57 protein-coding genes and 1 pseudogene (2 of these 58 cut by a window edge) are annotated in these 54798 nt (G+C 68.1%); 25 read left to right on the top strand and 33 right to left on the bottom strand.

The window, feature by feature from the left end; genetic code table 11:
• On the top strand, positions 1-1158 hold the 3' portion of the coding sequence (gene recQ / locus P0Y50_03200; GenBank protein WEK40629.1) for a DNA helicase RecQ. Its footprint begins 720 nt before the window's first position; the window shows 1158 of its 1878 coding nt (coding positions 721-1878); its start codon lies off the left edge, out of view; its stop codon occupies positions 1156-1158.
• Positions 1159-1164: 6 nt separating this feature from the next.
• Here the strand turns inward: recQ and P0Y50_03195 are convergent, their stop codons facing one another.
• A complete protein-coding gene (locus P0Y50_03195) occupies positions 1165-1641 on the bottom strand; it encodes a hypothetical protein (protein WEK40628.1) in 477 nt (158 codons plus the stop codon).
• Between the two features lie 101 nt (positions 1642-1742).
• Between P0Y50_03195 and pgi the strand changes: the two genes are divergently transcribed.
• Entirely contained in the window at positions 1743-3350 is a 1608-nt protein-coding gene (pgi, locus tag P0Y50_03190; GenBank protein WEK40627.1) for a glucose-6-phosphate isomerase, read from the top strand.
• Between the two features lie 4 nt (positions 3351-3354).
• On the opposite strand, the gene P0Y50_03185 is transcribed toward pgi, so the two are convergent.
• Entirely contained in the window at positions 3355-3921 is a 567-nt protein-coding gene (locus P0Y50_03185; protein ID WEK40626.1) for a DUF1826 domain-containing protein, read from the bottom strand.
• Positions 3922-4002: 81 nt separating this feature from the next.
• Between P0Y50_03185 and zigA the strand changes: the two genes are divergently transcribed.
• Entirely contained in the window at positions 4003-5217 is a 1215-nt protein-coding gene (zigA, locus tag P0Y50_03180; protein ID WEK40625.1) for a zinc metallochaperone GTPase ZigA, read from the top strand.
• A 54-nt stretch (positions 5218-5271) separates the two neighbouring features.
• Here the strand turns inward: zigA and P0Y50_03175 are convergent, their stop codons facing one another.
• Positions 5272-5700: a hypothetical protein gene (locus P0Y50_03175; protein WEK40624.1), complete on the bottom strand. Its 429-nt coding sequence runs from the start codon at positions 5698-5700 to the stop codon at positions 5272-5274.
• Between the two features lie 327 nt (positions 5701-6027).
• On the opposite strand from P0Y50_03175, the gene groES reads away from it, so the two are divergent.
• Together groES and groL are read left to right on the top strand one after the other, a co-directional pair.
• Positions 6028-6315: a co-chaperone GroES gene (gene groES, locus P0Y50_03170; GenBank protein WEK40623.1), complete on the top strand. Its 288-nt coding sequence runs from the start codon at positions 6028-6030 to the stop codon at positions 6313-6315.
• Positions 6316-6453: 138 nt separating this feature from the next.
• Positions 6454-8100: a chaperonin GroEL gene (gene groL / locus P0Y50_03165; GenBank protein WEK40622.1), complete on the top strand. Its 1647-nt coding sequence runs from the start codon at positions 6454-6456 to the stop codon at positions 8098-8100.
• Between the two features lie 257 nt (positions 8101-8357).
• Here the strand turns inward: groL and P0Y50_03160 are convergent, their stop codons facing one another.
• Positions 8358-9086, bottom strand: coding sequence for a glycosyltransferase family 2 protein (locus tag P0Y50_03160; protein ID WEK40621.1), 729 nt, complete (start codon positions 9084-9086; stop codon positions 8358-8360).
• Between the two features lie 76 nt (positions 9087-9162).
• Here P0Y50_03160 and P0Y50_03155 point away from each other — a divergent pair, with 76 nt between their 5' ends.
• The 3 genes from P0Y50_03155 to P0Y50_03145 all read left to right on the top strand — a co-directional run bounded on the left by P0Y50_03155 (position 9163) and on the right by P0Y50_03145 (position 12298).
• Positions 9163-10854, top strand: coding sequence for a glycosyltransferase family 39 protein (locus P0Y50_03155; GenBank protein ID WEK40620.1), 1692 nt, complete (start codon positions 9163-9165; stop codon positions 10852-10854).
• On the top strand, positions 10854-11768 hold the full coding sequence (locus P0Y50_03150; GenBank protein ID WEK40619.1) for a hydroxymethylglutaryl-CoA lyase: 915 nt from the start codon (positions 10854-10856) through the stop codon (positions 11766-11768). The genes P0Y50_03155 and P0Y50_03150 overlap by 1 nt, the downstream gene beginning before the upstream one ends.
• 104 nt (positions 11769-11872) lie before the next feature.
• Positions 11873-12298: a hypothetical protein gene (locus P0Y50_03145; protein WEK40618.1), complete on the top strand. Its 426-nt coding sequence runs from the start codon at positions 11873-11875 to the stop codon at positions 12296-12298.
• Between the two features lie 623 nt (positions 12299-12921).
• On the opposite strand, the gene P0Y50_03140 is transcribed toward P0Y50_03145, so the two are convergent.
• The 3 genes from P0Y50_03140 to P0Y50_03130 all read right to left on the bottom strand — a co-directional run bounded on the left by P0Y50_03140 (position 12922) and on the right by P0Y50_03130 (position 14711).
• On the bottom strand, positions 12922-13278 hold the full coding sequence (locus P0Y50_03140; GenBank protein WEK40617.1) for a hypothetical protein: 357 nt from the start codon (positions 13276-13278) through the stop codon (positions 12922-12924).
• On the bottom strand, positions 13275-13904 hold the full coding sequence (phaR, locus tag P0Y50_03135) for a polyhydroxyalkanoate synthesis repressor PhaR (protein ID WEK40616.1): 630 nt from the start codon (positions 13902-13904) through the stop codon (positions 13275-13277). The genes P0Y50_03140 and phaR overlap by 4 nt, the downstream gene beginning before the upstream one ends.
• A gap of 93 nt (positions 13905-13997) precedes the next feature.
• The gene (locus P0Y50_03130; protein WEK40615.1) at positions 13998-14711 is read right to left on the bottom strand and encodes a hemolysin III family protein; all 714 of its coding nucleotides are present in this window, start codon (positions 14709-14711) and stop codon (positions 13998-14000) included.
• 159 nt (positions 14712-14870) lie between these two features.
• On the opposite strand from P0Y50_03130, the gene P0Y50_03125 reads away from it, so the two are divergent.
• On the top strand, positions 14871-16046 hold the full coding sequence (locus P0Y50_03125) for an acetyl-CoA C-acetyltransferase (protein ID WEK40614.1): 1176 nt from the start codon (positions 14871-14873) through the stop codon (positions 16044-16046).
• 45 nt (positions 16047-16091) lie between these two features.
• Here P0Y50_03125 and P0Y50_03120 read toward each other — a convergent pair whose 3' ends face one another.
• Both P0Y50_03120 and htpX read right to left on the bottom strand, forming a co-directional pair.
• Positions 16092-17696: a M20/M25/M40 family metallo-hydrolase gene (locus P0Y50_03120; protein WEK40613.1), complete on the bottom strand. Its 1605-nt coding sequence runs from the start codon at positions 17694-17696 to the stop codon at positions 16092-16094.
• A 126-nt stretch (positions 17697-17822) separates the two neighbouring features.
• A pseudogene (gene htpX / locus P0Y50_03115) lies at positions 17823-18776 on the bottom strand (zinc metalloprotease HtpX).
• 95 nt (positions 18777-18871) lie between these two features.
• Here htpX and P0Y50_03110 point away from each other — a divergent pair.
• Positions 18872-19141 (top strand): DUF1674 domain-containing protein, encoded by a 270-nt coding sequence (locus tag P0Y50_03110; GenBank protein ID WEK40612.1) that lies wholly within the window; start codon positions 18872-18874, stop codon positions 19139-19141.
• A gap of 99 nt (positions 19142-19240) precedes the next feature.
• Positions 19241-20422, top strand: coding sequence for a hypothetical protein (locus P0Y50_03105; GenBank protein ID WEK40611.1), 1182 nt, complete (start codon positions 19241-19243; stop codon positions 20420-20422).
• Between the two features lie 42 nt (positions 20423-20464).
• Here the strand turns inward: P0Y50_03105 and pyrF are convergent, their stop codons facing one another.
• A complete protein-coding gene (gene pyrF, locus P0Y50_03100; GenBank protein ID WEK40610.1) occupies positions 20465-21196 on the bottom strand; it encodes an orotidine-5'-phosphate decarboxylase in 732 nt (243 codons plus the stop codon).
• Between the two features lie 86 nt (positions 21197-21282).
• On the opposite strand from pyrF, the gene P0Y50_03095 reads away from it, so the two are divergent.
• Entirely contained in the window at positions 21283-21978 is a 696-nt protein-coding gene (locus P0Y50_03095) for a MarC family protein (protein ID WEK40609.1), read from the top strand.
• Between the two features lie 3 nt (positions 21979-21981).
• Here P0Y50_03095 and P0Y50_03090 read toward each other — a convergent pair whose 3' ends face one another.
• On the bottom strand, positions 21982-22389 hold the full coding sequence (locus P0Y50_03090) for a metallopeptidase family protein (protein WEK40608.1): 408 nt from the start codon (positions 22387-22389) through the stop codon (positions 21982-21984).
• Between the two features lie 120 nt (positions 22390-22509).
• Here P0Y50_03090 and P0Y50_03085 point away from each other — a divergent pair, with 120 nt between their 5' ends.
• Positions 22510-24831, top strand: coding sequence for an ATP-binding protein (locus tag P0Y50_03085; protein WEK40607.1), 2322 nt, complete (start codon positions 22510-22512; stop codon positions 24829-24831).
• On the opposite strand, the gene P0Y50_03080 is transcribed toward P0Y50_03085, so the two are convergent.
• Both P0Y50_03080 and P0Y50_03075 read right to left on the bottom strand, forming a co-directional pair.
• On the bottom strand, positions 24828-26471 hold the full coding sequence (locus P0Y50_03080; GenBank protein WEK40606.1) for a M28 family metallopeptidase: 1644 nt from the start codon (positions 26469-26471) through the stop codon (positions 24828-24830). The genes P0Y50_03085 and P0Y50_03080 overlap by 4 nt on opposite strands.
• Positions 26472-26508: 37 nt before the next feature.
• Entirely contained in the window at positions 26509-27714 is a 1206-nt protein-coding gene (locus P0Y50_03075; GenBank protein WEK40605.1) for a TIGR03862 family flavoprotein, read from the bottom strand.
• Positions 27715-27778: 64 nt separating this feature from the next.
• On the opposite strand from P0Y50_03075, the gene greA reads away from it, so the two are divergent.
• Complete coding sequence (gene greA, locus P0Y50_03070; GenBank protein ID WEK40604.1) at positions 27779-28258, top strand: transcription elongation factor GreA; 480 nt, start codon at positions 27779-27781, stop codon at positions 28256-28258.
• A 3-nt stretch (positions 28259-28261) separates the two neighbouring features.
• Here greA and P0Y50_03065 read toward each other — a convergent pair whose 3' ends face one another.
• Genes P0Y50_03065 through P0Y50_03010 form a run of 12 tightly spaced genes read right to left on the bottom strand, consistent with a single transcriptional unit; the run spans position 28262 to position 38196 of the window.
• The gene (locus P0Y50_03065; GenBank protein ID WEK40603.1) at positions 28262-28663 is read right to left on the bottom strand and encodes a helix-turn-helix transcriptional regulator; all 402 of its coding nucleotides are present in this window, start codon (positions 28661-28663) and stop codon (positions 28262-28264) included.
• Between the two features lie 23 nt (positions 28664-28686).
• Positions 28687-30336 carry an apolipoprotein N-acyltransferase gene (gene lnt, locus P0Y50_03060; GenBank protein ID WEK40602.1) on the bottom strand — a complete coding sequence of 550 codons (1650 nt, stop codon included), beginning with the start codon at positions 30334-30336 and terminating at the stop codon, positions 28687-28689.
• A 1-nt stretch (position 30337) separates the two neighbouring features.
• Positions 30338-30805, bottom strand: coding sequence for an rRNA maturation RNase YbeY (ybeY, locus tag P0Y50_03055; protein ID WEK40601.1), 468 nt, complete (start codon positions 30803-30805; stop codon positions 30338-30340).
• Complete coding sequence (locus P0Y50_03050) at positions 30802-31788, bottom strand: PhoH family protein (protein ID WEK40600.1); 987 nt, start codon at positions 31786-31788, stop codon at positions 30802-30804. The genes ybeY and P0Y50_03050 overlap by 4 nt, the downstream gene beginning before the upstream one ends.
• Positions 31788-33203: a tRNA (N6-isopentenyl adenosine(37)-C2)-methylthiotransferase MiaB gene (gene miaB, locus P0Y50_03045; protein ID WEK40599.1), complete on the bottom strand. Its 1416-nt coding sequence runs from the start codon at positions 33201-33203 to the stop codon at positions 31788-31790. Before miaB ends, P0Y50_03050 begins: the two co-directional genes overlap by 1 nt.
• A 54-nt stretch (positions 33204-33257) precedes the next feature.
• On the bottom strand, positions 33258-33743 hold the full coding sequence (locus tag P0Y50_03040; protein WEK40598.1) for a Fur family transcriptional regulator: 486 nt from the start codon (positions 33741-33743) through the stop codon (positions 33258-33260).
• A gap of 60 nt (positions 33744-33803) precedes the next feature.
• Positions 33804-34232, bottom strand: a complete 429-nt coding sequence (gene rimI / locus P0Y50_03035) for a ribosomal protein S18-alanine N-acetyltransferase (protein WEK40597.1) — start codon at positions 34230-34232, stop codon at positions 33804-33806.
• The gene (gene tsaB / locus P0Y50_03030) at positions 34229-34921 is read right to left on the bottom strand and encodes a tRNA (adenosine(37)-N6)-threonylcarbamoyltransferase complex dimerization subunit type 1 TsaB (protein WEK40596.1); all 693 of its coding nucleotides are present in this window, start codon (positions 34919-34921) and stop codon (positions 34229-34231) included. Before tsaB ends, rimI begins: the two co-directional genes overlap by 4 nt.
• Before the next feature lie 9 nt (positions 34922-34930).
• A complete protein-coding gene (locus P0Y50_03025) occupies positions 34931-35332 on the bottom strand; it encodes a helix-turn-helix transcriptional regulator (GenBank protein WEK40595.1) in 402 nt (133 codons plus the stop codon).
• Between the two features lie 45 nt (positions 35333-35377).
• A complete protein-coding gene (locus P0Y50_03020) occupies positions 35378-35977 on the bottom strand; it encodes a helix-turn-helix transcriptional regulator (protein ID WEK40594.1) in 600 nt (199 codons plus the stop codon).
• A gap of 57 nt (positions 35978-36034) precedes the next feature.
• A complete protein-coding gene (locus P0Y50_03015; GenBank protein WEK40593.1) occupies positions 36035-36595 on the bottom strand; it encodes a NifU family protein in 561 nt (186 codons plus the stop codon).
• A gap of 38 nt (positions 36596-36633) precedes the next feature.
• Positions 36634-38196 (bottom strand): DUF853 family protein, encoded by a 1563-nt coding sequence (locus tag P0Y50_03010; GenBank protein WEK40592.1) that lies wholly within the window; start codon positions 38194-38196, stop codon positions 36634-36636.
• A gap of 98 nt (positions 38197-38294) precedes the next feature.
• Between P0Y50_03010 and P0Y50_03005 the strand changes: the two genes are divergently transcribed.
• Entirely contained in the window at positions 38295-39428 is a 1134-nt protein-coding gene (locus P0Y50_03005) for an AI-2E family transporter (protein ID WEK40591.1), read from the top strand.
• Here the strand turns inward: P0Y50_03005 and obgE are convergent, their stop codons facing one another.
• The 6 genes from obgE to P0Y50_02975 form a co-directional block, all read right to left on the bottom strand.
• Positions 39429-40475, bottom strand: coding sequence for a GTPase ObgE (gene obgE / locus P0Y50_03000; GenBank protein ID WEK40590.1), 1047 nt, complete (start codon positions 40473-40475; stop codon positions 39429-39431). It lies immediately after the preceding gene.
• A 55-nt stretch (positions 40476-40530) separates the two neighbouring features.
• Complete coding sequence (locus P0Y50_02995; protein WEK40589.1) at positions 40531-41985, bottom strand: NAD-dependent succinate-semialdehyde dehydrogenase; 1455 nt, start codon at positions 41983-41985, stop codon at positions 40531-40533.
• Positions 41986-42075: 90 nt separating this feature from the next.
• Positions 42076-42213 carry an entericidin EcnA/B family protein gene (locus P0Y50_02990; GenBank protein WEK40588.1) on the bottom strand — a complete coding sequence of 46 codons (138 nt, stop codon included), beginning with the start codon at positions 42211-42213 and terminating at the stop codon, positions 42076-42078.
• 47 nt (positions 42214-42260) lie between these two features.
• Positions 42261-43964 carry a sensor histidine kinase gene (locus P0Y50_02985; protein ID WEK40587.1) on the bottom strand — a complete coding sequence of 568 codons (1704 nt, stop codon included), beginning with the start codon at positions 43962-43964 and terminating at the stop codon, positions 42261-42263.
• 99 nt (positions 43965-44063) lie between these two features.
• Positions 44064-44675, bottom strand: a complete 612-nt coding sequence (locus P0Y50_02980) for a sigma-70 family RNA polymerase sigma factor (GenBank protein ID WEK40586.1) — start codon at positions 44673-44675, stop codon at positions 44064-44066.
• Positions 44672-44875 carry a NepR family anti-sigma factor gene (locus tag P0Y50_02975; protein WEK41516.1) on the bottom strand — a complete coding sequence of 68 codons (204 nt, stop codon included), beginning with the start codon at positions 44873-44875 and terminating at the stop codon, positions 44672-44674. The genes P0Y50_02980 and P0Y50_02975 overlap by 4 nt, the downstream gene beginning before the upstream one ends.
• 198 nt (positions 44876-45073) lie before the next feature.
• On the opposite strand from P0Y50_02975, the gene P0Y50_02970 reads away from it, so the two are divergent.
• The 3 genes from P0Y50_02970 to P0Y50_02960 all read left to right on the top strand — a co-directional run bounded on the left by P0Y50_02970 (position 45074) and on the right by P0Y50_02960 (position 47667).
• Complete coding sequence (locus tag P0Y50_02970; protein WEK40585.1) at positions 45074-45868, top strand: response regulator; 795 nt, start codon at positions 45074-45076, stop codon at positions 45866-45868.
• 337 nt (positions 45869-46205) lie between these two features.
• Entirely contained in the window at positions 46206-47237 is a 1032-nt protein-coding gene (locus tag P0Y50_02965; protein ID WEK40584.1) for an NADP-dependent oxidoreductase, read from the top strand.
• 22 nt (positions 47238-47259) lie between these two features.
• Positions 47260-47667, top strand: coding sequence for an acyl dehydratase (locus P0Y50_02960; GenBank protein ID WEK40583.1), 408 nt, complete (start codon positions 47260-47262; stop codon positions 47665-47667).
• 62 nt (positions 47668-47729) lie between these two features.
• On the opposite strand, the gene P0Y50_02955 is transcribed toward P0Y50_02960, so the two are convergent.
• Positions 47730-48509 carry a SapC family protein gene (locus tag P0Y50_02955; GenBank protein ID WEK40582.1) on the bottom strand — a complete coding sequence of 260 codons (780 nt, stop codon included), beginning with the start codon at positions 48507-48509 and terminating at the stop codon, positions 47730-47732.
• Between the two features lie 119 nt (positions 48510-48628).
• On the opposite strand from P0Y50_02955, the gene P0Y50_02950 reads away from it, so the two are divergent.
• The 7 genes from P0Y50_02950 (at position 48629) to P0Y50_02920 (ending at position 54405) form a co-directional block, all read left to right on the top strand.
• Positions 48629-49120: a Fur family transcriptional regulator gene (locus tag P0Y50_02950; protein ID WEK40581.1), complete on the top strand. Its 492-nt coding sequence runs from the start codon at positions 48629-48631 to the stop codon at positions 49118-49120.
• A 17-nt stretch (positions 49121-49137) separates the two neighbouring features.
• Positions 49138-50019: an alpha/beta hydrolase gene (locus tag P0Y50_02945; protein WEK40580.1), complete on the top strand. Its 882-nt coding sequence runs from the start codon at positions 49138-49140 to the stop codon at positions 50017-50019.
• A gap of 71 nt (positions 50020-50090) precedes the next feature.
• Complete coding sequence (locus P0Y50_02940; protein ID WEK40579.1) at positions 50091-50768, top strand: nicotinate-nucleotide adenylyltransferase; 678 nt, start codon at positions 50091-50093, stop codon at positions 50766-50768.
• A gap of 145 nt (positions 50769-50913) precedes the next feature.
• The gene (gene rsfS, locus P0Y50_02935; protein ID WEK40578.1) at positions 50914-51339 is read left to right on the top strand and encodes a ribosome silencing factor; all 426 of its coding nucleotides are present in this window, start codon (positions 50914-50916) and stop codon (positions 51337-51339) included.
• 4 nt (positions 51340-51343) lie between these two features.
• Entirely contained in the window at positions 51344-51808 is a 465-nt protein-coding gene (rlmH, locus tag P0Y50_02930; protein ID WEK40577.1) for a 23S rRNA (pseudouridine(1915)-N(3))-methyltransferase RlmH, read from the top strand.
• 1 nt (position 51809) lies between these two features.
• The gene (locus tag P0Y50_02925) at positions 51810-52889 is read left to right on the top strand and encodes a peptidoglycan DD-metalloendopeptidase family protein (protein WEK40576.1); all 1080 of its coding nucleotides are present in this window, start codon (positions 51810-51812) and stop codon (positions 52887-52889) included.
• Between the two features lie 139 nt (positions 52890-53028).
• Positions 53029-54405, top strand: coding sequence for a S41 family peptidase (locus tag P0Y50_02920; protein WEK40575.1), 1377 nt, complete (start codon positions 53029-53031; stop codon positions 54403-54405).
• A gap of 39 nt (positions 54406-54444) precedes the next feature.
• Here P0Y50_02920 and P0Y50_02915 read toward each other — a convergent pair whose 3' ends face one another.
• On the bottom strand, positions 54445-54798 hold the 3' end of the coding sequence (locus P0Y50_02915; protein WEK40574.1) for a carboxynorspermidine decarboxylase. The gene runs 819 nt beyond the window's last position; the window shows 354 of its 1173 coding nt (coding positions 820-1173); its start codon lies beyond the right edge, outside the window; its stop codon occupies positions 54445-54447.

The raw sequence follows: 54798 nt of genomic DNA, 5'->3' as shown, positions 1-54798 counted from the left end.
CTGGTCCGCGAGCGGCGGGGCAAGTCGGGCGTGGTCTATTGCGGCAGCCGCGACGGCTGCGACCGCGTGGCCCAGGCGCTGCGCGACGCCGGGACCAACGCCATCGCCTATCACGCCGGCATGGACACGCGCGAACGCGACCGTCGGCTGGAACGGTTTCTGGCCGAGGAAGGCGCCGTCATGGTCGCCACCATCGCCTTCGGCATGGGGGTCGACAAGGCCGACGTCCGCTTCGTCATCCATGCCGATCCGCCCGGCAGTCTTGAGGCCTATTGGCAGGAGATCGGCCGGGGCGGGCGCGACGGCGAACCGGCCGAGGGCATCACCCTGTACGGGCCCTCCGACATCGCCTGGTCCCTGCGTCGTCTGGACAGCCGCCCGATGGCCGAAGAGGTCAAACAGGTTCAGGTCAGGAAGACCCGCCAGCTGTTCGCCATGCTGGACGGCGCCGTCTGCCGCGCCCAGGCCGTGCGCCGATACTTCGGCGAACACGACGCCCAACCGTGCGGCGTCTGCGACATCTGCGGCGACCCGCCCCAGCTCTATGACGCCACCGTCCCGGCCCAGAAAGCCCTGGCGGCGGTGCAGCGGCTGGGCGGCCGCTTCGGGCGCAACCGCGTCGTCGATCACCTGACCGCCCGCACCAAGGACGTCCAGCCTTGGGAGCAGTCGCTCTCCACCTGGGGCATCGGGCGTGAAATCTCGCTGACGTCGTGGCGCGAGATCGTCGATCATCTGCTGTTCGAGGGCCTGCTGGTCGAAGACCCCAACGACGGCAAGCCGCTGGTGGGACTAGGCGATCCCGAGGCCGTGCGCGCGGTCTATAAATCGGAACGCCAGATCGAGGTCCGCCGCGCCCCGTTGCGGGCGGACGCCGCCCCACGCCGCCGCGACAGGTCGGGCGAGGGGCGCAATGCGGCGCTGGAGACGATGGACGCCGATGTCCGCGCCCGGTTCGAGGCTCTACGGGCCTGGCGCCGCGACCGCGCCTCGGAACAGCACGTCCCGCCCTATGTCATCTTCCAGGACAAGACCCTGCTGGAGATCGCCCACGCCGAGCCGGGCGACCTGAACAGTCTGGGCGCGATTTCAGGGGTCGGTCAGTCCAAGCGGGATCGCTACGGAAAGGGCGTGCTGGAGACGTTGAAAGCCCTCTAGATCGGATCAGACTTCCGGCTTGGGCGGGGCGGTGATGACCTCGACATTGTCGTTCAGCAGATAGGACAGTTCGGACAGGGCGACGGCGCGGTCGGCCGGATTGGCGGCGGCCTGAACGGCCTGGACCTTGCGGGGCATGTCTTCGGAAATGCCGCGCAGGATGCATTTCAGGTCGCCGTCGGTGCCGCGTTCCTTCAGGATCAGGTGGCCCTGCATGTCCAGCGCGGCCAGCTGTTCGGCCTGGGCCTTAAAGCCCGTGAAGGCCTGGCTGGTGAAGAAGGCGGCGTCGTCGGCGGCCTTGGCGGCGGCCCAGCCGTCGACCATGGCTTTCAGGCTGGTCGAGCGCGAGACGATGTTGGCGAACAACGGCTCGCCCGCCACCGAGATTGGCGCGCCGGGAACCGCCGTCGGCTGTTCGGCGGCCAGGGCGACGGCGGGATTGGACATCGCCAGGGCGATCGTGAGAGCAAGGCCGCAGGACATTGAGGTGACTTCCTGTTTCAGCGTCCGCTGGGACGTTGAACCTGAATACGCCCCAGCCGTAAACGAGTGTTTACCCTGTCATTTGCCTGATGGAGACGACGATGACGTCCGACGCCGCCTGGACCGCCTTCGACCAAGCCGCCGCCGAGGCCGCCTCCGCGCGGATCGTCGATCAGTTCGCCGCCGATCCCGATCGGCTGTCGCGGATGTCGGTCGAGGCGGCGGGCCTCTATCTGGACCTGTCGAAACAAAGCTGGACCCGCGCGGCGTTCGACACCTGTCTGGACCTGGCGCGGGCGTCCGATGTCGAGGGGCGTCGCGCGGCCCTGTTCGCCGGTGAGGCGGTCAATCTGACCGAGGGGCGGGCGGTGCTGCATCCCGCCCTGCGCGCTGCGCCGGGCGCCGACTTCAAGGCGCTGGGCCAGCCGGTCTCGGCCGAGGTGGACGCGGTGCGGGCGGACATGAAGACCTATGCCGACGCCGTGCGCTCGGGCGCCGAGGCCGGGGCGACGGGGCGCCGGTTCGAGGCCATCGTCCATGTCGGGATCGGCGGGTCGGACCTGGGGCCGCGCGTGGTCTGGGACGCGCTTCGTCCGCTGAACCCGGCCATCGATCTGAGATTCGTGGCCAACATCGACCCGCGCGACATGGCTGAGGCCCTGACCGGGTTGGACCCCGAAACGACCCTGGTCGTGGTGGTGTCCAAGACCTTCACCACCCAGGAGACCCTGGCCAACGCCGAGGCGGCCAAGGCCTGGCTGGCGGCGTCCCTGCCGGCCGAAGGCATGACCAGACATTTCATCGGGGTGACGGCGGCGCCGGACCGGGCGGCGGCCTTCGGCTGCGGCCGCACCTTCGCCTTCCGGGACTGGGTCGGGGGACGCTATTCCCTGTGGTCGGCGGTCAGCCTGTCGTGCGCCATCGCCCTGGGTTGGGACGCCTTCGAACAGATGCTGGCCGGCGCCGCGGCCATGGACGATCATTTCGTGTCGGCTCCGCTGGAGCGGAACGCGCCCATCCTTTTGGCCCTGGCCCAGGTGTTCAACGTCGACGGGTTGAACCGGCCGGCCCGCACGGTGGCGCCCTATGCCCACGTCCTGCGTCGCCTGCCGTCCTTCCTGCAGCAGCTGGAGATGGAATCGAACGGCAAGCGGGTGCATCGCGATGGCGCGCTCGTGACGCGTCAGACCTGCCCCGTCGTCTTCGGCGAACCGGGCACCAACGGCCAGCACGCCTTCTTCCAGCAGGTCCATCAGGGGCCGCAAGTCGTGCCGGCCGAGTTCGTCATCGTCGCCAGGACGCACGCCGACGCACCGGAATCGCCGCTGTGGTCCAATGCCCTGGCGCAGGGGCAGGCGCTGATGGTCGGCAAGACGACCGAGGCGGCCAAGGCCGAGGGTCTGGCCCAGGGGCTGTCGGAAGCGGAGGCGGACCGCCTGGCGCCCCACCGCACGTTTACGGGAAACCGCCCCTCGACCGCCATCGTGATGGATCGGCTGACGCCCCGGACGCTCGGCGCCCTGCTGGCCCTCTATGAGCACAAGACCTTCGTGGAAGGCGTGATCTGGGACATCAACAGCTTCGACCAGTGGGGCGTGGAACTGGGCAAGGTGCTGGCCAAGGCCATTCTGAAGGACGTCGATGCGGGCGGTCCGTCCGTCGAACTGGACCCGTCCACGGCGGCGCTGATGAGGCGCTTGATGGGTTAGGACCTCAGCCGGACGTTACGGCGTCGATGGTCAGGACGCGGCGGATCGCCCTGCGGCTGGCCGGCGGCGAGCGATGCAGCACGACCGGAAACTCAGGCCAGGCCGCCCAGCCTTCGGCCGAGCCTTTCATTATGGCGATGTCGCCCGGATGCAGGGTGCGGACGCGCCGCCGCGTCTCGGCGCGACGCGCGTTCAGGTCGTGGCCGATCTCGCTGGCGAAGGCCCATTCCGACCCCAGGCCCTGATAGGTCGCGATCAGCCGCACCGAGACCGCGTCCTGATGAAAGCGCGGGCAGACGCGTGTGGTCGTGGTCTGAAACCGTGCGCGCCACATCGGCCCGCCGCTGACGGCGGCCAGTATGTCGCCCAGCCCCTGGATGTCGTCCAGCAGCCAGTCGGGGGCCGGGCCCGACGGCGCGATCCACATTCCGTCGCATGTCGCCTCGAACAGATCGGGGGCGTCGACCGGATTCGGCGCAGGGCGCGACCAGACCGCCATCCTGACCTGAGGCTCCATCAGAGTGGTGAAGACCGTGGGCGTGACCCCCTGAACGACTGCGCCGACCGCCATGAAAGACCTTGATGACCGTAAGTGTTATAATATAACAAACTCCGATACCGGCTGTAACGCCAGGCTTCAAGGGAGAAGGTTTTGTCAGAGTTCCGCAAACTGCCCGTCACCGTACTGTCGGGCTTCTTGGGGGCGGGAAAGACGACCCTGCTGAATCACGTCCTCGCCAATCGCGACGGCCTGCGCGTCGCGGTGCTCGTGAACGACATGAGCGAGGTGAACATCGATGCGGCCCTGGTTCGGGACGGCGCCGACCTGTCGCGCACAGAGGAGCGGCTGGTGGAGATGTCGAACGGCTGCATCTGCTGCACCCTGCGCGAAGACCTGCTGCTGGAGGTCGGCAAGTTGGCGCGTGAAGGGCGGTTCGACTATCTGCTGATCGAATCCACCGGCATCTCCGAGCCCATGCCGGTCGCCGCCACCTTCGATTTCCGCGACGAGGACGGCTTCAGCCTGTCGGACCTGGCGCGGATCGACACCATGGTCACGGTGGTGGACGCCTTCAACTTCCATCGCGACTATCCTTCGACCGACCGGCTGAAGGCGCGCGGCGAACATATGGGCGAGGGCGATGAACGCACGGTCGCCAATCTGCTGGTCGACCAGGTTGAGTTCGCCGACATCATCGTCCTGAACAAGATCGATCTGCTGGACGAGGGGAAACGGGGCGTGCTGAAGGCCATGTTGAGCCAGTTCAATCCGCACGCGCGGATCGTGGAGGCGGTGCGCGGCCAGATTCCGTTGGGTCAGGTGATCGGCACGGGGCTGTTCGATATGGCGCGGGCGGAGAGCGCGGCAGGCTGGGCCCAGGCCCTGCGCGGCGAGGTGGCGCCCGAGACGGAGGAATATGGCGTCTCAAGCTTCGTCTACCGCGCCCGCCGTCCGTTTCATCCCCGCCGCCTGCACGACCTGTTCGGGCGGGAATGGCCGGGCGTATGGCGTTCCAAGGGCTTTTTCTGGCTGGCCAGCCGCATGGACCAGGTCGGCGCCTGGAGCCAGGCGGGGGCGGTCACCGAACATGAATGGGGCGGACTGTGGTGGGCCTCGGCGCCGCGCGACCGCTGGCCGACCGACAATGACGAATGGCGCGAGGGTCTGGAGGCCGTGTGGCGCCAGCCTTACGGTGATCGTCGCCAGGAAATCGTGCTGATCGGCAAGGACATGGACCGCGAGCGGCTGACCGCCCAGTTCGACGCCGCCCTGCTGACGCGGTTCGAGATGGAGCGCGGTCCGAAAGGCTGGGCGCGGTTTGACGATCCCTTCCCCTATTGGGGGCATGGTCGCGACGCCGCCTGACGACGAAAAAGGGCGTCTCTTTCGAGACGCCCTCGGCCGCTCTGGACCGACAGCTTACCAGCGACGGTCGTAGCGATAGTCGCGGCGATCGTCCTGACGATAATCGCGACGGTCGTAACGCGAATCGTAACGGCGGCCATCGTAGCGGTAGTCGTAGCCGTATCGGTTGCTGTCGATGCCGTGCTCGCGTTCCCAATGACCCTGGTTCCGGTAGCATTGGCCGCCGCGATAATAGCCGCAGCTGGAGCCGCGATTGCTGGCGACCGCGCCCACCGCCGCGCCGGCCAGGGCGCCACCCGCGATATAGTTGCCGTCGCCGTTGCCGTAGATGGCGCCGGCCAGACCGCCCACCGCCGCGCCGATCAGGGCGTTGCGGCCGGTGTTGTCCCGGTCACGGGACTGGGCCGAGGCGGGGGCCGCCATCAGGGTCATGGCGACGACCGGGGCGGCGACGACGGCGGTGATCTTCAGCAGCTTGGACATATCCGTCTCCTTTGTTTCGGGGGTCGATGATCTGTGGCAGCGCATCGACGTTGAGAGGGTTCTAGCGGTCCGCGTCTGAACGCACCGCCAGACGGTCGTTCATCCTGGGTTCACCGCGCCCAGCGGCGTCAGGGCGCGGGCCTGGCGCGTCAATGTCCGTTTCTTCGCATTTGTTTCACCGGCCTCTCCTTGACGGTCCCGACGCCCGCCCCTACTTGCGCGGTGTGTTGGCACTCTCTGCGGTCGGCTGCCAAAACGGCGATCGCGAGAGGGCTGGCTCACCGTTTCAGAACGCCCCGATCCGGGGGTTTTTAAGGGAGAAGTCCGATGGCGTTCCGTCCGCTCGGCGACCGCGTGCTGGTCAAGCGCGTTGAAGAAGAATCCAAGACCAAGGGCGGGATCATCATCCCCGACACCGCCAAGGAAAAGCCGCAGGAAGGCGAAGTCGTCTCCGTCGGCCCCGGCGTCCGCGATGAAAGCGGCAAGGTCAATGCTCTGGAACTGAAGGCCGGCGACCGCATCCTGTTCGGCAAGTGGTCGGGCACGGAAGTGAAGATCGACGGCGACGACCTGATCATCATGAAAGAGTCGGACGTGCTTGGAGTGCTGAGCTAAGGCTCAGCCCTCAGTGGCGAGTGATTAGTGGCGAGTGGCGAGCAGGTTTCCGAGTGAAACCGCCGCCGCCGCCCCAGTTTCAGATCCCTTGCCACTCGCCACTAACCACTCGCCACACATTCAAAAGGAGCAGCCCGCATGGCCGCTAAAATCGTACACTTCAACACCGACGCGCGCGACAAGATGCTGCGCGGCGTCAACGTCCTCGCCAACGCCGTCAAGGTGACCTTGGGGCCCAAGGGCCGCAACGTCGTGATCCAGAAGTCCTTCGGCGCCCCGCGCTCGACCAAGGACGGTGTTTCTGTCGCCAAAGAGATCGAGCTGGAAGACGCCTTCGAGAACATGGGCGCCCAGATGATCCGCGAAGTCGCGTCCAAGACGAACGACAAGGCGGGCGACGGCACCACCACCGCAACCGTTCTGGCGCAGGCCATCGTGCAAGAGGGCCTGAAGGCCGTCGCCGCCGGCATGAACCCGATGGACCTGAAGCGCGGCATCGACAAGGCCGTCGGCCTGGTGCTGCAAGAGGTCAAGGACAAGTCCAAGCCCGTCTCGAACAACTCGGAAATCGCGCAAGTCGGCACCATCTCGGCCAACGGCGACTCTGAAATCGGTGAGCTGATCGCCCAGGCCATGGCCAAGGTCGGCAACGAAGGCGTCATCACCGTCGAAGAAGCCAAGACCGCCGACACCACCGTCGACGTCGTCGAAGGCATGCAGTTCGACCGCGGCTATCTGTCGCCCTACTTCATCACCAACGCCGACAAGATGGAGGTTCAACTCGAAGAGCCGCTCATCCTGCTGTTCGAAAAGAAGCTGACCAGCCTGCAAGCCATGCTGCCGATCCTGGAAGCCGTGGTGCAGTCGGGCCGTCCGCTGCTGATCATCGCCGAGGACATCGAAGGCGAAGCCCTGGCGACCCTGGTCGTCAACAAGCTGCGTGGCGGCCTGCGCGTCGCCGCCGTCAAGGCTCCGGGCTTCGGCGATCGCCGCAAGGCCATGCTGGAAGACATCGCCATCCTGACGGGCGGCCAGGTCATCTCGGAAGACCTGGGCATCAAGCTTGAGAGCGTCACGCTCGACATGCTCGGCAAGGCCAAGAAGGTCTCGATCACCAAGGAAGACACCACCATCGTCGAAGGCGTTGGCGGCAAGGAAGAGATCGAAGCCCGCGTGGCCCAGATCAAGCGCCAGATCGAAGACACCACGTCGGACTACGACAAGGAAAAGCTGCAGGAACGTCTGGCCAAGCTGGCCGGCGGCGTCGCGGTTCTGCGCGTCGGCGGTTCGACCGAAGTCGAAGTGAAGGAAAAGAAGGATCGCGTCGACGACGCCCTGAACGCCACGCGCGCCGCCGCTGACGAAGGCATCGTTCCCGGCGGCGGCATCGCGCTGCTGAAGGCTTCGAAGATCCTGGCTGACGTCAAGGGCGACAACGCCGACCAGAACGCCGGCATCGCCATCATCCGTCGCGCCCTGCAGGCTCCGATCCGTCAGATCGCCGAAAACTCCGGCGTCGAAGGCTCGATCGTGGTCGGCAAGGTGCTGGAGAACGGCGACGCCTCGTTCGGCTTCAACGCCCAGACCGAAGAATACGGCGATCTGGTGCAGATGGGCGTCATCGACCCGGCCAAGGTCGTCCGCACGGCTCTGCAAGACGCCGCTTCGGTCGCCGGCATCCTGATCACGACGGAAGCCGCCGTCGCCGACGCCCCCAAGAAGTCGGGCGGCGCTGCTGCTCCCGACATGGGCGGCATGGGCGGAATGGGCGGCATGGACTTCTAAGTCCAAGCCTTCCGACGCTGAAACGCAGAAGGGCGGGGCCGCAAGGCTCCGCCCTTTTTTTGTGCGTTTCTTCTCTGCGAAGCGGGGAGGGGGACGGCCCCCGGGGTCTCGCTCAAGGCGAGCCCGAGGACAGGCTACGCGGTGGAGGGCGTTTGAATTCGCCAGGAGCGCCCGTGGTGCGGCGCCAGCCCCTCCGTCACGACGCGAAGAGGCGTCGCGCCACCTCCCCATAAAATGGGGAGGAGACAGCGGGTGTTTCAGAACTCGGAAATCGCGCCGGGCTGGCGCGAGCGGGTCTTCAGCCACATAACGCCCAGCAGATCCGAGACCGACGCGCGCAGGCGGCCCCAGTTGGTGTACTTGGACCGCCCCGTCTCGCGATGGCGGTGATCCACGTCCAGATACTGGTTCTTGAACCCTTCGCGGATCATCAGGGCCGGCAGATAGCGGTGGATGTGATCGAAGTAGGGCAGGCGCAGGAAGACGTCGCGGCGAAACGCCTTTAGCCCGCAGCCGGTGTCGTCGGCGTCGTCGCCCAGCAGTTTGCGGCGGATGCGGTTGGCCCAGATCGACGCCTGGCGCTTGGCCTGGGTGTCCTGGCGCTTGGCGCGGCGACCGCCGACCAGGCCGACATCGGCGGGAGCGGCCATCAGGGCGTCGATCAGGCGCGGGGCGTCGGCGGGCGGGTTCTGACCGTCGCCGTCCATCGTGACCACGACCGGGGCGCGGGCGGCGAGGACGCCGGTGCGGACCGCGCGACTTTGACCCGCATTGGTCCCGTGCGACAGGACGCGCAGGGCGGGCAGCTCGGCCATGGCGGCCTTCAACTCCGCCAGGGTCGCGTCCCTGGAGGCATCGTCCACGAAGATCATCTCATACGAGCGCCCGGCGAAGGCGGCGGCGATCTCGCGCGCCAGGGGCACGGCGGCGCCCGCCTCGTCATGGACGGGAACGACGACGGAAATCTCGGGGGTTTCAGCGCTCATCGCCGCTCCATAGACGAGAACGAAGGCTTAGGGGAGACGGCTGACGAGGACGCGGTCGCCGTGTAAGGATCGCCGGATGAAGACTTTCGATCTGGATGGCCGCATCGCCGGCTGGCGAGGCCCGGTCCTTGCGGCCCTGCTGACGCTGATCGCCGGCCTGCCCGGCCTGTTGCTGTTGCCGCCGCTGGATCGCGACGAGAGCCGGTTCGCCCAGGCCACATCTCAGATGCTGGAAAGCGGCGACTATGTCGACATCCGCTATCAGGACGAGCCGCGCTGGAAAAAGCCGGTGGGCATCTACTGGATGCAGGCGGTCGCCGTGGGCCTGACCTCGGACGTCGAGGATCGCCAGATCGCGCCTTATCGGATTCCATCGCTGCTGGGGGCCATGCTGGCCGCCTGGGCCGTGGCCTGGGCCGGGTCGGCCATGCTGGGGAGCCGCGTCGGCTTCTTCGGCGGGGCGATCATGGGGGCCACCTTCCTCTTGTCCACCGAAGCGGGCATCGCCAAGACCGACGCCATGCTGTGCGGGGCGACCACCCTGGCCATGGCGGCCCTGGCGCGCATCTATATGGCGACGCGGGCGGGCGAACGGCCCGAACGGTTGCACAAATTCCTGTTCTGGGCGGGGTTGGGACTGTCGATTCTGATCAAGGGACCGATCGGCTTCCTGGTCGTCGCCCTGGCCGTCATCGCCGTGTCGATCTGGGACCGGAACGTCAAATGGCTGTATCGGCTGGGCTGGGGCTGGGGCCTGCCGCTGGTCGCCCTGATGGTCGGGCCGTGGGCCATCGCCATCACCATCGCCACCGACGGCGGCTTCTGGCGCGAGGCCATCGGCGGCGACCTGGCGCCCAAGATCGCCGGCGCCCATGAGAGCCATTCGGGCTTCCCGGGCATGTATCTGCTGCTGGCGCCCCTGCTGTTCTTCCCCTCGACCCTGCTGCTGCCTGCCGCCGTCTCGACGGGGTGGAGCCGGCGGGCGGAGCCGGCGATCCGGTTCCTGGTCTGCTGGGTGCTGCCGGGCTGGTTGATGTTCGAACTGGCGCCGACCAAGCTGTGGCATTACACCCTGCCGACCTTCGGCGGGCTGGCGCTGCTGGCCGCCGCCGCCCTGGCCCGGCCCATCGGCAAGGTCTCGCGCGTCACGGGCGCCGTGCTGGCGGTGTTCGCCGCGCTTCTGATCGTCGGGGTCACCGTCTATGGGCTGACGGTCTATGGCACCTCGACGGCACAGACCTGGGCGGCGCTGACGGTGGTCATGGCCCTGGCGGCCGGGGCCATGGGGGCTTTCCTGCTGGTGAACCGGGCGACGGTGGCAGCCCTGGTCGCGTCGCTGGCGTTCGGCGTCGTCGCCCATGCCGCCCTGGCCGGCACGATCCGTCAGCTGCGCCCCCTGGCCGTCTCGCCCCAGCTGGAGCGGACGCTGGAGGCCGCCGACCTGCATCCACGCCAGGGACGCACGCCGGGGCCGGTGGCCATCACCGGCTTCCATGAACCCAGCTTCGTCTTCCTGACCGGGCGCGACACCGACCTGACGGACGCGCAAGGGGCGGCCGAGGCCCTGGCCGAGGGTCGGCCCGCCATTGTCGAGGCGCACGACGCGGACGCCTTCCGCGCCGCCGCCGCGCGGCTGGGCGTGTCGGGCCGCGCCGTCGGGGTGGTCACCGGCTACAACTATTCCGCCGGGGACGAGGTCAGTCTGACGGTCTATGCGCCGCCGCCCGGGACCAGCACCGGAACGGATGATGTGGGAGGCGCGTCCTGATGGGCCGGTTCATCCAGATCGTCGAGGTCGGGCCGCGCGACGGCCTGCAGAACGAAAAGGCCTTGCTGGAACCTGCCGTTCGCGCCGATCTGGTGCGACGGCTGGAGGGCGCGGGCGCGAAACGGATCGAGGCCGTCTCCTTCGTCCATCCCAAATATGTGCCGCAGATGGCGGGCGCCGAAGAGGTCATGGCCGCCCTGCCGCATCAGGACGGCCGCAGCCGGATCGGCCTGGTGCTGAACGGCAAGGGCTATGATCGGGCGCTGGCGTCCGGGATTGACGAAGTCAATGTCTCGGTCGCCGCGACGGACGGCTTCGGCCTGAAGAACCAGGGCCTGGCGGTGAAGGACCAGTTGGCCATGCTGGGCGACATCGTGAACCGGCGGCACAATGCCGAGGCGTCGGAGGGCGCGCCGTCGCTGTCGGCCGTCATCTCCTGCGTCTGGGGCTGTCCGTTCGACGGCGAGGTCTCGGCGGGTCAGGTCGCGGACATGGTCGGCGCCATTGCGGCGATGGGGATCAAGGAGATCGGTCTGGCCGACACCATCGGCGCGGGCGACCCTTGGGCGGTGACGCAAAAGGTCGAGGCGGCCAGGGCGGCGGCGCCCGGCGCGGTCCTGCGCCTGCATTTCCACGACACCCGCAACACCGGCCTGGCCAACGCCTATGCGGGCGTCGAGGCCGGGATCGACGTGCTGGACGCCTCGGTCGGCGGCATCGGCGGCTGTCCGTTTGCGCCCGGCGCCACGGGCAATATCGCCACCGAGGACCTCGTCTATATGCTGGAGCGCGGCGGGTTCCAGACGGGCTATGACCTGGACGCCCTGATCGAGACGGCGCGGTGGATCGGTCAGGCCATCGGCCGGCCGGCGCCGTCGGCGCTCAGCCGGGCGGGCCGTTTTCCTCGGCCCTGATCCCCCACGGCGTCGCTGCGGGTCTGTGGCGGCGAGGCGCAATCGGCGCTATTCATGATGAATGGACGCGACGCACGGGGGGTGGGTCGCGCAGAGGACCGACCATGCTGATCGCCATTCCGCTGCTGCTGATCCCGGTGGTCCTCTACAATATCGTGGTGTTGTTCGGCGGATCGGGCGACGCCGGCGTGGCTCAGGCGGACGTTCTGCTGCGCGATCCGCTGTTCGCCGTCACCATGACGTCCGGCGCCCAATGGACCATCGGCGCGGGCGATCTGATCCTGTTCCTGGGACTGATCCTGCTGTTCTTCGAACTGTTGAAGTCGACGTCCAGCCAGCGGGTGGCCATCATCAATCACGCCCTGTCGATGATCCTGTTCATCGGGGTGCTGATCGAGTTCCTGCTGCTGCCGGGCTTTGCGACCTCGACCTTCTTCCTGATCGTGACGATGATCCTGCTGGACGTGCTGGCGGGCTTCATCGTCACCATCGTCGCCTCGCGCAAGGATTTCGATTTCGGCGGGGCGTGACGCCCGGCCTCAAGCAGCGCGGAGCGCGGTAGGCCACACAACGATGGCCTCAAGCAGCGCGAAGCGCGGTAGGCCACACAACGATGGCCTCAAGCAGCGCGAAGCGCGGTAGGCCACACAACGATGGCCTCAAGCAGCGCGAAGCGCGGTAGGCCACACAACGATGGCCTCAAGCAGCGCGAAGCGCGGTAGGCCACACAACGATGGCCTCAAGCAGCGCGAAGCGCGGTAGGCCACACAACGATGGCCTCAAGCAGCGCGAAGCGCGGTAGGCCACACAACGATGGCCTCAAGCAGCGCGAAGCGCGGTAGGCCACACAACGATGGCCTCAAGCAGCGCGAAGCGCGGTAGGCCACACAACGATGGCCTCAAGCAGCGCGAAGCGCGGTAGGCCACACAACGATGGCCTCAAGCAGCGCGAAGCGCGGTAGGCCACACAACGATGGCCTCAAGCAGCGCGAAGCGCGGTAGGCCGAAGAAACCTGTTCTACGAGAATATCGAAAAGATCAGGGCGACGACGGCGACGTCGAAGACTTTGGCGGCGAGGCTGAAGGCGGCGGGCATGGGCGGGTCCGGCGGGGGGCGACTGGCGTCCCTTCCAGCAAACGCCGTGCCGTCGGATCAGATGTCGGTCTTGGTCGTCTTGCCCGTGGTCGGACGACGCTCGGCCGCGCCCGAATATTCGGTTCCCAGATAGGCGGAGCGGGCCGCGTCCAGCACGGGCGGGCCGCCGCGCAGGCCGCGCTTTTGACCGCCCTGGCCCATCTGCTGGGCGACGAAGGCGGCCGCGCCCGGTTCGGCGGCGGGCTGCACGGCAGCTCTTGCCGGGCGATCCTGCGTCTGGGTCTGCGGTTCGGGCGGGTCCAGCGGGACCAGATCGCGCGAGGCTGCGCGGGCGCGCCGCTCGCGTTCGCGGCGTTCGCCCTCGCGTCGCTCGATGCGTTCAGGCCCGCCGATGGGGCCGATGCGGTCGGTCATTTCGGCTTGGCGCCGGCGAGGCTGTCGATCTGGCGACGCATCTCGTCCATCTGACGGCGCATCTCGTCCAGGGCGTCAGGCGTCTTTTCGGCCGTCTCGGCGGACGGGGCCGGTTCGACCCTGGCCTCGGTCGGTTCGGCGCGCGCATAGCCGAAGCCGGGGAACATCTGCATGGCGCGTTCGAACATGGCGATGTTGGCGCGGGCCGCGTCCTCCATCAGACTGGCGCCCGCCCCGGTCCCGAAGGCGCGGCTCAGCTGGCTGGCGAACTGTTCCTGCTGGCGGCCGAAGTTGGCCAGAGACATCTCCAGATAGGAGGGCAGCACCCCCTGCATCTGACCGCCGTAGAAGCCGATCAGCTGGCGCAGGAACTGGACCGGCAGCAGGGCCTCGCCCCGGCTTTCCTCCTCGAAGATGATCTGGGTCAGGATCTGGCGGGTCAGGTCGTCATTGGTCTTGGCGTCATAGACCACGAAATCGACCCCCTCGCGCACCATGGTCGCCAGGTCCTCCAACGTCACATAGGCGCTGGTCCGCGTGTTGTAGAGACGCCGGTTCGCATACTTCTTGATGACGACCGTCTCGGCCGCATTCTTGTTTCCGCCCTTGGATTTTTCGTCAGCCACGCTTGTTCTCGCGATGTTGCAACGCGTCACTATCCCCTCTTGCGCGCTCCAGCGCCAGAGGGGGCGACAATGCGCCGGGTTCGGAACGTCGTCCTAGTGCGTAAGGGCGGGCGCCAGCACGACCCCGACCAGCACCGCCGCCCAGTGGACGGTCGCCCCGGTCACGACGAATCCATGCCAGATGGCGCGGCGGAAACGGACCTTGGGGCTGATGAAGACGAAGACCCCGGCGGTGTAGATCAGGCCGCCGATGACCAGCAGAGCCAGAGCGACGGGATGCACCGTCTCGACCATAGGCTTCAGCGCCGCCACCGCCAGCCAGCCGAAGACGACATAGACGCCGCTCCAGAACTTGTCCGAGATGCGCGGCGCGAACAGCTTCACGCCCGCGCCCATGAAGGCCAGGGTCCAGATCAGGCTGGTGAAGCCCACCGCCCACAGCCCCTCGAACCGCTGGGTGGTGAAGGGGGTGTAGCTGCCGGCGATCATCAGGAAGATGGCCGCCTCGTCCAGGCGGCGCAGAACCGGCCGCGCGGCGCACGGATTGGTCCAGTTGTAGATGGTCGAGGCCGTCAGCATCCCAACCAGGCACAGCGCGTAGATGGCCGTGGCCAGCACGCCGCCGATGCCGGTGTAAACCCCCGCCAGGCCCGCCAGGATGATGCCGCCCACCGCCGCCAGCATTAGGCCGACCACATGGACCCACAGATCCGCCAGCTTTTCGGCCCGCGTCGGATAATGGTCGATCATATCCAATTCGTCCGGCGTGCAGACGTGGGCGACAAGACGTTTGATCGTGCGCAGCATGGCCAATCCAATCCCAGATCGCCTTTATCGTTCCGCCAGAATGCGCCGACAGGGTGACGATAGGCTGAATCCGCAGCCGTACGCTTCGTCGCAGGTGACGAAGTCTTCGCGATGCGGCAAAACGGCCACGCATCCTTATTCCGCAGAGAGTGAAATCCCATGACCGAGGTCGTCATCGTCTCCGCCGCCCGCACGCCCGTCGGCGCCTTCATGGGCGGTCTGGCCGCCCTGCCGGCGTCCAAACTGGGTGAAGTCGCCATCAAGGCCGCGCTGGAGCGCGCCGGCGTCTCCGGCGACGAGGTGGACGAGGTGATCCTGGGCCATGTGCTGCAGGCCGCCGCCGGTCAGGGCCCGGCGCGTCAGGCCGCCGTGGGGGCGGGCGTCAGGAAGGAAGCCGCCGCCTGGAGCCTGAACCAGATCTGCGGCTCGGGACTGCGCGCCGTCGCCATCGCCGCTCAGCAGATCGCGCTGGGGGATGCGAAGATCGTCGTCGCGGGCGGGCAGGAAAGCATGAGCCAGGCGCCGCACGCCCAGCAGCTGCGCGCCGGTCAAAAGATGGGCGACGTGGCCTTGGTCGACACCATGATCAAGGATGGTCTGTGGGACGCCTTCAACGGCTATCACATGGGCCAGACCGCCGAGAATATCGCCGAGAAATGGGACATCTCGCGCCAGGCTCAGGACGATTTCGCCCTGGCCAGCCAGCACAAGGCCGAGGCCGCCCAGACCGCCGGCAAGTTCGACGACGAGATCGTTCCCGTGGTCATCCCGGGCAAGAAGGCCGATGTGACGGTCGACAAGGACGAATACATCCGCCACGGCGCGACCATCGAGGCGATGCAGAAGCTGCGTCCGGCCTTCTCCAAGGACGGATCGGTGACAGCGGCCAATGCGTCCGGCCTGAACGACGGCGCCGCCGCCCTGGTGCTGATGAGCGCGGACGAGGCCAGGGCGCGCGGACTGGAGCCGCTGGCCCGCATCGTTTCCTACGCCACGGCGGGGGTCGATCCCTCGGTCATGGGCACGGGGCCGATCCCGGCGTCGAAGAAGGCGCTGGAGAAGGCGGGCTGGAGCGTCGCCGATCTGGATCTGGTCGAATCCAACGAGGCCTTCGCCGCTCAGAGCCTGTGCGTGGTCAAGGAACTGGGTCTCGATCCGGTCAAGGTCAACGTCAACGGCGGCGCCATCGCCATCGGCCACCCCATCGGCGCCTCGGGCGCGCGCATCCTGACGACCCTGCTGTTCGAGATGAAGCGGTCGGGCGCGAAGAAGGGTCTGGCGACCCTGTGCATCGGCGGCGGCATGGGCGTCGCGATGTGCGTCGAGCGCGCCTGATCCGATTAGAAAAAAGGGGCGAGGTTTCCCTCGCCCCTTCGGTCCTCAATCCGTCGGATATTCGAACGGATCGTTGGGCGTCGGCTGGGTCGGCAGCGGCATCCGGGGCAGGGGCTCGTCGCGGTTGGCGGCGTTCAGCAGGAAGCTGGCCAGGATGACGGCGGCCTGCCGCAGGTCCTCGGCCTTCAGGTGGTCGTAGCTGTCGATGCTGGTGTGGTGGATGCGCGCGGAATAGTCGAGCGGGTCCTGAATGAACTGATACCCCGGCACGCCCACCGTCTGCATATAGACATGGTCGGTGCCGCCCGAGTTGCGCAGCGACACCGTGGTCGCCCCCATGCTGGCGAAGGGCGCCAGCCACTCCTGGAAGATCGGGGCGGCGGCCACATTGCCCTCGGCGTTGATGCCGCGAATCTTGCCCGAGCCATTGTCCAGGTTGAAATAGGCGACCAGGTCGCGATAGCCGGCGCGGGGTTCGATCGGCCAACGGCTGCGCCAGGTGCGGTTGTTCGGCAGGCCAGCCAGGGCGGGGTCGTTGGATGGGGCGCGGGTCGCCAAGTGTCGGTCGACATAGGCCAGCGAGCCCAGGATGCCCTGCTCCTCGCCATTCCACAGAGCGAAACGGATGCTGCGTTTGGGCCGCACGTTCAGCGCCTTCAGGATGCGCGCCGCCTCCAGAACGACCGCGCTGCCGGCCGCATTGTCCTGAGCGCCGTCCGAGGCGACCCAGCTGTCCAGATGGGCGCCGGCCATGACGTATTCCGTCCCGCGCGCCGTTCCGGGAATGTCGGCCAGGATGTTGTAGGCGTTGACGTCCTCGTCATGGAACCGCACCTCGCTGTTCAGCTCCAGCGTTGGCGGGGCGTCGGTCAGGGCCAGACGCGCCAGACGGCGATAGTCCTCCGCCGCCAACTCCATTCCCGCCAGTTTCGGCGTGGCGCCGACCTGATAGGTATAGCCCGTGCCGTGCAGCAGGCCGCCGTCGCGCTGGGATATCCGCACCCAGGCCAGGGCGCCCTGTTCGACCAGGAAGGCGTCCATCTTCGACGCGAAGTCGGCGGTCTCCAGCGATTTGCGGATGGCGGCGGGGGAATATTGCGGCTGGTTATAGGTGTTGCGCTCGGCCAGTTCGGCGCTGGTCCAGCGGCGGAAGGCCGGTTCGGTCGGCTCGGACCCCGCGCCCGGCTGGGAGATCATGACGATCCTGCCCGACAGCTTGCCGCGCCATTTGTCGAAATCCTCGACCTTGGAGAGGGGCGCGACGATCACGCCGCCGCTGATCGTGCCGTTGGTCGAGGGCGTCCAAGCCACGGGAATGGCGCGCAGGTCCAGCGGGCGCGGCGCGGTCATCCGCGCGCTGGCGCGGACGATGGACCATCCCCGACCGAACTCGAACCCCTCCGCACGCACGTCGGACAGACCGTAGTCGCGGAACTGCTGCTGCGCCCAGCGCTCGGCCTCGCGCATCTGGGGCGAGTTGGTCATCCGCCCGCCGATGCGATCGGTCAGATAGGCGGCGGTCTGCATCACCTGGCTGTGGTTGAGCCCCTGGTCGATAATGCCGTTGACGGCCACGCGGTCCACCGACTGGGCGGCGACCGGCGTGGCGAGAAGGGCGGCGGCGGATACGAAGGCGAGCAGACGCGACATGGATTCCCCTTAGCTGAACAGGGGCGCATCTGATGCGATCCGCCTAAGGAGTGCAAACCGCAATGGCGCCGTTCGCCGCGACGATCAGCCTCAGCTTATCCCCAAATATCAGCCCCAGGGGCCGCGTGGCTCCATCGGTGTCGGCGGCACGCCGGTGGTCGAGGCGGTAAAGCCGACGGCCGGACGGGGCTGTGTCAGATCGGGCGTTTGCGACCGGGGCTGCATCCCCATCCTGGCGCCCAGCTCCATCAGCGCCCGCACGCGGTTGCCGGTCGCCGGATGGGTCGAGAACAGATTGTCCGCGCCGCGCCCCGCCAGCGGATTGATGATGAACAGCTGACCCGAGGCGGGATTGCGTTCGGCCGTGGGATTGTGGATCCGCTTGGCGTAGGCCTCGATCTTCTGCAGGGCGCTGGCTAGGGCTTGGGGGTCGCCGGCGATCTCGGCGCCGACCCGATCGGCCTCGTATTCGCGGCCCCGGCTGATCGCCATCTGCACCAGGCCGGCCGCCATCGGCGCCAGCAGCATCAGGGCCAGGGTTCCGATGATCCCGCCCGGACGCTCACGATCATTGCCGCCGAAGAACAGGGCGAAGTTGGCCAGGGCGGCGATGGCGCCGGCGATGGTCGCCGTCACCGTCATGATCAGGGTGTCGCGGTTCTTCACATGGGCCAGTTCGTGCGCCATCACGCCGCGCACCTCCTCGCGGGTCAGCATGTCCAACAGGCCGGTCGTGGCGCAGACGGCGGCGTTCCGGGGGTTGCGGCCGGTGGCGAAGGCGTTGGGCTGATCGCTGGGGATGATGGCGACCTGGGGCTGGGGCAGGCCGGCGTCCTGAGCCATCTGGCGCACGTCGGCGACATAGTTCCTGACCACGGCGTTGGGATGCTGTTCGTCGACCGGTTGGGCCCGGTACATCTTCAGCACGATCTTGTCGGCGTTCCAGTAGCTGAACAGATTCATCCCGCCCGCGAACAGCAGGGCGATCGCCATGCCGGTCGCGCCGCCGATCAGATAACCCAGGCCCATGAACAGGGCGGTCATCGCAGCGAGGAGGATGAAAGTCTTCAGATGGTTCATCGCGATTCCATGCCCGATCCGGCCGCTGCGTCTGGCGTCACGGGTTCGATCGTCTATTTGAGGAAAGGCGCACCAAGCCTCAAGGGAGCCGCCCTGTGACCGAACATCCCACCCCCGCGCCGGACGGCGACGATCAGACGGCGCCGACAGGTCCCGTCTTCAACGCCGACGTGCCCCACGCCACGCCCGAACGCCCGTTGAGCCAGGCCGCCCGCCGCGCGCTTCAGGAGGCGGCGGATCGCCGCGCGCTGCAAGAGAAGCAGGCGGCGGACGTCCAGGTCGATCCCGAGCATGGCGGGCCAAGGGGGCCGGAGCCGACCCGGTTCGGCGATTGGGAGAAGAAGGGCATCGCCGTGGATTTCTGACACGGCGTCGGCGCCACGCCACCCGCGCGGCGTTAACCTTCGCTTAACAAACGGGCGCCGGATTTGCCAGTGTGGGGACAACTCAGAGGAGTCTGTCCCGTGACGATACAGTCGATGATCACCGCCGCGTCGGCGGCTCTGCTGCTCTCCGCAGCGCCCGCTCTGGCCGGAGGCCCAGGCGGCCATGGCGGTTACGGCGGCGGCCATGGCGGCATGCCGGGCGGATGCGGCGGCGGATGTGGAGGCGGCGGCCACTATGGCGGCGGCAACTACAACGCCAACCACAACGTCAATGTGAACGTGAACGGCGGGGGCTCCGCCTATTCCAACGCCTACGCCAACTCCGGGGCCTACGCCGGCGCGACAGCCTATTCGGCCATCAACGCCCGGTCCTATTCCGGTTCATCCAGCTTTCAGCGCGGCTATGTCGGCGGCGGCACAACCTATGTGGGAAGCGGCGGCTATTCGGACGGCTACTACGGCGGCGGCTATGGCGGCGGCTATGTGACCTCCGCCCCGGTCCTGGTCGGTCGCCCGCCCGTCAGCGCTCCGGTCGGCTATCCGGTCTATGGGTTCGGTCGCGACTACATCGGCTGGCGTCCGTATCCGGGCCGCCCGGTCGACTGCAACTGCCGCCCGCCCGCGCGCCCGCCGGTGCGTTACGAACAACGCTATGAGCAGCGTTACGAGCAACGTTATGTCGAACAGCCGCCCGTCTATATTCAGGCGCCGCCGGTTCAGGTCGCGCCGCAGCGCATCTATGTCGCCCCGTCCCAGGTGAACATCGCCCCGGCGCAGGTCGAGATGGGTCCGCCCACCTATATCGAACAGCCGCCCATCTATGTGCAGGCGCCGCCGGTCAATATCGGGCCTCAGCGCGTGCAGGTGGCCCCGGCCCAGGTCAACATCGCCCCGGCCCAGGTCGAGGTCGGGCCGCCCGTCTATGTCGATCAGGCCCCGATCTATGCTCAGGCCGCGCCGGTCAACATCGGTCCGCAGCGGGTTCAGGTCGCCCCGGCCCAGGTCAATGTCGCGCCCGCTCAGGTGGAGGTCGGCGGTCCGGTCTATGTCGATCAGTCGCCCGTCTATGTGCAGTCGGCGCCGGTCAATGTGGCCCCGGCCCAGGTCTATGTCGCGCCGCCGGAGGTGAACACGGCTCCCCCGCCGCCCCCTCCGCCCCCGCCGTCCGGCTACTATGGCGACCTGCCGCCGCCCGAGGCGCCGGCGCCCCATGCGCCGCCGCGTCACCGCTATGCCCAGGAGCCCGGCGAGCGGGGTTGATCGCCCAAAGACGCTGAAGCGTAACCGTCGCCCCGGTCTGTCTCAGATCGGGGCGATTTCGTCGGCGATGGACCGGGCGGCCGCGCGCGGGTCGGGCGCAGCGGTGATCGGGCGGCCGATGACCAGATGGGTCGCGCCGGCCCGCAGCGCCTCGGCCGGGGTCGCCGCCCGCGCCTGATCGTCCAGCGCCGCGCCCGCAGGCCGCACGCCGGGCGTCACGATCAGGAACTCGGGTCGTCCCGCCGCGACGGCCAGGGCGCGGGCGCGCGCCGCCTCGTGCGGGCTGGAGACGACGCCGTCGATCCCCGCGTCCAGGGCCTGGCGCACGCGCAGTTCCACCAGTGCCGCCGGCGACAGGCTGTGATCGTCGGCCAAAAGATCGTCGGCCGTCAGACTGGTCAGGACCGTCACGCCCAGCACCTTCAGCGTCGATCCGTCCGCGCCGCGCCGCGCCGCCGCCATCACCTGGGGTCGGGCATGAACGGTCAGAAAATCGCAACCGGCCCCCGCCAGATTGGCCGTGGCCTTCTCCACCGTCGCGCCAATGTCGTGCAGCTTCCAGTCCAGGAAGACCTGGCGGCCTTGGGCCTTCAGGCCGCGCGCCAGGTCCATGCCGCCCGCCGCGAACAGTTGCAGCCCGATCTTGTAGAAGCCGATCGCATCGCCGATCCGCTCGACCAGGGCGGCCGCTTCGTCGGTGGTCGGAACGTCCAGTGCGCAGATGATGCGCGCGTCGGGGCCGGGCGCGGGCGCCGCAACTGGGGTCTGGGTCATCGACGGACTCGCGCTTAGCGGCTATGCCGGACGACCAAGGGGCGCGTCGGCAAGCGGCGTGGACGGTTTGAAGGCGAGGGCAGGCGATGAACGCAGTCGATTTGGGTGTCAACCTGTTCGTGACCCTGTTCGCCCTGTTGGACCCCATCGGCAATCTGCCGATCTTCGCCGCCGCCACGGCCGGCGCCACGCTGCGTCAGCGGATTTCGGTCTCGGCCCTGATCTGCGCCTTCGCCACGGTCTTTCTGGCCTTCTTCCTGTTCACCGGCCTAGGCCTTTTGCAGTTCTTCGGCATTTCCCTGGCCGCCTTCCGCATCGCCGGGGGCATTCTGCTGCTGTTCCTGGGACTGGATATGGCGCGCGGCGACTTCCTGGCTATGTTCGCCGACAAGGATGCGCTGAGCGACGCCAAGGACGTGCGCGGTTATGCGCGCCGCCGGTTCCAGCGGCTGGTCGTGCCCTTCGCCATTCCCCTGATGATCGGGCCGGGCGCCATTTCGGCCGTCATCATCCAGGCGGGAGAGGCGGCCAAACTGGGTTATGCCGGAACCATGGGGTCGCTGGTCGCCATCGCCGCCGCCTGCGCCGTGTCCTTCGTCTGTTTCGCCCTGACCGGCTCGCTCAGCCGCCTGCTGGGCGAGGTGGGCATGGCCATCGTGGTCAAGGTGCTGGGCCTGATCCTGTGCGCGCTTGCGATCCAGTTCATCCTGCTGGGCTTGGGCGAGGCCATTCCCGGCATGATCTCGGGCGCCGTGACGACGCCGTACCCGGCCACGAAATAGAGGTCAGTCCGCGTCGTCCTCGATGGCGTGGATGTCGTCGTCGGTCAGGCCCAGGTGGTGGCCGATCTCGTGAATCAGGACGTGGGCGATCAGTTCGGCGATCCCCACATTCCCCCGTTCGCACCATTCGTCCAGAATCGGACGGCGATAGAGAAAGACCCGCGACGGCTCGGCCGCCGGTCCCAGACCGTCGCGTCGGCCGATGTCCAAGCCGTGATAAAGGCCGGTCAGTTCGAAGGGATCCTCGATCTCCATGTCCGCCAGGGTGGCCTCGTCGGCGAAATCATCGATGCGAATGACCACTTCGCCCGCCGCCTGACGAAACGGCGCGGGCAGGGCGTCGAACGCCTCGCGCGCCAGTCGGGCGAAGTCATCGAGCGAGGGGGCGATGGGATCGGTCATGGGGCGCATATCGCCGCGCCGGGCCGCCTTCGCAACGGGGCGCGATGACGCGATCAAGAGACTGCCGCATTTTCGCGCAGTTGGCGTTATGGTTAAGCGAATCGCGGCGCGAACTCTCCAGGGACACGAATGGCCGAGGCCGACATCGCCTATGTCGCCACTGCAGGCGCAGCCGGACTGGCCATGGCCGTCAGCGCCTGGGCCCTGCTGATGCGCGGGCGTTTGAACGCCGCCGCCGACGATGCCGAGCGCGAACGGGTCGAGGCCCTGGCCAGCCTGGGCCGCCACGACGCCATGCTGCGCGCGTTCGACGACGTCAGCCTGGCCCTGACGCCCGACGGCCAGGCGGCCGGCGCGCCGATCGGATCGGCCGAACTGGTGGCGCGGCTGGCCGAGGACAGCGACGATGTGGGGCCCGCCGTCCTGGCCCGCCTGAGGGAAACGCACGGCGCCCTGATCGACGCCCTGGTGCAGTCGGGACAGGCGTTCGAGGGGCTGACGGCGCTGGACGCGGCGGAGCCCTGGCGGATCGAGGGACGGGTCGCGGGCGGTGCGGCCTGGCTGCGTCTGTCGCCGGCCTCGCGCTTCACCCTGACCGGAGCGGACGCGACCGAAAGCGGCCTGGCCATGCTGGGCGACGCCTCGCCCACCCCGACCTGGGTCGTGGACGGGGCGGGCAAGCTGGCCTGGGCCAACCGGGCCTGGCTGAACGCGGTCAACGCCGAGACGCTGGACGCGGCCGTCGAAGGCGGCCTGTCGTTCGATCGCGGCGCCGACGCCCTGGTCGCCGAGGCGGCGCGGCTGGGCGTGCGCCAGGAAGGCTTCCGCTGGACGACCGGCGGCGGCGCGCGGCGCGCCTGGCGCATCATCGCCGAACCGGCCGGCGGCGGCGCCGTCACCGCCTTCGCCATCGACGTCACCGAGGCGGAAGAGACCCGCGATACCCTGCGCCGCCACGTCGAAGCCCATGACGAGACGCTGAACCACCTGGCGGATGCGGTGGCCATCTTCGGTCCGCAGAAGCGGCTGGCCTTCCACAACACCGCCTTCCAGACCCTGTTCGACATCGACCCGGCGTGGCTGGACGAACGTCCGACCCACGCTGAACTGCTGGACCGCCTGCGCCAGCGCCGCAGCCTGCCCGAAGTGGTCGATTACGCGGGGTGGAAGGCGCACGAGCTGGACTTCTACGGCGCGTCCGAGGCCTCGCCCGACGACAGCTGGTCCCTGCCGGACGGGCGCACCTTGCGCGTGGTGCGCCAACCCCATCCGTTAGGCGGCATCCTGCTGATCTTCTCGGACATCACCGACGAACTGAAGCTGCGCAGCCGGTTCAACGCCCAGATCCAGGTCCAGCGCGCGACGCTGGACAAGCTGAACGACGCGGTGGCCGTGTTTGGTTCCGACGGTCGTCTGCGGCTTCACAACGAAGCGTTCGAGACGTTCTGGAGCCTGTCGGCGGACCGGATCGCGGTGCTGGCCGACTTCGACGACCTGGCCGAACTGTGCAAGGCGGTCCTGCCCGACCCGGCCTTGTGGCTGGGGCTGAAGGCGCGGGTGGCCGATCCTGATCCCGAAAGCCGGGTGGCCATTTCGGGCGAGGGGCGCACGGTCGATGGCCGCGTCGCCGCCTGGCAGACCCGACCCCTGCCGGACGGCGCGACCCTGGTCGCCTTCTCCGACGTCACAGCGCGGCGAGGACTGGAACAGGCCCTGGTCCAGCGTGAACAGGCCCTGGCCGAGAGCCAGGCCCTGAAGCGCGAGTTCGTCGGCAGCGTCTCCTATGAACTGCGCACGCCGCTGACGACCATCGTCGGCTATTCCGAACTGCTGGAGACGATGGGCGACCTGCCTGAGCGCAGCCGCCAACACGCCGGCGCCATCCGCATCGCCGCCAGTCAACTGGCCCGCTCCATCGACGACGTGCTGGACATGGCCCAGATCGACGCCGGCGAGATGGAGCTGTCGCTCGGCGATCTGCGCGTCTGCGATCTCCTGGTCGAAGCGGGAGAAAAAGTCCGCGCGCGGGTCGAAGGGCGCGGCGCGACGCTGACGGTGGTCTGTCCCGCGGACCTCAAGCCCATCCGCGCCGACGAGCACCGGATCGGCCAGGCGCTGGATCATCTGTTGGAAAACGCCGCCCGCGCCGTGTCCGACGGCGGCGCTGTGGAGCTGAAGGCCGAGACTGGCCCGTCCGAAATCCGGCTGACCGTGTCCGACACCGGACGCGGCATTCCCTATCACCTGCAGGCGCACGTCTTCGACCGCTTCGTGCGGCGCGAGCGCGGCGGGCCCGGCGTGGGCCTGGCCCTGGTCAAGGCGCTGGTCGAACTGCATGGCGGCTGGGCCGAGGTCGAGAGCGAACCGGGCAAGGGCGCGGCCTTCATCCTGCACCTGCCGCTGGGCGCCGCGACTACCGCCGCCGCGCCCGAGCTTCAGCTGGAGCTTTAGCGCCGCGCCGCCTTCGACGCGTCGCGCGCCGGGCCGAACTCGGCGCCCGCCTTCCATTCCGGCCATTGATCGCTATCGGCCAGGTCGCGCCCGACGGCGTAGATCAGAGCCACGTCGGCGGCGGCCGCATCCATCCGCCAGCTGTCGTTCCATTCGTCCGTAGGCTGATGGTAACGATTCTGGACATAGTCGCGGCTGGCGGCGCTGGCGCCGGTGAAGCCCGCCGCCGGGAACAGGGCCGGCACGCCTTTCAGCGCCAGGGGGAAGTGGTCCGAGCGATAGAAGGCCCCGGCCTGGGGCGCGGGATCGGCGATCAGGGTGCGGCCCGTCTGCGTCGCGTGGCGGGCCAGCACGTCGTCCAGCTGGTTCTTGCCCTTGCCGATCACGACCACATTGGGATCGATCTCGGTGCCCGGCAGCAGACTGTCGACATTGATGTTGGCGACGGTGGTCTCCAGCGGCCAGACCGGATTGGCGGCGTAATAGGTCGAACCCAGCAGACCCGCCTCCTCGCCCGACCAGGCGGCGAAGACGATCGAGCGTTTGGGGCGCGGTCCCGCGGCGAAGGCGTGGGCCAGTTCCAGCAGGGCGGCGACGCCGGTCGCATTGTCCACCGCCGCATTATAGATCTTGTCGCCCTGGGCGTTCGGGGCGCCGACGCCGTAACCGTCCCAGTGGGCGCCGTAAATGACGGTCTCGTTCGGGCGTTCGGCGCCGGGAATGCGCGCCAGGACGTTCTTGGTTTCAACCCGGTCGGCGATCTGGCCGAAATCGACGCTCATCGTCAGGCCGGGCAGAACGACGGGTTTGAAGTCGGCGCGGCGGGCGCTGGTTTTGAGGGCGGCGAAATCCAGTCCGGCGGCGCTGAACAGTTCCTCGGCCCTGGCGCGCTGGATCCAGCCCTGAAAGGGCACGCGTTCGGCGTCGGGATCGGCGCGCACGATGTCGAACTTGGGCGCAGAAGACGAGTTCTGCAGCGTGGACCAGCCATAGCCGGCGCCCGCCGTCTCGTGCACCACCAGGACGCCGGCCGCGCCGCGACGTCCCGCCTCCTGGAACTTGTAGGTCCAGCGGCCGTAGAAGGTCATGGCCTGACCGTCGAACCGGCCCGCGACCGGCTCGCCGTCGGCAGCCTCGAAATCGGGATCGTTGACCAGGACGACGATGATCTTGCCGCGCACGTCCACGTCCTTGAAATCGTCCCACTGACGCTCGGGCGCCGTCGCGCCATAGCCGACGAAGACCACGGGCGCGTCGGTCACGGCGATGTGGTTCACCGGGCGGTCGCTGGACACCAGGACGTCCGGTCCGCGTTGCAGGTCGATGGTGCGGCCGCCGACATGGGCGACCACCACGGCCGGTCCGTCCTGACGGGTGCGCGACAGGTGGGCGACCTGGACGAAGGCGCCGTCCGGCCCGCCACCCTGGGCGCCCGCCGCGCGGAACTGTTCGACCAGCCAGGCGACGGTCTTCTCCTCGCCGGGCGACGCAGGGGCGCGGCCTTCGAATTCGTCCGAGGCCAGCACTCGCACCGCCTGGTTCATCCGCTCGGCGTCGATCGCCGGCGCCTGCTGGGCCAGGGCGGGCGCGCAGGCCATCGTCAGGGCCAGGGCGGAGACGGCGGAGAGGGCGTGGCGCATAGGGGACTCCTGATCGAACCGGCCGACCCTGCCCGTCTCAGCCCTGGCTGTCGAGCCAGTCGATCACGCCCTGTGCCGCGATGACGCCCGAGGCGAAGCTGGCCTGAAGCAGATAGCCGCCCGTCGGCGCCTCCCAGTCCAGCATCTCTCCAGCCACGAAGACGCCCGGCCGGTCGCGCAGCATCAGCCCGGCGTCCACGCCGTCCAGCCGAATTCCGCCAGCCGAGGATATGGCCCGCTCCAGTCCCTGAACGCCGGCCAGCCTCAGGGGCAGGGCCTTGATCCGCTGGGCCAGGGCGCGAGGTTCAGCGGGCGGCGGCCCGGCTTCGTGCAGCAGGGCGACCGCCGCCGGATCCAGCCCGGCCGTCTTGCGCAGATGGTTCGACAGACTGGCCTTGCCGCGCGGTCGATCCAGCCGCGTGGTCAGGCGGTCGATGTCGAGGTCGGGCTTCAGGTCGATCCGCACCTCGGCGTGACCCGCCGTCTGAACCGCATCGCGCAGAGGCGCCGACAGGGCATAGACCGCACCGCCCTCCAGCCCATAACGGGCGATCATCGCCTCGCCACGGACAGACTGGTCGCCGTGGCTGAGGGCGATCCCCTTCAGCGGCTGGCCGGCGAACCGTTCGCGGAACAGCGGCGACCAGGCGAGGTCGAAGCCGACGTTGGCGGGTCGAAACGGCGTCGTCGGCGCATCCAGCCAAGCGGTCCAGGCGCCGTCCGATCCCAGGCGCGGCCAGCTGGCGCCGCCCAGGGCCAGAACCACGGCGTCCGGCCGTTCCAGCCGCTGGCCCTCGGGCGTGTCGAACGCCAGCGCCCCGTCTTTCCATCCGATCCAGCGAGAGCGGGTGCGGATTTGCACCCCCAGCGTCTCCAATCGTGTCAGCCAGGCCCTCAGCAAAGGCGAGGCCTTCATCGCCTTGGGGAAGACCCGCCCGCTGGATCCCACGAAGGTCGGCTGGCCCAGGCCTTCGACCCAGCGCGTCAGATCGGCCGGCGAGAAAGCCTGCACCCAGCGACTGACGGTCGGTTGGGCGTCGCCGTAACGGGTCGCGAACCGATCCAGCGGTTCGGAATGGGTCAGGTTCAGTCCGCCACGACCGGCCATCAGAAGCTTGCGGGCGACCGACGGCATCCGGTCATGCACCACGACCCGGATCCCGTCCTGGGCCAGTCGTTCGGCCGCCATCAGCCCGGCCGGACCGGCGCCGATCACATGAACCTGTCTGACGGATTTGCTCATCGCCCCGCTTTGCCCGGTCGGGTCCGCTCTGGCTATAGGCGACGGCGTCGCTATGTTCCGTACCATGAGCGTCGCCTTCACCCGAGAAGAAGATCTTGAGGCCACCGCCGCCGACCTGGCGGACCGCCCGATCTCGCCCCACCCCAATCTGGTCACGCCGCAGGGCCTGGCCATGATTGAGGCCGAGCTGGCGGCGGCTCGCGCCGCCTATACGGCGGCCCAGGTTCAGGGCTCGATCGAGAGCGACCGCACCGCCATGGCCCGCGCTACTCGCGACCTGCGCTATTGGTCCGCCCGGCGGGCCTCGGCCCAGAGGGTCGAACCCGGCGAAGACGAGGGCGCCGTGCGCTTCGGGGGCTCGGTCACGATCGAACGCGACGACGGCCGCACCCAGACCTGGCGCATCGTCGGCGAGGACGAGGCCGATCCTGCGACCGGCTCGGTCAGCCATGTCTCGCCGCTGTCGCGCGCCGTCATGGGCCGCCGCGTCGGAGATGAAGTGATGGTGGCGGGGCAGGCGGCCGAGATCACGGCCGTCGGCTAGATTTCAGGCGTCGTTGACGGCGCCTTCATCCAGCATCTCGCGCATGATCTGCACGACCGCCTTTTGCTTGCGCGCAGGAAGGCGGGGCGCAAGGCGCGCGATTTCTGCGCTGTGTTTGGTGGTGGGAAAGTCGTGGACGAAGCTCGCAGAGGCCGTCTCGGCGACACCCGGCTGAGCCCGATTGAATCCCTCGAAGAAGAAGGGGATGCCGACCTGCATGAACTCGGCCATTTCGAACAGCTTCGAGGCGGAGACGCGGTTCGTGCCCTTTTCGTATTTCTGGACCTGCTGAAAGCTGACGCCCACGGCCTTGGCCAGAGCCGTCTGGGTCATGCCCAGGTCCAACCGTTTTTCCTGAACGCGGCGGCCGACATGACGGTCGACAGGATGTATGTCCTCGTCCATTTCACGCGCCATAGTGTCTCGCCTCAGATTTCCGACTGATTCGGCCGGAACCTAGATCGTCGGATCGACGGCGCCAAGGACAGGGTGAACGCTGTTAGCAACATCAGCGCCAGCAGCCAGTCGCCGAACCGGCCATAGAGGGTGATCCTGGTCGGGCGCGGCAGGGCGGCGTCGATCACGCCCATGACTCCGGGCTCCAGCTTCTCGCCGTCAACGATCCGGCCCCAGGGATCGATCATGGCCGAAATGCCGGTCGGCGTGGCCCGCGCGATGGGCAGGCCGGTCTCTATGGCGCGATAGCTGGCCAGGTTCAGATGCTGGCGCGGGCCGGATGTGGCGCCGAACCAGGCGTCGTTGGACGCATTGACGATCCAGTCCGGACGTCCCGCCGCACCGGGCGTGAAGCCGGGATAGAGGCTTTCGTAGCAGATCAGGATCTGGGCGCGCGGCGCTCCGGGAATCGAGATCGGCTCCGGTTTCGGCCCGGCCGAAAAGTCGCTGGGCATATGCACCAGACTGCGCAGGCCGATGGAGGTCATCACCGACCCCAGCGGCAGGTATTCGCCGAACGGCACCAGACGGTGCTTGTCATAGACAGCGGCGACCCGCAGGCCCGCCCCGTCCTGATCGGCCAGGGCGAACAGGCTGTTGTAATAGCGGGCGCCGTCGGGCGCGGTCGGGTCGATCTGTCCACGGGCCAGACCGACCAGCAGGGTCTGGCCGGGCCGCACGGCGGTGGCGATGGCGCGCGCGTCTTGCGACGCGAACACGTCGTTGGCCGAGGCGGGCAGCGACCCTTCTGGCCAGACGATGACATTGGGCGCACGGCCGCCCGGTTTGGCGGTCGATTGCGCGGTCAGGCGGATATAGCGGTCGACGATGGAGCGATAGGTCTCTGGCGACCATTTCGTCTCCTGTTTCACATCGGCCTGGACCAGACGCACCACCGTGTCGGTGAACTGAAGCTCCGACTGGGCCAATCGCACCGCGCCGAAGACGCCGACAGAAATCAAGGCGAGGGCGCCCAACCCCGCTGAGATCAGGCGGTCGCGCTTCAGACCCGGCCCGACCAGCGGCGCGAAGGCCGAGATGGCGGCGACCGTAACCAGGCTCAGCCCATAGACCCCGACGACCGAGGCGAACTGGGACATGCCGCCGCCCGCCCTCCAGGTCGCGCCCGCCGGGTTCCACGGAAACCCGGTCAGCACATGGCCGCGCAGCCATTCGGCGGCGCAGAACAGGGCGGCGAACAACAGGACCCGCACCGATCCGATGGGGGCGAACCGGCGATAGAGCGCCGTCGCCGCGCCCCAGAACAGGCCCAGACCCGCAGGCAGCAAACTGGCCGCGAAGGGCGCCATCCACGCCTGTTCGGGATTGACGAAGAAGGCCTCGGCCACCCACCAGCAGCCGACGAAGAAATAGGCGAATCCGGCCAGCCAGCCCATCCAGAAGGCGCCGCGCACCGTGTCGGACCGCTCCGACAGGATCATCAGCAGCGGATAGCCCAACAGGCCGATCAACACCCCGAACGGCGGATGGGCGAAGGCTGTGCCTGCCCCCGCAACCAGGGCCAGAACAATGCGGACCAGACGCCAGATCAGGGTGCGCTTCTTGTCCGGCAAGGCGCGGATCGGCGCGGCGAAACGGTCCAGCAGGGCGTCGATCATCATGTCAGTCGGCGCTTTCGGCATCTGCGGCATAGGGGTCGGCCACGCCGATGTCGGCCAGGATTTCGCGCTCCTCGGCCTCCATCTCCTCGGCCTCGGCGTCGTCCTCGTGGTCGCGGCCCAGCAGGTGCAACACGCCGTGAACGACCAGATGGCTGAGGTGATCGGCCAGGGTCTTGTCCTGCGCTGCGGCCTCGTCGGCGCAGACGCCGTAAGCCAGGACGATGTCGCCCAGATGCGGCGCCGCACTCTCATTGGCCGGGAAGGACAGGACATTGGTCGGCCTGTCCTTGTCGCGGAAGCGGGCGTTCAGGTCGCGCACGGTCTCATTGTCCGTCAACAGAATGACGACATCGCCCGCGACCGTACCCAAAGCGGCGAGGGCCGCCCGTTCGGCCGCCGCCGCGGCGTCCGGCAGGGCGTCGGTCCAGGCCGCCGCCTCGACCTCGACTTCGATTGTGCGAGCGGTCATGCGGGGTCTTCGGTGTCCGGAGCAGGCCGTCCGCGCGCGGCGTCGGCGTCATAGGCGCGCACGATCCGCTCGACCATGGCGTGACGCACCACGTCCGAAGCCTCGAACTTCAGGATGCCGACGCCCTGAACCCCGTCCAGAATCCGCAGGGCGTGGGCCAGGCCGGAATCGCGCGGGTTCAACAGGTCGATCTGCGACGGATCGCCCGTCACCACCATCCGCGCGCCTTCGCCCAGCCGCGTCAGGACCATCTTCATCTGAAGGCGGCTGGTGTTTTGCGCCTCATCCACGATGACGAAGGCGTGGCTCAGGGTGCGGCCCCGCATGAAGGCGATGGGGGCGGCCTCGATCTCGCCCTTGTCGCGGCGCCGCTGCACGTCCTCGGCGCCCAGAATGTCGTTCAGCGCCTCCCAGATCGGCGCCAGATAGGGATCGACCTTCTCGTTCAGATCGCCGGGCAGGAAGCCCAGCTTCTCGCCCGCCTCGACCGCCGGGCGGGTGATGACCAGCCGGTCCACCTGTCCGCGCCGCAGCAGCGAGGCGCCATAGGCTGCCGCCAGAAACGTCTTGCCGGTGCCCGCAGGCCCCACGCCGAACGACAGTTCGCACCGGCCCAGCATGTCCAGATAGGCTGCCTGGGCCTTGGTCTTGGGCACGATGGCGCCGCGCTTGCCGCCGGGCAGGGACACGCCCGCCGCCGCCATGCCCGGCGTGCCCTTGCCGCCCCGCGCCTGACCCAGGGCGGCGCGCACGTCGGCCTCAGTGACCTCGGCGCCCAGGGCCGCGCGCTTGGCCAGATCCTCGATCACCCGGCGGGCGTCGGATCGGTCGCGCGTGCCGCCATTGACCGAAACCCCGCCGCCCGGCGCCTCGACCAACACCTTGAAGGCGTCCTCGATCAGGGCGACGTGGCGGCTGTTCGGCCCGATGACTGCGCGCAGCTCGGCGTCGTTCAACGGGACGAATTCGGATTCTCGCGCCACTAGGCCGCCTTTTCTTTTTGGGCCTTGCGCCCTTCGGTGATGAGACGGCCGTGCAGGCTGTTCTGCTGGCCCGATATGATCTCGACGGGAACGATCTGGCCGATCAGATGATCCGCGTCATCGACGTGAACCGACTGCAGATAGGGGGACCGACCGACGGCCTGACGACGGTGGGCATGACGCCCCGGCTTGTCGAACAGGACGTTCAGGGTCCTTCCGGCCTGCGATTCATTGAAGGCGGTCTGCTGTTCGGTCAGCAGGGCGATCAGGCGGTGCAGCCGTTCCCTGGCCACCTCCGGTTCCACCTGCTTGCCCATGCCCGCCGCCGGGGTGCCGGGACGCGGCGAATAGGCGAAGGCGAAGGCCCCCGCGTAGTTCACCCGCCGCACCAGATCCAGCGTGTCCTCGAACTCCCGGTCCGTCTCGCCGGGGAAGCCGACGATGAAGTCGCCCGCCAGCGCCATGTCGGGCCGCGCCTGACGGATGCGGTCGATCAGGTCGAAGTATTTCTGACGCCCATGCTTGCGGTTCATCAGCCGCAGGATGCGGTCCGACCCCGTCTGAACCGGCAGGTGCAGATAGGGCATCAGGGCGTCCAGATCGGCATGGGCGGCGATCAGGTCGTCGCTCATGTCATTGGGGTGGCTGGTCGTATAGCGGATGCGGTCCAGACCGGGGATTTCGGCCAGGGCATAGGCCAGTTCCGCCAGGGTCGCCTTTTTCCCATCCGCCCGTTCGCCGTCATAGGCGTTGACGTTCTGGCCCAGCAGGGTGACCTCGCGCACGCCGCGATCCGCCAGCTGGCGCGCCTCGTCCAGCACCGCCGCCATCGGCCGCGACCATTCGGCGCCGCGCGTATAGGGCACGACGCAGAAGGTGCAGAACTTGTCGCACCCCTCCTGCACGGTCAGGAAGGCGGTCGGCCCCTCGGTGAAGCGTGCGGCGGGCAGGGCGTCGAACTTGTCGTCGGGGGCGAAGTCGGCGCCGATCCGCTCGCCCCGCGCCCGCGCCGTGCGGGTCAGAAGCTCGGGCAGCTGATGATAGGCCTGAGGGCCGACGACGATATCGACCGCCGGCTGGCGTTTCATGATCTCCTCGCCCTCGGCCTGGGCGACGCAGCCGGCGACGGCGATGGTCATGTCGCCGCCCGTCTCGCGCTTGATGTCGCGCAGCTCGCGCATCTTGCCCAGTTCGGAATAGACCTTTTCCGCCGCCTTCTCGCGGATATGGCAGGTGTTCAGGATGACGAAGTCGGCCTCGGCCACATCCTGCGTCGTTGCATAGCCCAGCGGACGCAGGACATCGGCCATGCGCTCGCTGTCATAGACATTCATCTGACAGCCATAGGTCTTGATGAACAGACGCTTGGGCCGGTCCGCCGCCTTGGCTGGCTTGGAAACCAGGGTGTCGATCATGGGCGGCTTATGATCGCCCGGACAGGCGACGACAAGACAGGGGCGGTAACAGGCTCAGCCCGCATCCACATCGGCCGGAACGACCCGTGCGGCGTGGCGGGTGAAGATCAGGCCTTCACGGCTGGACGGTTCGGCGCCTTCGATCGGCACGCCGTAAAGCTCCAGCTTGTGGCCGATCAGCTGGAAGCCCAGACGTTCGGCGATCTCTGCCTTCAGGCGCTCGATCTCGGCGTCGAAGAACTCGATCACCTCCCCGGTCTTGGTGTCGATCAGGTGGTCGTGATGGTCGTCGCCCGCCTCTTCGTAGCGGCTTCGGCCGTCGCCGAAGTCGTGCTTCTCGACCACGCCCGCCTCTTCGAACAGGCGCACCGTGCGATAGACGGTGGCGATGGAGATATGCGGATCAATGGCCGAGGCGCGGCGATACAGCTCCTCGACATCGGGGTGGTCTTCGGCGTTCGACAGCACGCGGGCGATCACCCGACGCTGTTCGGTCATACGCATGCCGCGGTCGGCGCAAAGTTTTTCGATCCGGTCCATGACCCTAGGATAAGCATTCGCAACGCATCAGGGAAGCGTGACCTTGCCCCCTTTCAGCTTTCAGCCCACCGTCAGGTCCAGACCCAGCACCAGGGCGTCGGTCCGCCCGCCGGTCGGGGCCGCATAATAGGCCTTTCGCCGCCCGATCTGTGCGAAGCCCGCCCGCTGATAAAGGGCGCGGGCGGCGACATTATCCTCAGCCACTTCAAGGAACAGACGCACGGCCCCAGCCTGCGCCGCCCTGAGCGCTCCGTGTCCGACCAGCCGTCCGCCCAGACCAACGCGACGCGCCTCCGGGCGCACGGCCAGGGTCAGAATTTCCGCCTCGTCCAGCACCACGCGAATCAGGATGAAGCCGTCCGCCTCCTCGACCGCGAACACCCCGGCCTGTTGCAGCAGATCCGCGATCTCCGCCTCGTTCCAAGGCGCAGCGAAGGCTTCGGCGTGGAGGGCGGCCAGACGAGCGGTCAGACGGGCGGGCGCGGTCATGTTGCGGCGGAGGCGGCGGGCTGACGCGGCTGCCCCGGCAAACGGCTGGGCGGAGTGGCGTCGGGCGCCCGCAGATAAAGCGGTCTGGGCAGGTTGAGCGCGGGATCGGCAGTTGCCGCCAGCCGCGCCAGAGCCTCTGGCGAGGGGGCCGCACGGTCGTCGATCAGGGCGTATTTCAGATCAGGAAAGGCGTCGGTCAGAACCGGCGCCCCATTGCCGACTAAGCGTACACCGGGGCCAAGCGCGGCGGCCCGCTGTGCGGCCTCTTCCAGCGTCAGGGCTTCGTCCGGGCCGGTGGCGACGCCGTCGACAAACAGTTTAGTGTAAACCTGTCCCCGGCGCGCGTCGATCAGGGCGGCGACAGGCGATCCATCCTCGGTCAGCGAACCTGCCAGGCCGTCCAGCGCCGAAATCCCGACCACCGGCCGGTCCAGCGCGGCGCCCAGCCCCTGGGCGAAGGCTAGACCTACGCGCAGACCCGTGAACGAACCAGGGCCGACGGTGACGCCGATCCGGTCCAGCCCGTCGAAACCGCCCCCCGCCTCGGCCATTACGTCTCGCACCATGCCGCCAATCCGTTCCTGGTGACCCTTGGTCATCGGCTCGAATCGCAGGGCCAGCGCATGGTCATCCTCGAACACCGCCGCCGTGCAGGCGCCGAGCGCCGTATCGATAACCAGAAGTCTCATGGCGGCCTTTTAGGCGGCCTTGGCCAGAACCTCTACTAGCTGCGTGACAGCCTGGCGCACGGCCCGGCTTTCCATTCGCGCGAAACTCAACGCCAGCGTCCGACCTTCGGCCGTGGCGCAAACCGCGTGCACCAGGGCGACGTCCGGGTCGTGCGACGGTTCGACCCGCTGGGGAAAGAAGGCCTGAACCGGCGCGCCCAGTGCGACAGCCAATCCATGCAGGCGGGACGCCGATATGCGGTTACGGCCGCTTTCGTATTTCTGCATCTGCTGGAAGCTGACGCCCACCTGATCGCCAAGCGCCGACTGGGACAGCCCCAACGCCATGCGCCGCGCCGCGATCTGGGCCCCGACGAAGACATCGACCGGCTCGGCGGCGCGGGGAAACGGATTTCGACGACGATTGACCATAACGGATATGTTTCATGGTCCGGCGATGAAATCAACTATTTTGTTTCATTGCTGTTCGATGCGGGCCGTCACGGCCGACAGGCGATCGATGGTCTGGCGAGGCAGCACCTCCGGCTTGTCGGAAGGCGCCGCACCGCGGACGGTGACGGTCTGCGTGTCGCCGGTCTCATAGATGCGGACGCGGGTCTCGCCGCCCGCTTCGATCACGCAGCCCTGTCCCCGCCGCGGCCAGACACCGAGCGCATATTCCAGCACCACGCCCGAATCCGCCCAGGGGGACAGATCATCATTCAGGATCTGCAGGCGACGGACCTGGGCCGGGGCGCCGGCGAAGTCGCGGCCCCGGCTTTCGACGGCGGATAAGGACGAGACGGCGGTCGGCGTATCGTCGGTCGAAGGCGCGACCGCCGTCGACAGCGCCAGGGCCAGCGCCTCGGGCGTGGAGCCCAGCGCACCGGTCAGGCGGCGTTGTACGTCGGGGCGAAACAGGCCGGAGCGGCGGCCCGCTTCATACAGGCCCCATCCCTGGCTGGTCATGTTCAGCCGCGCGCCGGCCTCGGCCTGCGACAGGCCACGGTCGCGTCGCAAGGCGGCCAGCGCCTCGCCCAGGCGCAGGGTTTCGGGATCGGGAATGAAACGCGACATCGCGGGCAGGATGGCGCACCGGCTCGCCCATGGCGAGGACGAAAAGATTTCAGCCGGTTACAACGTCTGCTCGACCCGCGTCACTTCGGGCACATAATGGCGCATCATCTGCTCGACGCCGGCCTTCAGCGTGGCGGACGAGGAGGGGCAACCGGCGCAGGCGCCGCGCATCCGAAGGTTCAGCACCCCGGTCGCCTCGTCGAAGGAATCGAACAGGATATCCCCGCCGTCCTGGGCCACCGCCGGGCGGATGCGGCTGTCCAGCAGGGCCTTGATCTCGGCGACGATCTCGCTGTCGTCCTCGGCATGGTCGTCGGCGGCGCCGTCCGCGCCGCGCGTCAACGCCTGACCCGAGACGAAATGATCCATGACGACGCCCAGAATCGGCGCCTTCATCTCCGACCACTCCGGTCCCTGGGCCTGGCGCGTCACCGACACATAGTCGGCGCCGAAGAAGACGCCGTCGACGCCCTCGACCTCGAACAGGGCCTCGGCCAGAGGAGAGGCCGTCGCCTCGTCGATGGTGCGATACTCCAAGGCGGCGGCTGGCGACACGTCGCGGCCGGGCAGGAACTTCAGCACATTCGGATTGGGCGTGGGTTCGGTCTGGATGAACATGGGCGGGAGATGCGCTCGCCCCCGCCCCGTTGCAAGACCTAGCGCTTTTTCAACCCGCCCAGGATGCCGCGCATCAGTTCGCGGGTCAGGGTCGATCCGGCGGTGCGAAGGACAGATTTGGTCATGGCTTCAATCGGCGTTTCGCGAGTGGAGCGGCGCGCCGGGGTCGCCGCCGCGCGCGCGGCGCGCGCCTCGGCCTTGGCCTGAGCTTGGGTCTGAGCCTGGGCCGCCTTCTCATCGGCCCTGGCCTGAACCTCGGCGGCCTTGGCCGCCTCGGCCTGAGCCTTCGCCTGAACTGCCGCCTGATCGGCCGCGCTGTGGCGGTTGGCCAGGATTTCGGCGGCGGATTCGCGGTTCAGAACCTGATCGTAAAGACCGCGCACCGGGCTGGCGGCCATGATCGCCGCACGCTCGGCGTCGGTCGCCGGTCCCAGGCGCGAGGCGGGCGGACGGATCTTGGTGCGCGCCACGATGGTCGGGGCGCCCTTCTCGTCCAGAACCGAGACCAGGGCCTCGCCGACGCCCAGGGCCTGGATGGCCTCGGCCGTATCGAAGGCGGGATTGACGCGGAAGCTTTGCGAGGCCGCCTTCAACCCCTTTTGCTCGGACGGCGTATAGGCGCGCAGCGCGTGCTGGATGCGATTGCCCAACTGGGCCAGGACGCTGTCGGGAATGTCGGCCGGGTTCTGGGTGACGAAATAGACGCCGACCCCCTTGGAGCGGATCAGGCGCACGACCTGTTCGACCTTTTCCAGCAGGGCGCGCGGGGCGTCGTTGAACAGCAGGTGGGCCTCGTCGAAGAAGAAAACCAGGCGCGGCTTGTCCGGGTCGCCGACCTCGGGAAGCTGTTCGAACAGTTCCGACAGCAGCCACAGCAGGAAGGCCGCATACAGGCGCGGACTGTTCATCAGCCGCGTCGAGTCCAGCACATTGACCTGGCCCCGGCCGTCCAGGCCGACACGGATCATGTCCTCCAGCTTCAGGGCCGGCTCGCCGAAGAAGGCGTCGCCGCCCTGTTGCTCGACCTGCAGCAACGAACGCTGGATGGCGGCGATGGAGGCGGGGGCCACATTGCCGACCTCGCGCCCGATCCGGTCGGCGTTCTCGCCCACATAGACCAGAAGGCTGCGCAGATCGTCCAGATCCAGCAGCAGCAGGCCCTCCTTGTCCGCGACGTGGAAGACCACGGTCAGCACACCCTCCTGCACCTCGTTCAGGTTCAGCATCCGCGCCATCAGCACCGGCCCGATTTCCGAGACCGTGGTGCGGATCGGATGACCCTTCTGGCCGTACAGGTCCCAAAAGACGACGGGCGCGGCGCGCGGCGTCAGGGTCAGGCCCATTTCGGTCGCCCGCGCGACCAGCTTCTCGCTGGGCGTCCCGATCTGCGAAATGCCCGACAGGTCGCCTTTCACGTCGGCGCAGAAGACCGGCACCCCGGCGTCGGAAAAGCCCTGGGCCATGATCTGCAACGTCACCGTCTTGCCTGTGCCGGTCGCGCCCGCCACCACGCCGTGGCGGTTGGCGCGGTTGAACAGCAGGTTTTCGGGCTGGGCGGCGTCGGACTGGCCGAGGAACAGGCCGGGCAGGGCGTCGGGCATTGGGGTCTCCGATGGGGTCTCGTCGAAAGCTCTAGCGCGTTACAAACCGCGCCGGAACAGCGATTGACGTCGCCGTCGCCTGGTTCGACAACACGCGTATGAAAACGCCCGTCGCCGTGCCCTCCTCGACCGCATCCCGAAACGCCCTGGCCCTGATCGCCACCGTGGCCGCTGGGGCGGCGCTTTACTGGTTGCGGGACATACTGACGCCCCTGGCCATGGCCATCTTCCTGCTGATCATGATCGACGGGGTGAAGCGGTCGGTGGAGGCGCGCACGCCGCTGACCAGCCGCTGGGCGGGGATCGCGGCCCTGACCCTGGTGGTGCTGGCCTTCTTTGTGTCCATCGCGATCATCGTGAACGGGGCCGCCGGCTTCTTCGGCGAGGCGTCGGGGGTGTCCCAGAACATCGGCCCACGCATCGATCAGATCATTCGCGACGTCTATGGTCTGGTCAGGCTGGCCAATCCGCCCACGGCCCAGGACCTGATCAATGGCGTGGACGTGCGCGGCTGGCTGACGTCCATGGCCTTCCAGGCCCAGGGGATCGCGTCGGGCGCCTTCTTCGTCCTGGTCTATCTGGGTTTCCTGCTGGCCTCGCAGGCGGGGTTCAGGAAGAAGATCGTGGCCATGTTCCCGCAGAAGACCCAGCGCGACGAGGCCGTGGCGGTGTTCCAGCGCGTGCGCGGCGGTGTCGAGGGTTATATCTGGGTTCAGTCGGTGACCGGGGTGATGATCTGCGTGGTCGCCTGGATCCTGATGCGGGCGGTGGGGCTTCAGAATCCGGAGTTCTGGACCTTCGTCATCTTCATCGTTGGCTTCATCCCTGTGCTGGGCGGCGCGGTCGCTGGCCTGGCGCCGCCGCTGTTCGCCCTGGCGCAGTTCGAAAGCTATTGGCCGGCCGTCATCCTGCTGGTCGGGCTGCAGGTCATTCTGTTCGTAGTCGGCAACTTCATCCAGCCCCGGATGCAGGGCGACAACCAGAACATCGACCCGGTCGTGGTGCTGCTGGCCCTGGCCTTCTGCGGCAAGATGTGGGGCGTGGTCGGCATGTTCCTGTCCACGCCGTTGGCGGTCATGGCGATGGCCATCCTGGCCGAGTTCCGGGGATCGCGCTGGATGGCGGTCCTGCTGTCCGGCGACGGCGAACCCTATGCGGACGAGACGAAGACATCCGCGACGTCCAAAACGCCTCGGCGCAAGCCCGGGATCGCGCCTGCGTCAGACGCCTGATCAGGGCTGCCAGCCGCTGATCTGGTCCGTCTCGCTCTCGCCGGCCAGGGCGCCGCGCGTCTTCTTGACCTCGGCCCAGGCGGCGCGCAGCAGGGCGGGCACGCCTTCGCCCGATACGCCCGACACCAGCATCGGGCGACGACCGGCGACGGCCTCCAGTTCGGCCGCCTTTTCCTCGCGCGCTTCCGGCGTCAGGGCGTCGATCTTGTTCAGGGCCAGGATTTCCGCCTTGTCCGCCAGACCTTCGCCATAGGCCTCCAACTCGCCGCGAATGATGCGATAGGCCTCGACCACGTCATCCTGCGTCCCGTCGATCAGGTGGATCAGGCTGGCCGAGCGTTCGACGTGACCCAGGAAGCGCGTGCCCAGCCCGGCGCCTTCGCTGGCGCCCTCAATCAGGCCGGGGATGTCGGCGATGACGAACCGCTCTGACGGCGACAGGTCCACCATGCCCAGGTTCGGGGCCAGCGTCGTGAACGGATAGTCGGCGATCTTGGGCTTGGCGGCGCTGGCGGCCGACAGGAAGGTGGACTTGCCCGCGTTGGGCAGACCCGCCAGACCGATGTCGGCGATCAGCTTCAGCCGCAGCCAGATCCAGCGTTCCTGCCCCTCCTGCCCCGGATTGGCGTAGGTCGGCGCCTGGTTGGTCGGCCCCTTGAACCGCACATTGCCCCAGCCGCCGTTGCCGCCCTTCAGCAGCAGCTCCATCTTGCCAGGGGTATCGAGGTCCAGCAGGACCGTTTCCTTGTCCTCGTCCAGAACCTGGGTGCCGACCGGCACCTTCAGATGCACGTCCTCGCCCTTGCCGCCGTGCATCTGGCGACCCTGGCCATGGTGGCCGGTCTGAGCCTTGAAATGCTGCTGATAGCGATAATCGATCAGGGTGTTCAGCCCCTCGACCGCCTCGATCCAGACATCGCCGCCCTTGCCTCCGTCCCCGCCGTCGGGGCCGCCGTTGGGAATGAATTTCTCGCGTCGGAACGACACGGAGCCCGCGCCGCCGTTGCCGGAGCGGATGTAGATCTTGGCCTGGTCGAGGAACTTCATCGCGGGCTTATGCCGCAGAAGCGCGACGAATTACAGATGGGGCGGCCGCCCGGCGCTATTTCAGCGCCAGGGTCACGGTTTTGATGTCCACATATTCTTCGATGCCGTGGATCGAGCCTTCGCGGCCATAGCCCGACTGTTTGACGCCCCCGAACGGGGCGACGGCGGTGGAGATCAGGCCGGTGTTGACCCCGCACATCCCCGCTTCGATCCGGCGGCTGAACCGCATGGCGCGGTCCAGATCGCGGGTGAACAGATAGGAGGCCAGGCCGTAATCGCTGGCGTTGGCCTTCTCCAGCGCCTCTTCTTCGGTGTCGAACGCGAAGACGGGGATCATCGGGCCGAAGGTCTCTTCCTCGCGGAACAGGGCGTCGTTGCCGCCCAAGGTCACGGTGGGCTGGAAGAAGCGGCCGCCCAGCTCGTGGCGCGATCCGCCGGTCAGCACCCGGCCGCCGTCGGCCTTGATCGCCGCGACGTGTTTCTCGACCTTGTCGATGGCCTTGTCCTCGATCAGCGGTCCGACCTTGACCCCGTCGTCGAAGGCGGCGCCGACCTTGATCCTGGCCACCTCGGCGGCCAGTTTTTCGGCATAGGTCTCGGCGACCGACCGCTCCACATAGACCCGGTTGGGGCAGACGCAGGTCTGGCCCGCGTTCCTGAACTTGCCCTTGATGGTTTCGGCTACGGCCAGGTCCAGATCGGAGTCGGCGAAGACGATCAGGGGCGCCGCGCCGCCCAGTTCCATCGACACCCGCTTCAGCGTCGGGGCGCACTGTTCGGCCAGCTTGCGGCCCACGCCGGTCGAACCGGTGAAGCTCAGTTTGCGGATGTCGGGACTGTCGGTCAGCACCTTGCCGATGGTCGCCGCATCGCCGGTGACGACGGACAGCGCCCCCTTGGGCAGCCCCGCCTGATAGGCCAGCTCGGCCAGGGCGATGGCGGTGAACGGCGTCTGGCTGGCGGGCTTGACCACGGCGGTGCAGCCCGCCGCGAAGGCCGGACCCAGTTTCCGCGTCAGCATGGCGGCGGGGAAGTTCCACGGCGTGATCAGGGCGCACGGCCCCACCGCCTCGCGATAGGTCAGGATCAGATGGCCCAGCGGGCTGTCCTGGGTCTCGCCGATCAGACGCTCGGCCTGGCCGGCGAACCATTTCAGAAAGCTGTTGGCGTAGGCGACCTCGCCCCTGGCCTCCTCGAAAGGCTTGCCGTTCTCCAGCGCCATCAGGGCGCCCAGCCCCTCGGTGTTCTCGTCGATCAGCGCCGCCCAGGCCCGCAGGAAGGCCGCGCGTTTGTGCGGATCGCGCCGGGACCAGTCGGCGAAGCTTTCAGTCGCCGCCGCAATGGCGCGCTCCGTTTCGGCCGCGCCCAGATCGGGCACATGGCCGATGATCTCGCCGGTCGCCGGGTCGTCAACGGCGACGCCCGCGCCATTCGCGGGGACGGCTTCGCCCGCGATCAGGGCGTGCTGTTTCAGCAGGGCGAGGCCGGCTTTACGGGCGGTCTGGTTCACGGCGATCTCCTGGAGGGGACTTGAAACGAACAAGGCCCCGACGAAGCGGGGCCTTGCAAGCGTCTGGGCGGCGTTGCGGCCGCTAGACGATCAGTTCTTGGCGTCCTGGGCGGCGCCGGTGACGGCGTGGCCGGCGGCGGCGGTGTCACGGCCCACGCCTTCGACAGTGTTGCAGGCGGCGGTGGTCAGGGCGGCGGCGGCGGCGACCAGAACGAAAATCTTGCGCATGAGAGACTCCAAAGGTTAGCCGAGGCCAGCGCCGCGGTCTTGCCGTATCAACGCGACCCCACGGCTCCGGTTCCTTTTTCGACCGACGACTTGTCGGCAGGGTCGACCGGCATCAACGCCTCGGGCGTGGCGAAGGTCATGCGGGCGATGGTTCCGCCGCCCGGCGCCGCCACGAATTCGGTCTCGCCGCGCAGCTGTTTGGCGAAGGCGCTCATCAGGGTGCGTCCGACCCCGACCTCGGCGCCGGCCGGCGCGCCGGGGCCGTCGTCCTCGACCTCGAGAACCGACGTGTCGCCCTGAACACGGAAGCGGACTTTCAGCTCGCCGCCGTTCAGCGCAAACGCGTGCTTCTGGGCGTTGGTCACAGCCTCGACCAGCCACAGCGCCAGCGGCGCCAGCTTGTCCGGGTCGACATGCAGGGAATCGGCGTCCACCGAACTGATCACCACGGGGCCGCGCCCGGCTTCGCTGGCGATCAACTGGCCAACCAGTTCATTCAGGAACTCACGCGCATCCGCGTGACGAATGTCGGCGCTCTGGTAGAGGGTGCGATAGATCAGGGCCAGGGCCGAAATCCGCTGACGGGTGTCGCCCAGCGCCGCCTTGGCGGGAGCGTCGGTCAGAGCCCGTTGCTGCATCGACAGCAGGGACGAGATGATCTGAAGATTGTTCTTCACCCGGTGATGGATTTCGCGCATCAGCGCGTCCTTCTCGGCCAGGGCGTCGGTCAGTTCCCGGTCGCGCACGGTGATGGCTTCGGCCATCTCGTCCAGGGTCTTGGCCATGGTGCGGATTTCGGCGGGCGCGTTCATGGCCTGCAGCGGCCGCACGGAAAACCGTCCGCGCGTATAGATGGCCGCCACCCGCTCCAGATAGTCCAGCCAGCGGATGAAGATGCGTTCGGACAGCAGCATCACCGCCGCGAACGCGGTCAGCCAGGCGCCCAGAGGCAGCAGAAGCGTGCCGATCGGATTGAGCCGCGCCCAGGACAGCCATCCCTGGGATGGCGCGGACAGCAGGGCGTAGAGGTCGCCGCCGGCCAGGGCCGCGCCGGCGTAGTCGCGCCGTTCGCCGCCCGCGTCGCGCGCCTCGAACACCGCCGACCCGTCCGCCCGCGCCCGCGACACCCAGCCCGCCAGGTCATCCCCGCCCGACAGGTGGAAGACCCCGGCCTCGCTGGCCGTCAGAATGCGTCCGGCGCCGTCGGTCAGGGCCGCCTGGGACCCGGAGGGCAGGGCGGGATCATCCAGATCGGGTTGCAGCGCCGACAGGGGGATCACCGCCACCATGGCCCCGTCGAAACGGCCCATCGGCCGCTCGGCCCGTGTCGCCACGATCAGGGCGGCGCGATAGCCGGCGTCGTCCGGCGCGCGCATGACCACCATGTCTTCGCCGTTGCGCAGCCGCTGAAACCATTGGGAGTTCGCCGCCGGCGCCACACCGGATCGCAGGCCGGCGGGTCGGCCGGAGGCGCAGGTCGCCTCGCCGGTCGGACTGATGCGATAAAGCCCCTCATAGCCGTCCAGCCGACCGACCAGGTTGGTCAGGCGCGCCGGGCAATAGGGGCCGGCGGCGTCGGGGCTGAGGGCGCGCAGCAGGACCTGAGCGCTGTCCAGCTGGGCCTTGGCGTCAGAAGCGCTGCGTTCCGCCGCCAGTTGCAGATCGACCTGGCGATCCTCGGCCTGGCGACGGAAATCCGCCTGGGTCTGGATCAGGCTGAGGACGAAGATCGGCAGCAGAGCCATGGCCATGGCCGCGCCCAGCCGAAAGCGAATGCCCTGGAATCGGTCCTTCGTCCATGCTCTGGCCAGTCGGGGCCGTGTGGCGTCAGACGGCGCATTCACCGTCGATCAGCTCCGTGCGCCGGCCAGCCTGTCGGCCTCGCCCAGAATGGTGCGCATAGCCTCGCCGGCCGCTTGGCCGTCGCGGCTGTAACCGCCGCGTTCCAATGTGGCCTGAAGGGCCCGGCGCGCGCGGCTGACCCGGCTCTTGACCGTGCCGACCGCGCAGCCGCAGATTTCGGCCGCTTCCTCGTAGGCGAACCCGCCGGCGCCGACCAGTATCAGGGCTTCGCGCTGCTCTTCCGGCAGGGTCTTCAGCGCCTGACGCAGTTCGTCCAGCGCGACGGGCGCCTCGGGATCGTCCACGGCGACCAGGGTGCGTTCAGCCGCTTCCTGGTCCAGTTGCGACTGCCGCCACGACCGTCGCTTTTCGGAATAGAATTGGTTGCGCAGGATCATGAAGGTCCAGGCCTTCATGTTGGTGCCCATCTGATAGCTGGCGCGGGCGTCCCAGGCCTTCATCATGGCGTCCTGCGCCAGATCGTCGGCGGCGGTGGGATCGCCGGTCAGGGTTCGGGCGAAGGCGCGCAGATGCGGGATCAGCAGGACCAGTTCGCGCTTGAAGCCTTCGTCGTCGGCGGACGCCGGCTTGGGGGCCGCTCCCAGGCGTGAGGTGCTCATGCGGGGCTTTCCGCAGCCTTGGCGTCGGCGCGCTTCAGGATTTCCAGGAACTCGTCGGGGACCGGTTCGTTGACGACCTCGTCGAACATATGCCGCAGCTTCACGCCGATGGCCTGTTGGCGAAGACGCGCTTCTTCGAGGCCGGCCTCCCCTTTGGTGTCTGCGCCCGGGGCGCGCGAGGAGTCGATAGAATCAATCATAGACAGAACAAGGCCCACCCAACGTCGTCGCAGAGATGCCAGCGCTTAACGCCATCCTTGCCCGGCGGTTCCTGCCTTCAGGAGATTTTATGCTCAAGCTTGATGTAATCTGGGGAACCGCGACCGATATGATACGTTCAATGCCGCTGTAGCGCTTTCCCTTGCCGGGACGGCGGAGATTTGTCGGGGACTATCTGAATGAGCCTTTTGGCTAGACTCGCGCCGCACCTTCCTTATGTGCGCCGCTACGCTCGCGCCCTGACCGGCGATCAATCAACGGGCGACAACTATGTGCGCGTGGCGCTCGAAGCCCTGGCGGCGGGCGAGCAGCAACTGTCCTCGGACATGACGCCGCGGGTGGCCCTGTATCATGTGTTTCACGCCATCTGGTCCTCGACCGGGGCGCAGCTGGAAGCCGGCGGCCTTGAAACGACCGGAAGCGACGCCTCGCAGCGTCTGCTGCGTATCGCGCCCCGCTCGCGCCAGGCCTTCCTTCTGACCGCGCTGGAGGGGTTCACCCCGTCCGAGGCGGCTCAGATCCTGTCGGCAGACCCGCGCGACGTCGAGCGCCTGATCGCCGACGCCCAGGCCGACATCGACGCCGAACTGGCCACCGACGTTCTGGTGATCGAGGACGAGGCGATCATCTCGGCCGATATCCAGAGCCTGGTGCAGGAGTTGGGCCACCGCGTCACCGGCACCGCCACCACTCATGACGAGGCCATCGACGCCGTCGCCCGTCACAAGCCGGGCCTGGTTCTGGCCGACATACAGCTGGCCGACGGGTCGTCCGGCATCGACGCAGTGAAGGACATCCTCAAGACGCTGGATGTGCCGGTGATCTTCATCACCGCCTTCCCGGAGCGTCTGCTGACGGGTGAGCGCCCTGAGCCGACCTTCCTGATCACCAAGCCGTTCCAACCCGAGACGGTGAAGGCGGCGATCAGTCAGGCGTTGTTCTTCCATCCGTCGCGTCAGAAACAGGCCGCCTAAAGCCCGAATCCACCGACGCTGAGAAGGCCTTGTTCGCCCACGGCGACACGGCCTTTTTCGTTTATGCGCCTGGGGCCCTTCGACGCGCGAACGACGCGCAAAAGAAAAAGAGCCGCACCGGGAACCGCCGCCAGACGGCGTCGTTATCGGCATGTGGAGGCGGCGACGCCCCCCGACTTGACTGGCCCAGGCCGGTCATGCTGCCTCCGCACCTCATTCTCGATGATGCCACTTCAAGGCGGTCCGAAAGGACCGCTTTTTTCTTGCGCCTCGCCTCGACCCGTCGCCTTACTCGGCTCAAGATGGTGGTCAAAGAAAACCTTCGGGAGTGATGCTGATGACTTCGCAAGACGGCAAGATGAACCGGCAGTGGGTGCTGCGTCAGCGACCCAGGGGTCTGATCCAGCCCGGCGACCTGGAACTGGTCGAGACCCCCGTGCCGGACGTGGGCGAGGGCGAAGTGCTGGTCCGCACCGTCTATCTGTCGCTGGACCCGACCAACCGCACCTGGATGAACGACATCGAGGGCTATCTGCCGCCGGTGGGTCTGGGCGAGGTCATGCGCGGCCTGACCCTGGGCGTGGTCGAGGCGTCCAGGTCAGACCGCTTCAAGACCGGCGACGTGGTCATGCCGGCCTCGGGCGGCTGGGCCGATTACGCCGTGATCCCTGAGGGCGGCTTGCGTCCCGTCCACCGCGCGCCGGGCCTGCCGCTGACGGCCAATATGTCGGTTTTGGGCATGACCGGCCTGACCGCCTATTTCGGCGTGACCGACGTGTTGAAAGCCAAGGCCGGCGAGACCATCGTCATTTCGGCGGCGGCCGGCGCGGTCGGCTCCATCGCCGGCCAGATCGCCAAACAGCGCGGATGCCGGGTCATCGGCATCGCCGGCGGACCACAGAAATGCGCTTGGCTGACCGACGAACTCGGCTTCGATGCGGCCATCGACTACAAGAACGAGGATGTTGGCGAGGCGCTGGACCGGGTGGCCCCCGACGGCATCGACCTGAACTTCGAAAACGTCGGCGGCGACATCATGATCGCGGTGTTCAACCGCCTCAAGGTGCATGGCCGGATGGCGGTGTGCGGCCTGGTCTCGGCCTACAATGCGACCAAGGCGCCGCCTTCGCCGAATTTCTCGCGCATCATCACCCACCGGCTTCAGGTCCAGGGCTTCCTCGTGCTGGACTACGCCGGGCGGGCCAGGGAGATGGTCGCCGAAATGGGGCCGTGGCTGGCCGACGGGCGGGTGAAGTGGAAGGTGCATGTCGACGACGGCCTGGACGGGGCGGTCGATTCGCTGAATCGCTTGTTCACCGGCGATCACGACGGCAAGCTGCTGGTCCGGGTTTCCGAGGAACCCGCCTGACCCCGTCCCGAAAGGCCCGCGCATGAGCGACCCGCTGCACGTCCATTTCGAAGACCTGGAAGTGGGGCAGGTCGTGCCCCTGGGCGCCTGCGCGGTCGATCAGGCGGCGCTGGAGGTCTTCGTGGAGCGATTCGCCCCGGGTTGGGACCCGGCCTACGGCGCGCCCGACGCCATGGTCTATGTGTTGTGGAGCCGCCTGGCCGCCGACAAGTCGGGCGGATGGGCCCAGACCAAGGTCCTGGCCGTCGACGGCCTGCGTTACATGCGCAATCCCCCGGCGGGCGAGCTGCTGCGCGGGCGGATGACGGTGATGGGCAAGGATCCGGTCGGCGACGAGAAGGGCATCGTCATCGCTTCGCACGACCTGTTGGACGAGGCGGGGCGGCTGGTCTTCTCATGCCTGACGCGCGCGGTCTTCTCCCGTCGCTGAAACGAAAAACGCCCCGACGGCGCGAACCGTCGGGGCGTTTCTTTTGGAGCTGACCGTCCGTCCTAGTTGACGGTCGTCGACTGGGCCTGGCGCAGGAAGGCCAGGGCGATCAGACGATCCCAGCCCAGCAGTGACACCAGGTGGGCGTAGATCTGACCCAGGGCGCCGTTGTCGCGCAGTTCGGCCAGCTTCTCGGCCGGCAGGGCGCGCAGCTTGTCTTCCGACACCGCATAATATTCGGCCAGCTTCTGCGGTTCGCCCGGCGTGCCGTCGGGGTTGCGCGGCGTGAACACGGCGTCGCGCGTGTCCAGCAGGTCCAGATCCTTGATCAGCTGGACGAAGCTTTCCGTGCGCTGGCGCTCCTGTTCGAAGTTGTTGCAGAACTCCATGGCCATGTTGGTGTAGTCGCTGGGCTGACCGTCGACGAACAGCGGGTTCTCGCCGCCCTCGGTCACGATGGCGGCGCCGCGGTCGATGCACAGGATCAGGCGCTGGTTCTGCTTGTCGTCGGCGAAGACGAACGGATAGCGGCGCACATAGGCGGGCACATAGGCGTCGGCGCGGAACTCGCCGTCATCGGCGACGAACAGGTTCTCGCCCTGGCGCAGGCCCATCACCACGACCGGCTGGCGGTTGTCGCCGGTGAAGATGATCGGATAGGACAGGGCGGCGGCGGCGAACTCGGTGACCGTCAGCGGCACGATGTTCGTCTGGGCCACGAAGGCGTAGGGCTTGTCGGTCGGATTGACGCCCAGGTTCGCATGAGCGCCCTGATCCAGCGGCTCAGGATTCACATAGAAGAGGACGTTGCCTTCGAGCGGCGAGTTGTTCGTGTCGGTCATGAAGCGAGGACGCTCTGGATAATGAGATATGAGGCGCGCCTTCTAGCCCAAGCCCGCCTCAGCGGCAAACCCGTGATGCGTCGGTTGCAGCGGAAGGGTTCAGCCATTAGCTGTGGGCCATGGGCAGCGCCTGCGATCACGATCACGACCATTCCGGCCTGAAGGGCGGCGCGCTGGATCGCGCCCTCGCCCTGGCCGAGGCGCGCGCGGTCAAGGACGGCGAGCGGATGACCGCCCAGCGCCGCCGCGTCCTGGCCCTGCTGCTGGAGGCCGGAGGCCCGGTCAAGGCCTATGATCTGATCGCCCGCTTCGGCGAGGACGGCCAGGCCGCCAAACCCCCCACCGTCTATCGCGCGCTGGAGTTCCTGGAGCGACTGGGCATGGCCCACCGCATCGCCTCCATCAGCGCCTATGTCGCCTGCAGCAGCGACGAAGGCGACGCCATCCACGCCGCCGCCTTCCTGATCTGCGACTGCTGCGGCGCGACGCGCGAGGTCAGCGGGCCGGACCAAGGCGCCATGGCGGTCGCCGCCTCGGCCGCCGGCTACGCCATCGCCCGCACCACCATAGAGGCCCATGGCCGCTGCGCCGCCTGTCGCGAGGCGGCGTGATCATGGACGCGGCGCTGATGTCCCCGCCGCGTCGCCTGTCCGTGCCCATCGACAACCGCTGGGGCGCAGGCGAGATGGCGGTGCTGGACTTCGGCGATCCGAACCGGCCCGTCGATCTGATCTTCAGCCACGCCAACGGGTTCAACGCCGCCACCTATCGTCGGCTGCTGTCGCCGCTGTCGACCAGCTTGCGCATCTGGGCGCCGGACCTGCGGGGCCATGGGGGCTCGACCCTGCCGACTTTCGCCCGACCCAAGACCAGCTGGCGCGATCATCGCGACGATCTGCTGGCGCTGTTGGCGGCTGTGGCGGGGCCGCCGGTGGTCATGGCCGGTCACTCGATGGGCGCAACCGCCTCGCTGCTGGCGGCGGCCGAACGGCCCGAGCGCGTCTCCAGCCTGGTGCTGTTCGATCCGGTGATCTGGAAACGGGCGGCGGTCATGGCCTTCAATCTGCCGTTCGCCCATCGGTTCGTGGAACATATTCCCATCGCGACCGCCGCGCGTCGGCGTCGCAGCCGCTTCGACAGCCGCGAACAGGCCATGGCGGCCTATCGCGGGCGAGGCGCCTTCAAGGGATGGCCCGACGGGGTGCTGGCCGATTACCTGTCCGAGGGACTGATCGCCGCGCCGGGCGCGGACGGCTTCGATCTGGCCGCCGCCCCGGCGTGGGAGGCGGCCAACTACGCCGCCCAGGCGCACGATCCCTGGCGCGCCCTGCGCCGCTATCCCGGCCCCGTCCATATCCTGAAGGCCGAGCATGGGGCCCTGACCCAGCTGCCCGCGGCGCCGCGCGGCCTGCCCAACGTCAGGGTCGATGTGGTTCCCGGCGGCGGGCATCTGTTTCCCATGACCCATGCCGATGTGGCGCGTGACGCCCTGTTCGACGCGGCCGTCTGAATGATTTCTGTAGGCTGAACAAAGTCCCGCGTTATAAGGACGCCGCTGAGCATAACTCCCCGAGACGCCGCTTGTCCTTCTTCCACGCCGGTCCCGCGCCCAAAGGCGCCGGCCCCCGTTCCGGGGCGCTGCGCGACGGGTTGATCCTGGCGCCGGGGATGAAGGTCGGCCTGTTCGGCGGCTCGTTCAATCCGGCGCACGACGGCCACGCCCATGTTGCGGAAACCGCCAGACGCCGCCTGGGCCTGGATCGTGTGGTCTGGCTGGTTTCGCCGCAGAATCCGCTGAAGGACGCTCGCCACAGCGCGCCTTTGGTGGAGCGTATGGCCTCGGCCCGCGCCCACGCCCACGGACCGTCCATGATCGTCTCGGACTTCGAGAGCCGGGCGGGAACGGGCTGGACGGTCGACACCCTGCGCCTTCTGGTCGCGCGGCATCCTGGCGTGCATTTCGTCTGGCTGATGGGATCGGACAATCTGGCCAGCTTCCACCGCTGGCGCGGCTGGACCGACATCATGCGGCTGATGCCGGTCGCGGTGATCGCCCGACCGGGTTCGCTGCTGGACAGTCGCACGGCGCCGGCGGCCGCCCGGTTCGCCGGCTTCCGCGTGCCGGAGCGCGAGGCGGGCCTGCTGCCCAGCCTGTCCGCCCCGGCCTGGACCTATCTGACCGCTCCGCTGAATCCGTTGTCATCGACGGCTATCCGCAGCGCGGGGCCGCGTCGCCCGACCGAGCCCCCAGCGGCATAAACGGCGGCCTGATTGCGGCGCCGGTTCACGTTTCGGCCCATCCGTGCTAGAGGAGGTCTTTAGTCAACGCTCCCGGAGCCCTCCGCTGACCCCCTCGCCCGCGTACGATACGCAAGACGCCGCCGTTTCGAATACGGCGCACGAGATGGACCCTATCGAACCTCTCCATTCCGAAGACGGCTCAGACTCCAACCTGGCTATCGGCGATGCCGCGCCGCGCCCCGTCGGCTCGACCCCGCTGGAAGAAGCCCTGCTGAGCCGCCTCGACGAGGACAAGGCCCAGGATCTCGTCCTGATCGACCTGAAGGGCAAGAGCGCCATGGCTGACACCATGATCGTGGCGTCCGGCCGCTCGCACCGTCACGTCGGCGCCATCGCCGACCACCTGCTGCGCACCCTGAAGGAACAGGGGCTGGGCAAGGCCAAGGTCGAGGGCCTGCCACACTGCGACTGGGTGCTGATCGACGTCGGCGACGTGATCGTCCACCTGTTCCGCCCCGAGGTCCGCACCTTCTACAACATCGAGAAGATCTGGGCGGTCGATTCCGCCCACCGCACCGCGCGCGACTGACCCCATGAAGTTGGGCATCGTCGCCATCGGCCGGCCGGGCCGGGGCCCCGAGACGACGCTGGCCGACGACTACGCCCGGCGCGCCACCCTGGCGGGGCGCGCGCTGGGCCTCGGCCCTCTCGAACTGATCGATCTGGAACCCAGGAAGCCCGGCAAGGCGCCGGAGGCCGAACTGATCCTGGCCGCCGCCGAGGGCGCGCACCTGATCGCCTGCGACGAACGGGGCAAGACCTATTCCTCGCGCGCCTTCGCCGACCATGTCGCCAAACTGCGCGATCAGGGCGAACGTCGGCTGGTCTTCGCCATCGGCGGGGCGGACGGGCTGGACGAGAGCGTGCGGGCCGCCGCCGCCTCGACCCTGGCCTTCGGTCCCCAGACCTGGCCTCACGCCCTGGCCCGCGCCATGCTGGCGGAACAGCTTTATCGGGCCGTGACCATCCTGGCCGGATCTCCCTATCATCGCGACTGAGATGCGTCGCGCCCTTCCTCTTTCCCTCGCCTTGCTGACGGGTTTCGTCTGCGCCGCCCCGGCCATGAGCCGTCAGGCGCCGGAAAACGAGCTGTCGCGCATCCAGGCCGAATACCGCGACGAGGCGGTGCGCGCCCGGCGTCTGCGCGCCGACGCCGACGCCGCCAAGGCCGAACTGGCGCAGCTGGAGCGCCGGCTGGCGACCCTGAGAGCCGATGCGCGCAACGACGACCGCCAGATCGACGATCAGCGCGCGCGCCTGCGGCAACTCAGCGAGCGCGAGGCCGAGCTGGTGTCCAGTCTGGCCCGTGAACGCGGCGCCCAGAGCCGCCTGCTCAGCGCGCTGCAGATGATGAGCCGCCGCCCGCCCCCGCCGCTGCTGGTTCCGGCGGACAAGGCCATCGACACGGTGCGCGCCTCCATCCTGCTCAAGGCCATGACGCCGGACCTGGAGACCCGCGCCCAGGCCCTGGCGGCGCGTCAGGCCGAGATCATGCGCATCCGGCGCCTGGCCGTCCTGTCCTCGGAACGGCTGCTGACGACCGAGAGCGCCCAAGGGGACCGTCGGGCCGAGATCGAGGGGCTGACATCGCGCAAGACCGCCCTGACCGCCGTCCTGAACGCCGAGGCGCGCGCCGCCGAACGCGCCGCCGATGTTCTGGAACGCCGCATCCGCGAACTGGGCGGCGCCGTGCCCCAGGCCGAGGCCGTCGAGACGCCCACGGCGCGCCTGCCCGCCAACCGCGCCCGCCTCAGCCCGCCGGTCGGCGGCGCCCCGACCCAGACCTGGGGGCAGGGGACCTCCGGCTGGCGATGGCGCGCGGACCGCGCTGCGGTCAAGGCGCCCGCCGACGCCAAGGTCGCCTATGCCGGGCCGCTGGCCGGATGGGGGCAGGTGGTGGTGCTGGACCTGGGCCCGGGCTGGCGCGCCGTCATCGCGGGGCTTGAAAGCGTCGACGTCCACGGCGACGCGCGTGTCGCGGACGGCCAGACCCTGGGCCGCAGCGGCCCGGACGGCGACGTCTATTTCGAACTGCGTCGCGACGAACGGCCAATTGATCCGGGGCCGTGGTTGCGCTGAACCTGCAATAGTCCTTTGCATTATCCTCCGACGCTGATTTTATCGGCGGGACGCCGCGTCGCCACGATTTGGTCGTGTCTGCGGGGCCTTACCCTTCCAACGGGCGCCTTGAATGATCGGCCCGACCGAAAGAGACCGAATGCGTAAACTGCTCCTCGTCGGCTGCGCCGCACTGGTGCTCGGCGGCTCCGCCGCTGCTGTCTCAAGCCAGACCCCTCGCAACGAAACCTTCCGCATGCTGGAGCTGTTCGGCGACGTGGTCGGCATCTTGGAGCAGGCCTATGTCGTTCCGGTCGACAACAAGAAGCTGATCGAGGCGGCGCTGGCGGGCATGATGACCGCCCTGGACCCGCACTCCAACTATCTGCCGCCGTCCAACTACAACGAGTTGCGCGAACGCACCGAGGGTCAGTATTCGGGCGTCGGCCTGACCATCAGCGCCGACGGCGGGATGGTGAAGGTCATCTCGCCGATGGACGACAGCCCCGCCGCCAAGGCCGGGGTCCAGGCGGGCGACGTCATCTCTTCCATCGAGGGCCAGAACGCGGCCGGCCTGACGGTCAGCCAGGTGTCCGAGAAGCTTCGCGGCGCGGTGGGCACCAGCGTCAAGGTGACCTTCCTGCGCGACGGCTCCGACCCGCTGGAGGTCGTCCTGACCCGCGAGGTCATCAAGGTCCAGTCGGTCACGGGCCGGGTCGAGGGCGATTTCGGCTATCTGCGCGTCTCGACCTTCAACGAGAACACCGGCCGCGAGCTGAACGAGGCCATCGCCAAGATCAAGGCCGAGAAGCCGGGCGTGAAGGGCTATGTCCTGGACCTGCGGAATAACGGCGGCGGCCTGCTGAACGCCGCCATCGACGTGTCCGACGCCTTCCTGGAGCGCGGCGAGATCGTCAGCCAGCGGGGCAGGAAGCCTGAGCAGATCCAGCGTTATTCGGCCAAGCCGGGCGACATCACCGGCGGGCTGCCGCTGGTCGTTCTGGTCAACTACGGCTCGGCTTCGGCGTCCGAGATCGTCGCCGGCGCCCTGAAGGATCATCAGCGCGCGACCGTCGTGGGCCTGACCAGCTTCGGCAAGGGGTCGGTCCAGACCGTGATTCCGCTGCGTCAGGGCCAGGACGGCGCCCTGTCGATCACGACGGCGCGCTACTACACCCCCTCGGGCGCCTCGATCCAGAAGATCGGCATCGAACCGGACCTGGAGGTCGCCCGTTCGGAGGCTGAGGCCCGCATCGTCTCGCGCTCCAGCTTCATCTATTCCGAGGCCGCCTACGCCACGGCGCTGGACGCCTCCATCGGCGCCGAGCGCAAGGGGCCGCACACGCCGCGCGAGGCGCCGGGCGACAAGTTCGACAAGGAAAAGGACTATCAGCTGGAACGGGCGCTGGATGTGCTGCGCGCCGGCGGCGACCTGACGAAACTGCCCAAGGCGCCGGAAGGGATCGTCGTCACCGAACCGGGCTCGACGCCCAAGCCCGACGCCGCCCCGGCGGCGGACGAACCCAAGGAAGAATAGGTCGGGAAAGGGCGGCGCGAGCCGCCTTTTTTCTTGCGCCTAGGACAGGCGATCGCGGAAGGCCGAATAGTCGAAGTCCCGCACCGTCCTCAACGCGTCCGTCTCCGAGTTCCACAGCACGATGGAGGGCAGTGGCACGCCGTTGAAGGTGTTGGTTTTGACCATCGAATAGTGGGCCTGATCCAGGAACGCGATCCGCGTTCCGGGCGTCGGCCGCTCGGCGAAGACATAGTCGCCGATGATGTCGCCGGCCAGGCACGACGGGCCGCCCAACCGCACCGTCACGCCTTGATCGGGCTCGCCCAGCAGGGCGGGACGATAGGGCGCCTCGATCACATCGGGCATGTGGCAGGTGGCGGAGATGTCGGTGATGCCGATGGGCATGCCGTTGTC

It is taken from the genome of Candidatus Brevundimonas colombiensis, from assembly GCA_029202665.1.
GTDB lineage: Bacteria > Pseudomonadota > Alphaproteobacteria > Caulobacterales > Caulobacteraceae > Brevundimonas > Brevundimonas colombiensis.
The sequence above is the reverse complement of the archived record's forward strand: the minus strand, read 5'-3'. Positions and strand labels throughout refer to the sequence as shown.

What these genes read in the sequence shown, in the direction of transcription:
- P0Y50_03150 (WEK40619.1), top strand. Translation starts at nt 10,854, where the DNA reads ATGGGCCGGTTCATCCAGATCGTCGAGGTCGGGCCGCGCGACGGCCTG.
- P0Y50_03065 (WEK40603.1), bottom strand. Translation starts at nt 28,663, where the DNA reads ATGGACGAGGACATACATCCTGTCGACCGTCATGTCGGCCGCCGCGTT.
- P0Y50_03090 (WEK40608.1), bottom strand. Translation starts at nt 22,389, where the DNA reads ATGCGCCCCATGACCGATCCCATCGCCCCCTCGCTCGATGACTTCGCC.
- P0Y50_03130 (WEK40615.1), bottom strand. Translation starts at nt 14,711, where the DNA reads ATGCTGCGCACGATCAAACGTCTTGTCGCCCACGTCTGCACGCCGGAC.
- P0Y50_02970 (WEK40585.1), top strand. Translation starts at nt 45,074, where the DNA reads ATGAGCCTTTTGGCTAGACTCGCGCCGCACCTTCCTTATGTGCGCCGC.
- P0Y50_03005 (WEK40591.1), top strand. Translation starts at nt 38,295, where the DNA reads ATGAAAACGCCCGTCGCCGTGCCCTCCTCGACCGCATCCCGAAACGCC.
- P0Y50_03120 (WEK40613.1), bottom strand. Translation starts at nt 17,696, where the DNA reads ATGTCGCGTCTGCTCGCCTTCGTATCCGCCGCCGCCCTTCTCGCCACG.
- miaB (WEK40599.1), bottom strand. Translation starts at nt 33,203, where the DNA reads ATGATCGACACCCTGGTTTCCAAGCCAGCCAAGGCGGCGGACCGGCCC.
- P0Y50_03080 (WEK40606.1), bottom strand. Translation starts at nt 26,471, where the DNA reads ATGCGCCACGCCCTCTCCGCCGTCTCCGCCCTGGCCCTGACGATGGCC.
- P0Y50_03175 (WEK40624.1), bottom strand. Translation starts at nt 5,700, where the DNA reads ATGTCCAAGCTGCTGAAGATCACCGCCGTCGTCGCCGCCCCGGTCGTC.
- P0Y50_03010 (WEK40592.1), bottom strand. Translation starts at nt 38,196, where the DNA reads ATGCCCGACGCCCTGCCCGGCCTGTTCCTCGGCCAGTCCGACGCCGCC.
- P0Y50_02950 (WEK40581.1), top strand. Translation starts at nt 48,629, where the DNA reads ATGGGCAGCGCCTGCGATCACGATCACGACCATTCCGGCCTGAAGGGC.
- P0Y50_03025 (WEK40595.1), bottom strand. Translation starts at nt 35,332, where the DNA reads ATGGTCAATCGTCGTCGAAATCCGTTTCCCCGCGCCGCCGAGCCGGTC.
- P0Y50_03140 (WEK40617.1), bottom strand. Translation starts at nt 13,278, where the DNA reads ATGACCGACCGCATCGGCCCCATCGGCGGGCCTGAACGCATCGAGCGA.
- P0Y50_03095 (WEK40609.1), top strand. Translation starts at nt 21,283, where the DNA reads ATGAACGCAGTCGATTTGGGTGTCAACCTGTTCGTGACCCTGTTCGCC.
- P0Y50_03195 (WEK40628.1), bottom strand. Translation starts at nt 1,641, where the DNA reads ATGTCCTGCGGCCTTGCTCTCACGATCGCCCTGGCGATGTCCAATCCC.
- P0Y50_03185 (WEK40626.1), bottom strand. Translation starts at nt 3,921, where the DNA reads ATGGCGGTCGGCGCAGTCGTTCAGGGGGTCACGCCCACGGTCTTCACC.
- rimI (WEK40597.1), bottom strand. Translation starts at nt 34,232, where the DNA reads ATGACCGCGCCCGCCCGTCTGACCGCTCGTCTGGCCGCCCTCCACGCC.
- P0Y50_02925 (WEK40576.1), top strand. Translation starts at nt 51,810, where the DNA reads ATGCGTCGCGCCCTTCCTCTTTCCCTCGCCTTGCTGACGGGTTTCGTC.
- groL (WEK40622.1), top strand. Translation starts at nt 6,454, where the DNA reads ATGGCCGCTAAAATCGTACACTTCAACACCGACGCGCGCGACAAGATG.
- lnt (WEK40602.1), bottom strand. Translation starts at nt 30,336, where the DNA reads ATGATGATCGACGCCCTGCTGGACCGTTTCGCCGCGCCGATCCGCGCC.
- pyrF (WEK40610.1), bottom strand. Translation starts at nt 21,196, where the DNA reads ATGACCCAGACCCCAGTTGCGGCGCCCGCGCCCGGCCCCGACGCGCGC.
- rsfS (WEK40578.1), top strand. Translation starts at nt 50,914, where the DNA reads ATGGACCCTATCGAACCTCTCCATTCCGAAGACGGCTCAGACTCCAAC.
- P0Y50_02945 (WEK40580.1), top strand. Translation starts at nt 49,138, where the DNA reads ATGTCCCCGCCGCGTCGCCTGTCCGTGCCCATCGACAACCGCTGGGGC.
- P0Y50_03125 (WEK40614.1), top strand. Translation starts at nt 14,871, where the DNA reads ATGACCGAGGTCGTCATCGTCTCCGCCGCCCGCACGCCCGTCGGCGCC.
- P0Y50_02920 (WEK40575.1), top strand. Translation starts at nt 53,029, where the DNA reads ATGCGTAAACTGCTCCTCGTCGGCTGCGCCGCACTGGTGCTCGGCGGC.
- rlmH (WEK40577.1), top strand. Translation starts at nt 51,344, where the DNA reads ATGAAGTTGGGCATCGTCGCCATCGGCCGGCCGGGCCGGGGCCCCGAG.
- groES (WEK40623.1), top strand. Translation starts at nt 6,028, where the DNA reads ATGGCGTTCCGTCCGCTCGGCGACCGCGTGCTGGTCAAGCGCGTTGAA.
- P0Y50_02980 (WEK40586.1), bottom strand. Translation starts at nt 44,675, where the DNA reads ATGAGCACCTCACGCCTGGGAGCGGCCCCCAAGCCGGCGTCCGCCGAC.
- P0Y50_03015 (WEK40593.1), bottom strand. Translation starts at nt 36,595, where the DNA reads ATGTTCATCCAGACCGAACCCACGCCCAATCCGAATGTGCTGAAGTTC.
- pgi (WEK40627.1), top strand. Translation starts at nt 1,743, where the DNA reads ATGACGTCCGACGCCGCCTGGACCGCCTTCGACCAAGCCGCCGCCGAG.
- P0Y50_03160 (WEK40621.1), bottom strand. Translation starts at nt 9,086, where the DNA reads ATGAGCGCTGAAACCCCCGAGATTTCCGTCGTCGTTCCCGTCCATGAC.
- P0Y50_02985 (WEK40587.1), bottom strand. Translation starts at nt 43,964, where the DNA reads ATGGCCATGGCTCTGCTGCCGATCTTCGTCCTCAGCCTGATCCAGACC.
- obgE (WEK40590.1), bottom strand. Translation starts at nt 40,475, where the DNA reads ATGAAGTTCCTCGACCAGGCCAAGATCTACATCCGCTCCGGCAACGGC.
- P0Y50_03020 (WEK40594.1), bottom strand. Translation starts at nt 35,977, where the DNA reads ATGTCGCGTTTCATTCCCGATCCCGAAACCCTGCGCCTGGGCGAGGCG.
- P0Y50_03075 (WEK40605.1), bottom strand. Translation starts at nt 27,714, where the DNA reads ATGAGCAAATCCGTCAGACAGGTTCATGTGATCGGCGCCGGTCCGGCC.
- P0Y50_03145 (WEK40618.1), top strand. Translation starts at nt 11,873, where the DNA reads ATGCTGATCGCCATTCCGCTGCTGCTGATCCCGGTGGTCCTCTACAAT.
- tsaB (WEK40596.1), bottom strand. Translation starts at nt 34,921, where the DNA reads ATGAGACTTCTGGTTATCGATACGGCGCTCGGCGCCTGCACGGCGGCG.
- P0Y50_03155 (WEK40620.1), top strand. Translation starts at nt 9,163, where the DNA reads ATGAAGACTTTCGATCTGGATGGCCGCATCGCCGGCTGGCGAGGCCCG.
- P0Y50_03040 (WEK40598.1), bottom strand. Translation starts at nt 33,743, where the DNA reads ATGGACCGGATCGAAAAACTTTGCGCCGACCGCGGCATGCGTATGACC.
- ybeY (WEK40601.1), bottom strand. Translation starts at nt 30,805, where the DNA reads ATGACCGCTCGCACAATCGAAGTCGAGGTCGAGGCGGCGGCCTGGACC.
- greA (WEK40604.1), top strand. Translation starts at nt 27,779, where the DNA reads ATGAGCGTCGCCTTCACCCGAGAAGAAGATCTTGAGGCCACCGCCGCC.
- P0Y50_02965 (WEK40584.1), top strand. Translation starts at nt 46,206, where the DNA reads ATGACTTCGCAAGACGGCAAGATGAACCGGCAGTGGGTGCTGCGTCAG.
- P0Y50_02975 (WEK41516.1), bottom strand. Translation starts at nt 44,875, where the DNA reads ATGATTGATTCTATCGACTCCTCGCGCGCCCCGGGCGCAGACACCAAA.
- P0Y50_02960 (WEK40583.1), top strand. Translation starts at nt 47,260, where the DNA reads ATGAGCGACCCGCTGCACGTCCATTTCGAAGACCTGGAAGTGGGGCAG.
- P0Y50_02955 (WEK40582.1), bottom strand. Translation starts at nt 48,509, where the DNA reads ATGACCGACACGAACAACTCGCCGCTCGAAGGCAACGTCCTCTTCTAT.
- P0Y50_03085 (WEK40607.1), top strand. Translation starts at nt 22,510, where the DNA reads ATGGCCGAGGCCGACATCGCCTATGTCGCCACTGCAGGCGCAGCCGGA.
- P0Y50_02990 (WEK40588.1), bottom strand. Translation starts at nt 42,213, where the DNA reads ATGCGCAAGATTTTCGTTCTGGTCGCCGCCGCCGCCGCCCTGACCACC.